The sequence below is a fragment of the Sphingomonas cynarae genome (assembly GCF_039537815.1).
Classification (GTDB): domain Bacteria; phylum Pseudomonadota; class Alphaproteobacteria; order Sphingomonadales; family Sphingomonadaceae; genus Sphingomonas; species Sphingomonas cynarae.
The window spans coordinates 1-55,661 of record NZ_BAABBF010000013.1; the positions used below are offsets into that span (position 1 = coordinate 1).

A 55,661-nucleotide genomic window follows, 5' to 3' on the forward strand; every position below is an offset into this window, starting at 1 on the left:
AAGGTGACCTTCGATCCGCGCCCATTGCTCATCCGTCAGTGTCCGTCTGCTCACCGCTGGCTCCTTCCTCCAGCCTTGAACCAGAACTTCACATCAAACGGAATCCCTGAATGCAGACACGACCTAGAAGGGGCACAGGACCAGAAAACTCTCGCTCAAAGCCGGTTGAGAAGAACCGGAGAGCTTCAACGTTGAAACCACGTGGCGCCGACCCAATTTCACCGGTCGAACCGTTGCTCCACGTCAGGGAAGTCCGTCGGCTTTTAACGTCGCATCATTGAGGAAGGCCCTCCCACGGTCTACATATTGGACAGACATACCGGACGACGAACGGCGTGCCGGGTGACAGGTCGAACATCATAATATCGGAACATGAGATGCTCAGTTTTCTCGTCGATGGTGGCCAGATGGGCGCTGCCATCCGCGCCTATGACTGGCGCGACACCGTTCTGGGCGTGCCGGCGGAATGGCCAACCCCGCTGAAGACCGTGGTGAGCATCGTGCTCGGTTCCAATCAGCCCATGTTCGTCGCCTGGGGTGCGGAGCAGACGCTGTTCTACAACGACGCTTATGCGATCATTCTGGCGGACAAGCATCCGCACGCGCTCGGACGCCCGTTCATGCAGGTCTGGGCGGAAATCGAGGCCGACCTGACCCCGATCGTCCGGCAGGCCTATGGCGGCATCCCCGTCCACATGGACGACATCACGCTGATGATGCACCGGCGCGGGTATCTGGAGGAGGCCCATTTCGCGTTTTCCTATACGCCGGTCCGGGGTGAGGCCGGGGTGGTGGAGGGGCTGTTCTGCGCCTGTACCGAGATTACCGATCAGGTTCTGGCCGAACGCCGTCGTGCCGCCGATATCCGACGGCAGCAGCGTCTGTTCGAACAGGCACCGGGGTTCATCACCATCCTGCACGGACCCCACCATGTGTACGAGTTCGCCAACGCGACCTATCGCCGTCTGTTCGGCGATCGGGAATTCGTCGGCCGGACGGTGCGCGAGGCTTTTCCCGAACTGGAAAACCAGGGTTATTACGAACTGCTGGACCGCGTCTATCAGACAGGCGAGCGGTTCGTCGCCCATCACATACCGCTTTTGCTGGATGCAGGCGATGGCGACCGGGAGGAACATATCCTCGACTTCATCTATGAGCCGATCGTCGATGATGCCGGCAACGTGACCGGCATCTTCGTCCAGGGTCAGGACGCCACGGAAGCCCATCGCGCGCAGACCGAATTGCGGGAGAGCGAGGAACGTAGCCGGCGTATCGTGGAAGGGGTGAAGGATCATTCCATATTCACGGTCGATATCCGCAACCGGGTCATGGACTGGACGCCCGGTGCCGAAACCGTCTTCGGCTGGTCCGCCGACGAGATTCGCGGCCGCTCCGTCGACATCCTGTACACTCCCGAGGATCGCGCTGCCGACGTTCCGACGCAAGAATTGACGAAGGCACGTGACGAGGGCTGCGCCAGTGACGAGCGATGGCATCTTCGACGCGACGGAAGCCGGTTCTTCGCGAATGGATCGGTTCGTCCGCTGCACGACGCACAGGGCGCGATCACCGGCTTCATCAAGATCGCTCGCGACGAGACCGAACGACGCGGTGCCGAGGCTGCGCTGCGCGAGACCGAGCAACGTTACCGTCTTGCCGCCAAGGCGACCAACGACGCGATCTGGGACTGGGACCTGGCCTCGAACTGCGTCGAGTGGAACGAGGCGGTGCGGGTGCTGTTCGGCTATACCGAGGACGAGATCGAGCCGACCGGCGACTGGTGGATCGGGAACATCCATCCCGATGACCGGGAGCGGGTCGATGCGGATATCCACGCCGTCATCGCCGGGGCGGACGACCACTGGACATCCGAGTATCGCTTTCGCCGTGGCGACGGCAGTTTCGCCGATGTCTTCGACCGCGGGCATGTCTTCCGCAACGAGGAGGGAGCCGCCATCCGCATGATCGGGGCGATGCTGGACCTGACCGAGCGCAAGAGCGCGGAAAAGGCCCTGCGGGAGCTTAACGAGACGCTGGAGACCCGCGTCGCCGAGCGGACGGCGGATCTCATGACGGCACAGGATGCGTTGCGGCAGGCGCAGAAGATGGAAGCGGTCGGCCAGCTCACCGGCGGCCTTGCGCATGATTTCAACAACCTGTTGACCGGGATTTCCGGCAGTCTGGAGATGATGCAGATCCGCATCGCGCAGGGCAGGACCGATGATGTCGAACGCTATGTCGGCGCAGCGCAGGGCGCGGCCAAGCGCGCGGCGGCGCTGACCCACCGGCTGCTCGCCTTCTCACGCCGGCAGACGCTCGCCCCCAAGCCGACCAACGTCAATCACCTCGTCAGTGGAATGGAGGATCTGATCCGTCGTACGGTCGGGCCGTTGGTCGACGTCGAGACGGTCAATGCCGCCGGGCTGTGGCCCAGCCTGATCGATCCCAGCCAGCTGGAGAACGCCATCCTCAATCTGTGCATCAACGCGCGGGACGCGATGCCGCAGGGCGGCACGATCACGATCGAAACCTGCAATCGCTGGATGGACCAGCGCATGGCCAAAGAACGCGGTCTGGACCCCGGCCAGTATATTTCCCTGTGCGTGTCCGACAAAGGTACCGGCATGACGCCGGAGGTGATCGCCCGGGCGTTCGATCCGTTCTTCACCACCAAGCCGATCGGCGAAGGCACCGGCCTTGGCCTGTCGATGATCTACGGTTTCGCCAAACAATCGGGTGGTTCGGTGGCGATCTATTCGGAGGTCGATCAGGGTACGATGGTGTGCGTCTATCTCCCCCGGCATCAAGGGGAGGCCGAGACGACCGATATCGCGCTGGAAACCGGGGCGGCGCCGCGTGCCGAGGCCGGGGAAACGGTATTGGTCGTGGATGACGAGCCGACCGTGCGCATGCTCGTCGCGGAGGTACTGACCGACCTGGGCTATACCGCGATCGAGGCAGCGGACGGTGCGGCCGGGCTGAAGGTCATCAATTCCGACCTGCGCATCGATCTGCTCATCACGGATGTGGGCCTGCCCGGCGGGCTGAACGGCCGGCAGGTCGCCGATGCCGCACGGGTCGCGCGCCCCGATCTGAAGGTTCTGTTCATCACCGGATATGCGGAGAACGCCGTATTGAGTCACGGTCATCTCGACCCCGGAATGCATGTTCTGACGAAGCCATTTGGAATGGACATCCTCGCGACGCGAATACGCGATCTGATCGAGGGCTGAGGCAAGGACGTGGCGACAGGCCCGCGGTCGGGCATGTCGCGATCGGCCGGCGCCGCGATCCGCCCACCCGGGTTCCCGCGGGGCGTGCAGGCCGGCATACCGGCGCAACCATCCAGGCAGCGAGGCTCAACCTCCGGATTTCATTGCTGTCCCGGTGCCGGTCCGGCGCGCCCGTGACGATTGGCCCTATCGCATGCGGGCATCAGGGAGCATGTCCTTAACGACTGGGCTTCCATAGGATGAGGGAAGCCGCTCAGAGGATGGCAAGCGTCGATGTCGGTAGTCATGGTTGCGCTGTTGCTCGCGGGCAGTTCCGTCGAGATATTGCCGGCGCTGGTGCCACCAGCCGCAACCGCCCCGATCCAGATGGCCCCGGACACCCTGCCGCGGCCATCCGGACAGGCAATATCCGTCGAGCAGGAGACGCCCGGGCAGAACCCGTCACAGGCCGCCACCGCCGTTCCGCCGTCGCCCGTTGTCGAGCCGGATGGCCCTGCTACGCCTGCGACCCTTGTAACGCCTGCCACCCCTTCGACCCCGCCACAGGGGGGGCAGGCGGCGCCTTCCGGCCATTCTCCCCAAAACGACATCATCGTCACCGGCCGCAAGGAAGCGGCAGGCGATCCCCTGCGCGCGATCAATGCCGAGTCCTTCGCCGTCACCCAGAAGGTGGATGATGCGGTGGTCGGCCCGGTGGCCAGGACCTACAAGAAGACGGTGCCGGGCCCGATCCGGTCGGGCATCCACAATTTCCTGTATAATCTGCGCGAACCGATCGTCTTCCTGAACTTCCTGCTGCAGTTGAAGCCGGGAAAGGCGGTCGAGACGGTCGGCCGGTTCGCGATCAACAGCACGATCGGTGCCGTCGGGGTGGTGGATATCGCCAAGCGGAAGCCGTTCCGTCTGCCGCGACGCTCGAACGGATTCGCCAACACGCTGGGCTATTACGGCATCAAGAATGGACCGTTTTTGTTTCTGCCTCTGGTGGGGCCGACGACCGTCCGGGACCTGTTCGGGGGGGCGATCGACCGCCTTATCCTGCCGGCGGCGGTCGGCAGTCCCTTCACCAGTGCGACCTATGCGATACCGGCCGGCGTTCTGGGGACGCTCGACCACCGGTCCGAGTTCGATCAGACGCTGAAGGACCTGCACGACAATTCGCCCGATCCCTATGCCGCCTCCCGCGCCTTTTACCTGAACCGGCGGCAGGCCGAAATCGACCGGCTGCATGGTCGCGGCGACAATGATCCGGCCGGCATGACGGGACCGCCGCCAAGCGTCCGCCCGTTCGTCCCCCGCGATCTGGAGCCGCCCCCGTCGACCCCGGACACGTCGACCCCGGACACGTCGACCCCGGACCCGTCCGAGCGGCTGCGTTCCCCGGCGTCTGCCCCGACACCATCGGATGGCGGCCCTTCGGGCCAGTGATCCACCATGTCCCCGGTGTGGGGACCGACCGGTGACGAAGCCGGTCGCGATGGCGTGACCGGCGGCATCGCGGTCCTGTCCGCCTTCGATGCGGGCGGGAGCAAAGCACAGGGCCAGCCGTCCTACGCCACCCGACATCCCGCGCCATCGGTCAGTCGGTCAGTCCGGGGCCCTCGACGATCAGGGCGATGCCGATCGCGTTGCGCAGCCGGGCGGGGACGTCGACCTCCAGGGCAGCGGCGGTGCGGCGAAACGGCAGCGCCGCGCCGCCGGGAACCGACACCCGCTCGATCCGCCCGCGGCCGACCGGATTGGCGGCGCCCAGCAGGGTCGACCGCACTACGCCGTCGTCGGGCCAACCCAGCACCAGCGCATGTACCGCCTCGCCCTTGCGGACGTACCGGATATCCCGCGCCGTATAGGCCGTGTCCTGGCCACCTTCCGAAAAGCTGCCGCCGCCCGAACCGGTCGGCCCCTCGGCATGGATGCGCCAGGGCCGGGTGGCGTAGATCGCATCGCCATAACGGCGCATCCAGACGCCGATCGCCTCCACGATCTCGCGTTCCCGGGCATCGATCGTGCCATCGCCCCTGATCGGCACGCTGAGCATCATGTTGCCGTTCTTCGAGACGACGTCGCACAGCGTGTGGAGAACCTTGGCGGGCGTCTTGTAGCGATTGTCGCGCAGATACTGCTCGCCGTAGAACCAGTTGCCGAGACAGGTTTCGGTCTGCCAGGGATAGGGATCGATATGGCCCTTCTGCCCCCGCTCCACGACATCGACCAGCCCCATGCGGCGCTGGGGCGGGGTTTCCTTCGCGGTGCAGACGCCATCCAGCCGGCCGCCGTTGCGGCGCATGTTGTGGTTGTAGAAATAGGCGGCGATATCCAGCCCGGCCTGCCCGAGCGGCAGGTCGTGATTGTCGAAATACAGCATGTCCGGCTGGTAACGGTCGATCAGTTCGCGACAGCGCAGCAGCCAGCGGTTCACGAATGCCGGATCGGGAGACGGACCCTCGTTCCACAGCCCGTCGGTGGCGGCATGCCAGGCATTGGCCTCGGCGATCGACCCGATATCGTCGGGCATCCGCATCGTCGCCCCGCCATATAGCTGTTGCGGATCGAGCCCGTTCCACCACGTGCCGCGACCGTCGGCGCGTGTCAGCCTGGCGGCATCGTAACGCTCGCCGCGCCGGGGGCCTTCCGGATCATAGCCATAGGCCGGCTGGTTCCAGTGCCAGGCGTGACCCGAATGGTTGGACACCGCGAACCGCAGGCCCCGCGCGCGTGCCAGCTTCTCCCACGTGCCGATGATGTCCTTCCCGGGGCCGACGCGGGTGGTGTTCCAGCCATGATGGGACGAGGCATAGCAGTCGAGATTGTCGTGATGATTGGCGAGCGCCATGAAATAGCGCGCGCCCGCATGCTTGTAGAGATCGAGCAGTTCGGCGGGGTCCCAGCGTTCGGCCTTCCACGCATGCTGGATCTCCATGAATCCGCGATCGGCGGGGTGGCCGTAATGCTCGCGGTGATGGGCGTAGGAGGGGTGCCCCTGCAGGTACATGTTGCGCGCGTACCAGTCGTCGCCGGCGGCGGGCACCGACGGCGCGCCCCAATGCGCCCAGATGCCGAACTTGGCATCCCGGAACCAGTCCGGTGCGGTGTAGCCGGCGGCCAGCGATGCCCAGTCGGCCGTGAAGGTGCGCGGCGCGGGCACCGCCACCGGGCGCAGCGCCGCCCGCGGCGACGGTGGCGCAGCAGCGGCCTTCGCATCTTCCGCCGCGAGGGGAAGCGGGCTCAGGCCCAGCGCGGTGGCGCCGGCCAGCACGGTGCGGCGATCGATCGGTGTCATCGTGCAGTCCCCAGTATCTTGCCGGTCGTGCCGGGGGCAGGGCGCCCGGACGCGTGGTAGCGATCCGGGCTCCCTGCCGCCCCTTAGAAGTTCAGCCGCAGGATGCCGCTGATCCGGCGGTCGTTCAGCACCGAATCGCGGGGCCGCGTGTCGAGCCCGAAGATGGTGTCGCGCCGCGTGTTGGTCAGGTTGGTGCCGTCGACGGTGAACGCAACATGGTCGTTGAAGCTGTACGTGACCGACGCGTCGAGCTGGCCGAACGCGTTCGAGTAGATCGGCAGGTTGCGCGTGCCGTTACCCGCCGTCGTGCGGACGTACCGGCTGCGCCAGTTATACGCGGCGCGGAACGACACGGGACCCTTTTCGTACAGCCCGATCAAATTGTAGCTGTACTTGGACAGCCCCTCCAGCGGCACGGTGATGCGGGCGCCGCCGGTATCGATCGCGGTCGGCGACGGTGCCTCGGAATCCACATAGGTGAAGTTCGCCTGCACGCCGAAACCGCTGAGCAGCCCCGGCAGGAAGTCGAAGAAGGTGTTGCCGCCGATCTCGATGCCCTTGACCTTGCCGTCGTCGCCATTGGCCGGGCGATTGACGTCGTACACGACGCTGGTGTTGCCGAACGTGTAGGTTTCCGGGGTCACCGTGCTGGCGATGAACCCGTCGATCTTCTTGTAGAACCCGGCCGCGTACAGCAGCCCGGTGTTGGAGAAATACCATTCCAGCGATGCGTCGAACTGGTCCGCTTCCAGCGGCCGCAGGAACGGATTGCCGCCGGTGGCGATCGGACGGACCGGGTTCGGCGTGGCCGGATTGGGTTGCGTGATGCTCAGGTTGGGATTGAGTTGCGAAAAGTCCGGCCGCGTCAGCGCCTTCGATCCGGCAAGCCGGAGCTGCAGCCGCTCCGTGAAGCGGAACCGCAGGTTCAGGCTGGGCAGGAACTTGGTGTAGTTGCTGTCCGCGTTCACCGCATCGAAACTGGTCGTGCCGTTCTGGAAGGCGGGGCTGCCGTCGCCGTTGAAGGCCGGCGATCCATCGGGATTGAGTACCCGGACCTGCGGCGTCTGGCTGAGGAAGCCGTTGGACCGGGATTCGGTGCGGACCACCCGCACACTGACATTGCCGTCGAACGGCACCGCGAAATCGTCCAGCCCGAACCGGGCGGTCGCATAGCCTGCATAGGTCCTTTCGACCTGGGTGTTGCGATCGCTGGGCAGATAGGACTGACCCGCGATCAACGCCGCCGCCGCCGCGTCCGGCAACTGCGTCGCCAGCTTGCGGCGCGTCGAACCATAATCGTTCAGGATGGCCAGCGGGAAGGCGAGCACGTCGCCGAACAGGCCCGGCCGGCCACGGAAGAAGCTGCTGGTGTCGAACACCTCGTAGAAGCTGGAGTCCGGCAGCGTGCCGGGGCCGCCGAAAAAGCCCACGAAATTGCGGTACGACGTCGAGGCGTTGTTCGCGCGCCGGTTGGTGTAGCGCCCGCCGACCTTGATGGATTTCAGCGCCCCGTCGAATTTATATTCGGCGTCCAGTCGCCCGGCATATTCGCGCGCCGACGAATCGTCGATGTTGTCGAGATAATAGCCGAGGCCGTAATTCGCGGGGTTGGTGAACCCTGCGCCGGTCGGCAGCGTCAGCACCGGCACGGCGCCCGACAGGTCCTGCGTCACCGTCGTGTTCGGCGGGCTGAGCGATACGATCGCGCGATCCTGGCTCGACGTGCCCTTGATGTACTGGAAATCCGCGCTGACGTTCAGGCGATCGGTCGGATTCCACTTGCCGTTCAGCGAGTAGTCGGTGGTCACCGAATCGCGTGTCGAGAAACTGGTGTTGGAGGCGGTCGGTACGTCGACGAACGATCCTCGGATGAATTCGCCGTTGCTGTCGAACTGCGGCGGATCGATCGTGGACGGGATGATGTTGCTGGTGCCGGTGAACGCGAAGAACGAATAGTCGCGGAAGACGAAGTTGTATTCCGAACGGAACATCTCGCCCGTGAATTCCAGCCGGTCGGTTGGCCGCCACTGCACCGCGATGTCGGTGCCGAAGCGCTGGCGGTCGCCCTGGACCTGGCCGATGCCGGCGCCGGACGGAACGGTGGTCGTCGCGTTGCCACGGCCCGGGAAGGGGCCGAGGTCGGTCCCGGCGCCGAAGGTGTAGAATGGTTCGGTGGACACCGTATCCTGCCGGAACGCGGTCCGCTGATACGAGACGTTGGCGAGGATGCCGACCTGCCCGATCGGCGTGTTCCACCGATAGCTGACCAGCGCGCTGGCCTGCGGTTCCGTCTGGTCCACCAGGTCGTAATGGTTGAGCCCGAAGCTCGCCGCGAACTTCGCACCCGCGAAATCGAACGGCTTGCGCGTGCGCAGGTTGACGAGGCCGCCGATTCCGCCCTCGATCAGATCGGCCGATGGATTCTTGTAGATGTCGATGCCGGCCAGCAACTCGGACGGCACGTCTTCAAAGCTGAGGCCACGGCCGCCATTGGCGGTGAAGCTGTCCCGGCCGTTCACCTCGGTGCGGACCTGGGTCAGGCCGCGAATGGCGATCGAGCTGCCTTCGCCGAAGTTCCGCTCCACCTGCACGCCCGAAATGCGTTGCAATGCCTCGGCGACGTTACGGTCGGGCAGCTTGCCGATATCCTCGGCCGCGATGGAATCCACGATCTGTTCGGCGTTGCGCTTGATCTGCTGCGCCGACCGCACACTGGCGCGGATACCGGTAACAACGATGGCATCGTCCTCGGTGGTGTCGGTCGCGGCCTCGGCACCGATCGGCGCCTGCGCGGCAGGGGCCGGCTCCCCTGCCGTGCCGGTGCGGGGTGGCTGGCCGCCGACGCTACCATCGGCCTGTCCGGGCTGGATCTGACCGGCATCGCCATTCGCGACCTGAACGGTCGTCTGGGCAAACGCGACCACGGGAGAAATACCGAAGGCCAGCAGCGCCGACGATGCGCAGGCGTTCAGCCACCGCTGGCGATTCGGGCATGGGCGCGGCGACAGGGCGATGACAGTCGATTGCATTGTTCTTTTCCTCTCCTGGATGCGCGCTTCATGGCCAGACTGCAGCAGCCCGAGGCATGTCACGCCGTCATCTTGATCGTGATAGCGCTATCATAATCGAGCGAATCCACGGCCGGAACCTTGTATAAAAGGCTTTCCTGCCAAAGCAATGGGAGTGGTAGCGTTCGCTATCTGTGAGCGGGATGGGGTCTGGCCAGTCCAGATGGCGCGGCGCCGCTGTCGAGTGCGGATTGCGGCCCGGCACGACATTCGATGCGGGGTGGCGCCGCGGCGTCGATAATCGACGGGCGCGTTTCAAACATGATGCCACCGCCCCTGTCTGGAGGCGGTGGCACCGGTCAGTCGTTCGTCGTCGGTCGGGCGGTGGTCGTCATGGCCTGGAGGGCATCACTCTTCGGGTCCCGGGCCGCGTATCCCGAACGCTAGAATGACGTCCATTCGTCGTCCGTCCGCACCATGGCGGGAACGGCGACCGCCGGCAGGGGACGGATGTGTGAGCCATAGGCTTCCGGCTTGCCGTAATCGGGCTTGCCGGCCGGCTTGCGATCATGCGCGCCGGTGTGTCCGATATTGAACCGGCTTGCCTGCTCGCTCAGGTTGCCGACTTCGCCCGCCAGATTGCGCGCGGCGGCGGATGTTTCCTCGACCATCGCGGCGTTCTGCTGGGTCGACTGGTCCATCGTCCCGATTGCGGCCGATATCTGCGTGATCGCCGCCGACTGCGCCTGATTGTCCGCCGCCATCGTCGCCAGCAGTTCGTGGACCTGCGCCACATCACCCGAGATGTTGGCGAGCGCGCCGTCGACCTTGGTGACGGCTTCGACCGCCGTCACGATATCGGTCTGCGTCACCGTCAGCTGGTCACGCGCCCGCTTGGCTTCCTCCTCGGCACGCATCGCCAGCGCTGACACCAGATCGGCGACGACTGCGAAGCCGCGTCCGGCATCGCCCGCCCGGCCCGCCTCGACCGCGGCGTTCATCGCCAGCACCCGGGTCTGGAACGCGATCTTGTCGAGCCCCTCGATCACCGAGTCGATGCCCTTGGCGCTGTCCGACACCCGGCCCATCGCCTGTACCGCTTCGTCGGCGACCGCACGGCCGCCACCGACCGTGGCGATCGCCTGATCGGCGCGTTCCACGGTCCGCGTCGCCGCGACCGCTGACGCGCGCAGCCGACCATCCATCTGCGTGACCGAGGCAGCAGTCTCCTCCAGCGAGGCGGCGTTGCTTTCGGTACGGCGTGCGAGATCCTCGGACGCCTGCGCGATCTCGCCGGAGCCGGTACGGATCGTGGTCGCACTCTCCGACACCGAGCCGATCAGGTCGCGCAGCTTGTCCAGCGCTTCGTTGAAATTCAGCTTCAATGCCGCATAGTCGGCGGGGAAATCCGTATCGATCGTGGCGGTCAGGTCGCCGTTCGACAGGTCGGACAGGTGAGTCGATACGGTGTCGACCACCATCTTCTGTTCGGCATCGGTGCGTGCCTTTGCCTGATCGGCCGCCTGCTTGGCGATGCCGTCCTGCCGGAAGACCTGTACTGCCCTGGCCATCGCGCCAACCTCGTCGCCGCGATCGATGCCGACGATCCCGGCGTCGTAACGGCCGCTGGCCATGTCGGCCATCTGCCCGCGAAGTCGGTCGAGCGGCCCTGTGATACCTTTGCGCGTCGCGACCATTGCCAACCCCAGACCCGCGATCACGCTGACGATCGCCACCGCGATCAGCGTCGTCGACGTGTGACGGTTCGACGCGGTGAGATCGGCGGACGAGGTCTTGGCGAAATTGATCCGCTTCTCGTTATAGGGCGCGAACCGCCCCTGCAGCCGGTCGGCGAGCGCGTCGCCGTCCTGCAGCATCCGGCGTGCCGCATCATTGTCATTGCGCAACCCCAGCGCGACGCCCTGCGCGTACCTGTCCTGTATGGCAGTCAGTTCCCTGGCGAAATCGTCGATGATCGTCGCAGCGGCGGGGTCGCCCGCCTTGGCCTGATCCAGCGATCCGATGGCGGCATCGAACGCCGTCTTTTCGCCCTTGGCAGCGGCATGGGCCTTTGGCGAGCCGCCGTCATAGACCAGCGTCTGATACGATCGGTAGCTCATGCTCAGCAACGACCTGTTGGCGCGGGCGAGGTGAATGGTCGGTTCCATCGTATGCGCGATCAGATTGCCGTACCGGGAATCGGCGGCCATCAGCCGGCTGGACGATGTCCATGCCAGGCCCAGGGCGACGATTCCGATCAGCGACAACAGGAGGGATATTTTGATCGATATCTTCAGGTTGTTGAGTGTCGTCATGATGTGTCCCTAGGTCGCCTCGTCAATCTGGGCTGCGCGCGCCTGTGACGCGTGCCCGGTTCCCTAGGTTTAGGACGAGATTGCACCGGACGGACGCAGACAATCGATTTTGGTATACCGATTGGTCGTTTCGACGCCGGTGGTCGATGCATCTGGCGATGATCTTCAAAGCCAGCCAGCCAGCCAGCCAGCCAGCCAGCCAGCCAGCCAGCCTGCCACCGGCCACCGCGACGCCGCCGGCGTTATCCGACTGCCGCGATCGCCTTGGTCGCCAGTTCACCGGTCCAGTCGAGGTCGCCGACCGTGCGCAACACCTCGCGCCCGGCCGAATCGTACAGGATGCTGGTCGGCAGGTTGCTGGCCACCGCGGGCACCCATGCCATCTTGGGGTCGGTATAGGCTTTCAGCGTCGTGAACTTCCGTGCGGCGAAGAAGGGCGCGACCTTGGCCGGGTCCATGTCCTGGCTGAGCGTCACGACATGAAGCCGCCCCGCCTCACGCGTGGCCAGCGCGTCCAGCGTCGGCAGTTCCTTCACGCAGGGGCCGCACCACGTCGCCCACAGGTTCAGCAGCACCGGCTTGCCCCGAAACGACGCCAGCGTCACCGGCTTGCCGGCCGGATCGAGGAAGCCGAGCGTCGGCGCCGCCTCGCCCGCATGGCTCCGGTCGAACGAGCCGCTGCGCGGGGCGGCAGCGGCGGCGGGGGGTGCCTCGTCGGCGCTCACCTCGTCGGCGGACGGCGCGCCTGCCGCATTGCCTTGCCCCGCCGGGGCCGAGGGCTTATCGCCGCACGCGGCCAGCAGGCCCGCAAGCAGGACCGGAATGATCGACGAACGCATGAAATCCTCCAATGCCATGTGGGGCGGCCGCTTTGCGGAAGGGCCCTCGGCGGTGATGCGTGAGATTAACGCCTCGCTGCCGTTCGACAAGCGAATGTGGCGACAGGACATTGCCGGATCGCTGGCGCATGTCGCGATGCTCGGCAAACAGGGCATCGTCTCTCCGCAAGATGCGGCGACGATCGCGGCGGGGCTGGAGACGGTGGCGGCGGATTACGCAGCGAACGGCGTGCCCGACGATCTGTCGCTCGAAGACATCCACATGCTGACCGAGGCACGGCTGGCCGAGGCGATCGGCCCGGTCGCCGGCCGGCTGCATACCGCGCGCAGCCGCAACGATCAGGTCGCGACCGATTTCCGCCTGTGGGTGCGCGACGCGATCGATCAGGTACTGGCCGCGCTCGCCGCATTGCAGGTCGCGCTGCTGGCGCGGGCGGAGGACCATGCCGGCAGCGTGATGCCTGGTTTCACCCATCTGCAATCCGCGCAGCCGGTGACGCTGGGCCATCACCTGATGGCGTATCACGCGATGATCGCGCGCGATATCAGCCGCTTCGTCGATGCCCGTACCCGGCTGAACCGCTGTCCGCTCGGCTCGGCGGCGCTGGCGGGCACCGGTTTCCCGATCGATCGCCATGCGACGGCGACGGCTTTGGGGTTCGACGGGCCGACCACCAACTCGCTCGACGCAGTGTCCGACCGCGACTTCGCACTCGATTACCTGACGGCGGCGACGCAGTGCGCGCTGCACCTGTCGCGGCTGGCGGAGGAATTCGTGCTGTGGGCGTCGCAGCCCTTCGGCTTCGTCGCGCTGTCCGACCAATGGTCGACCGGCAGTTCGATCATGCCGCAGAAGCGCAATCCCGACGCCGCCGAACTGGTGCGCGGCCATGCCGGCCGGATCATGGGCGCGATGACGTCGCTGATGGTGACGATGAAGGGCCTGCCGCTCGCCTATTCCAAGGATATGCAGGACGACAAGCCGCCGGTGTTCGAAGCACACGACCTGCTCGGCCTGTGTCTGGCGGCGATGACCGGGATGGTCGACAGCGCCACCTTCCGCACCGACCGGATGCGGCAGGTGGCGGAGGCCGGCTTCTCCACCGCGACCGATCTGGCCGACTGGCTGGTGCGCGAGGGTGGCCTGCCATTCCGCGAGGCGCATCACGTCACCGGTCGCGCGGTGAAGCGCGCGGAGAAACTGGGCATCGGCCTCGATGCGTTGTCGCTGGACGAACTGACCGCGATCGACGGTCGCATCGATGCCTCGGTCTACGACGTGCTGTCGGTCGACGCCTCGGTTGCCAGCCGTACCAGTTTCGGCGGCACCGCCCCCGCCAATGTCCGCGCGGCGATCACGGCGGCAAGGGGAGAGGCATGAGGCCCGTCCTGATCGCGCTGCCGCTGCTGCTCGCCGGGTGCGGGTCCGCCGCCGGGCTGAAACCGCCGGAGGGCAGCTCGCTGCCGGTCGCACCGGTGGGCGCACGTGCGACGCCGACGCCACAGGAACTGCTCGCCCCCACCCCGCAACAGCGCCCGCAGCGCAGCGACGAGCTGCTTCGTCGTTCCGACCAGCGCCGCAATGACGAGTTCGATCTGCCACCGCGATGAACCATTTCGATTATTCAGATGGCGTGATGCACGTCGAGGACGTGGCCGTGCCGGTGATCGCCGAGGCGGTCGGCACCCCGGTCTATATCTATTCCGCCGCGACGCTGCGCCGCCATGCGCGCGTGTTCCGCGAGGGGCTGGCCGGCGTGCCGCGCAAGCACCTCGCCTATGCGATCAAGGCGAACCCCAACCTCGCGGTGCTGCGCGTGCTGGCGGACGAGGGCTACGGCGCCGATGTCGTCTCCGTCGGCGAGATGCGGCGCGCGCTCGCCGCCGGGATGCCGGCGAAGGACATCGTCTTCTCCGGCGTCGGCAAGACCCGCGCCGAACTCGCCGCCGCGCTCGATGCCGGGATCGGCCAGTTCAACCTCGAACTGGAGGAGGAGGGCGTCGTCCTCGCGCAACTGGCGCACGAACGCGGCCTGCGCGCGCCCGCCACGCTGCGGGTGAACCCCGATGTCGATGCCGGCACCCACGCCAAGATCTCCACGGGGCGCAAGGAAAACAAGTTCGGCGTACCGATCGATCAGGCGCCGGCCATGTTCGACCGGCTGGCGGGTCTGCCGGGGCTGAACCTGCGCGGTGTCGCGGTCCATATCGGCAGCCAGTTGTTCGACCTGAAGCCGCTGGAGGCCGCCTATGTCCGCCTCGGCGAACTGGTCGCCGAGCTGCGCGCCGCCGGCCACACCATCACCCATGTCGATCTCGGCGGCGGTCTCGGCGTCCCCTACAAGGCGGGGGACATGCCGCCCAGCCCGGCCGAATACGGCGCAATGGTCGCGCGCGTCACCGCCGACTGGGACGCGGAACTGATGTTCGAGCCCGGCCGCGTCATCGCGGGCAATGCCGGGGTGCTGGTTACCGAGGTGATCTGGGTGAAGCCCGGCGTCGTCCATCCCTATGTCATCGTCGATGCCGCGATGAACGACCTCGCCCGCGTCGCCCTCTACGATGCCTATCACGATTTCGTCGCGGTGCGCCCTACGGGCGAGCGGATGACGGCGAACATCGCCGGCCCCGTCTGCGAAAGCGGCGACACCTTCGCGATGGGGCGCGACATCGACCGTGTCGTGTCCGGCGACCTCGCCGTGCTGCGTACCGCCGGCGCCTATGGCGCGACGATGGCGTCGACCTATAACAGCCGGCCGCTGGTGCCCGAGGTGCTGGTCGATGGCGACCGGTTCGCGGTCGTCGCCGACCGGGTGGCGGCCGAAACGCTGATCGCCGCCGAGCGCGTGCCGGACTGGCTGCAAGGGTGAGGGCGGGGGCATGAGCCTGCACAGCCTGCCGTTGTTCGTGCGGCTGGCGGGCCGACCGGTGATCCTGCTGGGCGAGGGCGAGGCGGCGGATGCCAAGCGCCGCCTGCTCGATCGCGCCGGCGCGGTGGTCGTCGGCGAGACGGCACAGGCCGCGCTCGCGATCGTCGCGATCGACGAGGAGGATGTGGCGCTGGCGGCGGTGGCCCGGCTGAAGGCGCGCGGGGTGCTGGTCAACGCGGTCGACCGGCCCGATCATTGCGATTTCACGCTGCCCGCGATCGTCGACCGCGATCCGGTGCTGGTCGCGATCGGCACCGGCGGCGTCTCCGCCGGGCTGGCGGCGGCGCTGCGCCAGCGGCTGGAGGCGTTGCTGCCCGCGACGCTCGGCGATCTGGCGCGCGGGATGCACGCCGCGCGTGCCGGTCTGCGCGCCGCGCTGCCCGACATGGGCGCCCGCCGCCGCGCGATCGGCGCGGCGCTGGCGCCGGGCGGTCCGCTCGATCCACTGGCCGACCATGCCGGGATCGACATGGTCGCGGCGATTGCCGCCGGCGGTGCACCCGAACGGCTGGAGCCGATCATGCTGACCTCCGCCGATCCGGACGACCTGACGCTGCGTCACGCCCGCCTGCTCGCCAATGCCGACCGGGTGTTCCACGGTGCAGACGTGCCGCCCGCGATCATCGACCGCGCCCGCGCCGATGCCGCGCGGATCGTCGGACCGGCGGACGTGGGGCCGGGCCTGACCGTCGACGTGCGGATGGCATGGTGATGGAGGCGTATTGCGTCCGCTTCGTCCGGGGCCAGGCCACCGCGATCACCCCGGACGAGGCGCTGGCGGTGCGTGGCGACCTGGTCTGGATACATCTGCCGCAGATCGACGACGAGACGCGTGGCTGGCTGCACGAACGCGCGGCGCTGGACGATTACGTCGTCGACGCCCTCACCGCGACCGAGACGCGTCCCCGCTGCGAGGCGTTCGGCGAGGGGGCGTTCCTCAACCTGCGTGGCCGTTCGCAGGCGGCGCTGGACGGCGATCTGCTGGCCTCGGTCCGCATCTGGGCGGAGAAGGGCCGGGTCTTCTCGGTCACGCGCAAGTCGTTGATCGCGGTCGGCATGGTGAAGGCGGAGGCGAAGGGCGGGCATTTGCACGATCCCGGCGACCTCATCACCGCCTTCGCCGCCGCGATCACCGCCGATCTCGACCCCGATGTCGCGCAGCTTGGCGACGAGCTGGACGATTGCGAGGAGCGGATCGACGCCAGCCGCATCTTCGAACTGCGCCGCACCGTCAGCAAGGTGCGGATCGCCGCGATCGGCTATCGCCGCTTCCTCAGCCCGCAGCGCGCCGCGCTGGAGAAGCTGGCGGCATTGCCGGGTGACTGGCTGGGCGACGACGATCGCCTCCACCTCGCCGCCGCCGCCGATCGCGCCGCGCGGATGGCCGAGGAACTGGAGTCGATCCGCGAACGCTCCGCCCTGATGCACGAAACGCTGTCGGACCTGCGCGCCGAGCAGATCGACACCCGCTCGCTCGTCATCTCGATCGCGGCGCTGGTGTTCCTGCCGCTGACCTTCATCACCGGGTTGTACGGGATGAACGTGGCGAACCTGCCCTATGCGCAGGAACCCTGGGCGTTCGATGCGATCGCCGGCCTGTGCGCGGTGATCGCGGCCGGGGTGGTGATCTACTTCGTGCAGCGCCACTGGTTCACCCGCTGAGGAGTGGCTAAAGGGCCGGGATGACCGACCACACGCCCGATCCCCAACTGCTCGCCAAGGCGGAAACCCTGACCGAGGCGCTGCCTTATCTGCAGCGTTATGCCGGCCAGACCTTCGTCGTGAAATATGGCGGCCACGCGATGGGCGATCCCGAACTGCAGCGCGATTTCGCCGAGGACGTGGTGCTGCTGAAGGCCGTCGGCATCAACCCGGTGGTGGTCCATGGCGGCGGGCCGCAGATCGGCGCGATGCTGAAGCGGCTGGGCGTCGAGTCGCGGTTCATCAACGGCCTGCGCGTGACCGACAAGGAAACCGCGCAGATCGCCGAAATGGTGCTGGCCGGATCGATCAACAAGGATATCGTCGGCTGGATCGGGCAGGCCGGCGGCCGTGCGGTCGGCATTTCCGGCAAGGACGGCAATCTGGTGCTGGCCGAAAAGGTCGGACGGATGGACCCCGATCCGCTTCAGGGAATCGAGCGCCACGTCGATCTGGGCTTCGTCGGCGAACCGATCGCGGTCGATCGCCGCATCCTCGATACGCTGTCCGATGCGGGGATCATCCCGGTGGTCGCGCCGGTGGGGATCGGCGCGGACGGCCATACCTACAACATCAACGCCGATACCATGGCGGGCGCGATCGCCGCGGCGCTGGGTGCGGCGCGCTTCTTCCTGCTGACCGACGTGGCCGGCGTGCTCGACAAACAGGGCGAACTGCTCACCTCGCTCGATCCCGCCCGCGTCGCCGAACTGCGCGCGGACGGTACCATCACCGGCGGCATGATCCCCAAGATCGAGACGTGCGTGGCGGCGGTGCAATCGGGTGTCGACGCCGCCGTGATCCTCGACGGGCGCGTGCCGCATGCGATGCTGCTGGAAATCTTCACCCGCGCCGGGGCGGGCACGCTGGTCAGCGCGAAAGCGGGCGCACGCTGACGGGCGATATCGGCGCGGGGCTTCTACGCAGCCCTGCGGCTTCCTATAGAGTGACCTATCCCCACCGGAGGCTCCCCCTTTGATCGCGCTTCTTCAGATCGCCCAATTGCTACTCAACATCGTCTGGTGGATCATCGTCATCCAAGCGATCCTGTCGTGGCTGGTCGCGTTCAACATCATCAATACGCACAGCGACCTCGTCCGCACGGTCTGGACCGCGCTGGGCCGGATGACGGAGCCGCTGTACCGCCCGATCCGTCGCATCATGCCCGATTTCGGCGCGCTCGACCTGTCGCCGATGATCGTCCTGCTGCTGATCTACATTCTGGGTGAGATCGTGATTCCCAACATTGCGGCCAGCTATATCGGCGTCGCCTGATGCGTGGACGCCGACCGCCGATGGCATCGTCGTCGCGGTCCGCGTCACGCCGCGCGGGGGCCGTGACCGGTTGGGTGGGGGCGAGGGGCTATGGCTGGCGGCGCGCATCGCTGCCGCGCCGGTCGACGGCAAGGCGAACGCCGCGCTGATCGCGCTGGTCGCCGCGGCCTTCACGGTGCCCAGACGCGCGGTGACGATCGTCGCCGGCGACACCGCCCGGTTGAAGCGCCTGCGCATCGCCGGCGATCCCGCCGCGCTGGCAGAAACTGCGCGCAGCCTCTATGCGGGCGAACCATGACCGCCACCATCATCGACGGCAAGGCCCATGCCGCCAGCCTCCGCGCCGCCATCGCCGGCCACGTCCCCGCCTTCCGCGCCGCCACCGGTCGCGCGCCCGGCCTCGCGGTGGTGCTCGTCGGCGAGGACCCCGCCTCCGCCGTCTATGTCCGCAGCAAGGGTCGCGCCACGCGCGAGGCGGGGATGGAAAGCGTCGAGCATCGCCTGCCTGCCGATACCGACACCGCGACGCTGCTGGCGCTGGTCGCGGACCTGAACGCCGATCCCGCGATCGATGGCATCCTCGTGCAACTGCCGCTGCCGCGACAGGTCGATGCGCAGGCCGTGCTGCTCGCGATCGATCCGGACAAGGACGTCGACGGGTTCCACCCGGTCAATGCCGGCCGGCTGGCGACGGGGATGCCGGGCTTCGTCCCCTGCACTCCGCTCGGCTGCGTGATGCTGCTGAAATCGGTGCATGGCAGCCTGTCGGGGCTGGACGCGGTGGTGATCGGTCGCTCCAACATCGTCGGCAAGCCGATGGCGCAGTTGCTGATCGCGGAAAGCTGCACCGTCACCGTCGCGCACAGCCGCACCCGCGACTTGCCCGCGCGGATCCGTGCTGCCGACATCGTCGTCGCGGCGGTCGGCATCCCCGCGCTGGTGAAGGGCGACTGGATCAAGCCGGGCGCGACCGTGATCGACGTCGGCATCAACCGTACCGAAACCGGGCTGGTGGGCGACGTGGATTTTGCCGAAGCAATGGCGGTCGCGGGCGCGATCACGCCGGTGCCGGGCGGGGTCGGGCCGATGACGATCGCCTGCCTGCTCCGTAACACCTATGTCTCCGCCTGCCGGCGCGAGGGCGTGGCGGCGGCCCCGGTTGACACGGCGTCATGATCGAACTGTTCGTCTCGTCGCTCATCACCTTCTTCGTGGTGATCGATCCGCCCGGCTGCGCGCCGATCTATGCCGGGCTCTCGGCGGCGGCCTCGCCCGCGCACCGCAAGGCGATGGCGATCCGCGCGGTCGGCGTCGCCGCCGCGATCCTGCTGGTCTTCGCGCTGTTCGGCGAGGACCTGCTCCACGGGCTCGGCATCGAACTGGCCAGCTTCCGCATCGCAGGCGGCATCATGCTGTTCCTGATCGCGCTGGAGATGGTGTTCGAGAAGCGCACCCAGCGCCGCGAGGATCGCGCCGCCAAGGTTGCCGAAATCCCCGAAGAGGCGGAGGACGTCTCGATCTTCCCGATGGCGATGCCGATGATCGCCGGTCCCGGCTCGATCGCGTCGGTGATGCTGCTGATGAGCCGCAACGACGGGCTGGAACGGACGCTGGTGGTGCTGGCCGCGCTGGCGACGATCCTCGCACTGACGCTGGTGGCGCTGCTGGCGGCGGGGCCGATCATGCGACTGCTGGGCGCGAAGATCGAGGCGGTCATCACCCGCCTGCTCGGCGTCCTGCTCGCCGCGCTGGCGGTGCAGTTCGTGATCGACGGGGTGGAAGTGGCACTGCGCTGATTGCCGTCATCGCAAGGGGCGTGGCGTTGCCCCGCCTGCAATGACGGCGGCAGGCTCAGTGTGCCGCCGTCTCATACCCTGCCGGCGGGATGCCATGCCCGGTCAGGTCCTCCAGCGCGCCGTTGAGCGACAGGCTGACCATGCCCAGCCCCAGCGCATCCGCGAGGCTGAGCGATTCGGCGATCAGGGCCGCCAGTGCGCGCCGGCGATCGGGGGAGGATATCGTTTGCATAACCGCGCCTGTACGCAAAACACGATGGTAAAGGGCCACCAAGGTCCGAAACGAATCGTTTCCTACCCGATCCGGTAAAGCCGGTACGGCGCGCCCTTGCGCAGCGGCAACTGCGTCAGCCAGCCGAACTTCTCGCCATGCGCCATCTGGTCGTAGAAACCGCCGGGATTGCGCGCGCGATAGATCGTCGCCTCGCTCATGTTCGGGCAGACCAGCAGCAGCGTCGCACCGTGCCGCTTCATGATCGCGCGCGCATTGGCGGGTGACCGGGCAAAGGCATGCTGCACGTCGAGGATCGCGTCGCCGTTGCGGTGATACGGCCCGGCAATCGCATTGTGGTGCGTCACGGTGATCAGGCGCGGCCCCAGATCGGTGAAGGTGAACACCGTCGCGGCGGGATATGCGTTCAGCATCAGCAGGCGGGAGGTGCGCATGCACTCGCCCGTCGCGGCGTTGACGCGCTTCGTATAGGCATTGGCCTGTGCCTTGGCGGGCAGCCAGCGGACGACATAGCCGGCGAACAGCCCGGACACGAGGATGAACCCCGCGGCCGTACCGATCACCCGCACCGCCATCAGCCGGTGGCCGAGGATCTTCGGCAGGATCAGCGCCGCCAGCGCGACCGCGCCGGGGATCGCGAGCAACTGCGCCGCCGGCCCGGCACGCGCCTGCCATGCCAGCATCGCGACGGCGAAGGCGGTGAACAACGTCACCGCTGCCCAGCCGGTCAGCTCCGGCGTGTGCCGCGCACGCCACGTGCCGATGATCGCACCGATCAGCCCGATGACGGGCAACGTCGCGATCACGAAGGCGACGCGGAAGGGATGCATGTAGAGCGGCTTGGCCTCGCGTACGTTCGACAGCCATGTCCGCACCAGTTCGGGCGACACCTGTTCGGGCCGGCCAAGACATTGTGGGAAGAACATCGCGAAGCAGATCGCGATCGTTGCCCCCGCCGCCACCGCCAGCCCGGCGCGCACCACAATCGTGCGCGGCGCGATCAGCGCGATCAGGTACAGCAGCGCCCCCGCCGCCACCAGCACGCTGAGCCAGACCGGCGTCAGCGCATCGCACCGCATCACCCGGTTCGCTTCCGAAGCGAACAGCACAAAGCCAGCCGCGCCGCCGCCCGCCAGCGTGATCGCATAGATTTCCAGCCGGCGTTCCTCGGACCGGTCCCACACCCAGCGAAGTGCTTGGATCGCCCCCGCCATCGCGCAATAGGGCAGCAGTTCCAGCCCGATCGACAGCGACATCGCACTGGCGAGGCCGACCAGCGCGCCGCCGCGCCCGCGCCGCGGATCGCTGAGGCCCGCCACCGTCACCGCCAGGCAGGCGAGTTGCCAGCCATGATGGTCGATGCGTTCGGGCATGAACATCAGCATCGTCGCGCCGGCGCTGGCGATCAGGAAGATCAGCGCCAGTGGCCATGCTACTGGCGCCACCAGTCGCCGCGTCACCGCCGCCAGCGACACCATGACGATGCCCAGCGGCAGCAGCGGCGCGATCCCCACCGCCAGCCGCTCCGCCCAGCTTGGCGAGGTGAACTGGCGAAAGAACAGGATCAGCCCCGCGATCGGCAGGTCGACGATCCGGCTCCAGTGGATGTCGAACCCGGCGGGCGGGTTCATCCGGTACTGGCGCAGGTCGTACCAGCCCTGACCGGCCATCCATGCCCGCACCTGCATCAGGCGCATATTGTCGTCGGTATCGCCCAGCGACAGCCAGCGGATCGCGCTCCACCGGTCGAATACGAACCAGGCCGACGCCACGACCCACGCGATGACGACGAAGGCGAGCCAGCGGCGCTCCAGTTCGCGCCGCAACGCAGGCGCCCCATCCAGGATCAAAACGCTTTCCCCTTGTCGTCGCGCCCTCTAAGCGCGGGGGTCCGCTCTACGGATGGCGGCGCAAAGGGCAAGCGGTGGCGGTGTTATCCAGAATCGACAGATGGCGGCAGAGCGAATTGTTCATGCAGCTGTTCCGCTTCGCGATCGCGGGCGGGATCACGACCGCGCTCTACACGATCGTCTATTCGCCGCTCGCCAAATACCGCGTCACCTCCGAACAGGTCGCCAATCTCGCCGGCTATCTGATCGCGATGCTGGCGGGCTACGTCATTCACAGCCGGTGGAGCTTTCGTGGCCACGGCGCCGACATGCGGCAGACGACGATCCGTTTCTTCCTGGTCTCGCTCATCAGCTATGCGATCAACACCGGCTGGGTGTTCCTGCTGACCGACGACGCGATGCTGGCGGGGCCGTGGTGGTGGCCGCTGGTACCGGTGCTATTTGTGACGCCGCTCGCGATCTTCGCCCTCAACCGTCTCTGGGTATTCGCCTGATATGGATCGGATCGTCTACGACCGCATGGCGGCCCACGACTCGACGCACTGGTGGTACCGGGCGCGCCGCGACATCCTGGCGGATTATCTCCGCCGCTTCGGCGACCTGCCGGCGCAGGCGCGTATCCTGGAGATCGGCTGCGGCACCGGCCACAACCTGCCGATGCTCGCGCAGTTCGGCCATGTCGACGCGATCGAGATCGATCCCGCCGCGCGCGCGATCGCGGCGGAGCGGCTGGGCCGCCCGATCGGCGATGCGCCGCTGCCTGCGCTGCCCGGCGTGCCGCGCCGCGCCTATGATCTGGTCGCGGTGCTCGACGTGGTGGAGCATATCGAGGACGATGTCGCAGCACTCGCCGCGATGGCGACCTGTCTGGCACCCGGCGGCAAGATCCTGATCGCGGTGCCCGCGCATCAATGGCTGTGGAGTGCGCACGACGTGGTGAACCACCACCATCGCCGCTATTCCAAGAAGACGCTGCGCGCCGCTATCGCGGCGGCAGGTTTGAAGCCGGAGAAGCTGGGTTATTTCAACAGCCTGCTGTTCCCTCTGGCGGCAGGGGCCAGGCTGGCCGGCCGGCTGACCGGCCGCGACGACAGCGACGATTCGCCGCCGCCGCCTGCGGTCAACAAGCTGTTCGAAAGCATCTTCCGGCTGGAACGCCACATGGTCGGCCGCGTGCCGATGGGGCCGGGCGTGTCGATCGTGACACTGGCGAAGCCGGCCTAGGACAGTCCCTGCTCGTTTGTAGCATGATGACGTGCCCCCATCCGTCATTGCGAGCGTAGCGAAGCAATCCAGCGTCCGGCGCGTGACGCCCTGGATTGCTTCGCTACGCTCGCAATGACGGGCTAAGGACGGGGCAGGGCGCTTTCGCGGATGCCGCGCTCACCGACCGGCTCATCCTTCGAAAGTGAGGGGAGAGGATCAGGCGTAACCTCCGCCCGGAAACCCAGGGTCGCCTGACCCAGCACCGGCCCCGCCACGTCGGCGACCAGATATAGCGGCCGCCGCTTCGATTCGATGTACAGCCGGCCCAGATACTCCCCGATCATCCCCAGCACGAACATCTGCACCGCGCCCAGCACCACGGTGACCAGCATCGTCGAGGTCCAACCCTGCACCGCCGTGCCCGACAACCAGCCGATCGCGATATAGACGATCAGCAGCAGCGATACCGCCGTCAGCCATAGCCCGACATGGCTGGCGAAGCGCAGCGGCGCGGTGGAAAAGCCGGTGACGGCATCGAAGGCGAGCCGGATCATCTTACCCAGCGGATAATTGGTTTCCCCCGCATGGCGTTCGGCCCGATCGTAGGGGAAAGGCACCTGCCGGAATCCGATCCACGCCACCATCCCCCGGATGAAGCGCGCCTGTTCAGGCAGCGACAGCAACGCGTCGAGCGCACGGCGGCTCATCAGCCGGAAATCGCCGGTATCGAGCGGGATCGGCGTATCGGTGACGCGATCGAGCACGCGGTAGAACAGCGCGGCGGTCGCCTTCTTGAACACCGTCTCGCCCTCGCGGCGGCGGCGAACGGCATAGACGACATCGGCTCCCTGCGCCGCCATCGCCGCCCGCATGTCGGCGAGCAGTTCGGGCGGGTCTTGCAAATCGGCATCGATGATGAGGATCTGCTGCCCGGCGCACAGGTCCAGCCCGGCGGTCAATGCCAATTGGTGGCCGTGGTTGCGCGACAGGTTGATCGCCACCAGCCGCGGGTCGGCGGCGGCCAGCCGCTGCATCACCGCCCAACTATCGTCGCGCGACCCGTCGTTGACGAACACGATCTCGTGATCGTCCCCGACCGCCGCCCACGCCGCCGCCGACACCCGCTTGTGGAGCAGGTCGAGACAGGCGGCTTCGTTGTAGCAGGGAACGACGATCGATAACGCAGGGCGATGCATGACCCGGCGTTGTAGCGAGGCCGGGCCGGGCCGTCATCGGGCATGATGAGGCGATGACGTGAAACATGCTTCGTGAAAGTTCCACGCGGAACGCGGGCCGTTCCCGCCGGGGGTCAACCGGCGACGACCAGCTTCACCAGCGACCCCGGCGTCGGCGGCCGATCGTCGACCAGCCCGTTCAGGACCATGAACCGCTCCCGCTTCGTATCGCCGGCCATCCGCGCCGACAGGGTGTCGATCGTGTCGCGTGGCCCCACCGTCGCGATCCGGATCACCTGCCGCCCCTGGCCATAGGGCAGGCCGTCGAGCATCCGCAGGAAACGGACATCCTGTGGCGGCGTGGTTTCCGGCCGCCCAGTGGCGGCGGCCAGTTGCACCGCGCGGCGGACGCGATCGGCGCTGTTGGGGTGGGACGACATCCAGGTCGGCTGCGACCGCCCCGTGCCGTTCGACGCCAGCCCGGTGGAGGCATCGAGCGCGGACAGGATATCGGCCGCCGCATAAGGATCATAGCCCGCGGCGGTCATGTACCGCACGCCCAGCGCGTCCGCCTGATATTCCTGATCGCGCCCGTATTTCAGCGTGTAGAGCTGCGCACCGGTGCCGATCGCCCGCCCCGCCAGCTCGCTGCCCGTCGCCATGCTGGCCGCCGCCGCCAGCACCGATCCGATCGTCGAGCGTTTGTTGCGGCTGGCGGCATGACGGGCGGCGACATGGCCGACCTCATGCCCCAGCACCGAGGCGAGTTCGGCGTCCGAGTTCATCAGCGCCAGCAATTGCCGGGTGATGTAGATATAGCCGCCCGGGATCGCGAAGGCGTTTTCCACAGGCGAATTGAGTGTGGTGACGGTGAAATCCCCCGCCGCGTTCGACAGGCCCGATTTCACCGCGACCTGCTTGCCGATCCGCGCCACATAGGCCGCCTGCGGGCCGGTATAGGCGCCGCCGAACTCCGCCATGAGTTGCGGATGCGCGGCATTGCCCTGTTGCCGGTCCGAGGCGGAGATCGCCTGTTGTGCCGCCACAGGCGATGCCGTGACGGTGGTGGCCAGCAGGAGGGCGGCGAACAGCGGCGTCTTCATCGATATGGTCCCCTTTGCCACACAGAAAGCACCGACGCGGCCCCGGTTCCGGATCAGATATCCTGAACCAGCCGTCCGTACAGTTCGGGGCGGCGATCACGGAAGAAGCCGAAGGCGGCGCGGTGCCGCCTGATCCGGTCGAGATCGAGCGTCGCGACGATCACGCCTTCCTCCTCGCGCCCCAGTTCGGCGAGGATGTCGCCGCGTTCGTCGGTGATGAAGCTAGTGCCGTAGAAGGTCTGGTCGTGCTCGGTGCCGATCCGGTTGGCGGCGATCACCGGCACCACGTTGGACACTGCATGGCCGACCATCGCGCGCCGCCACAGCCGGGCGGTGTCGAGGCTGGTGTCGTGCGGCTCGCTGCCGATCGCGGTGGGGTAGAACAGCAGTTCCGCCCCCATCAGCATCATCGCGCGCGCGGTTTCGGGATACCACTGGTCCCAGCAGACGCCGACGCCCAGTTTCCAGCCGGGTGCGGAGGGCGGGGCGGGCCAGACCTTGAACCCGGTGTTACCGGGGCGGAAATAGAATTTTTCCTCATAGCCGGGGCCATCGGGGATGTGGCTCTTGCGATAGACGCCCTGCACCTCGCCATCGGGGCCGATCATCGCGAGGCTGTTGTAATGATGCGGTCCGTCCGCCTCGAAGAAGCTGGTCGGGATCGTCACTTTCAACGCCTCGGCCAGCGCCTGCATCGCGAGGACCGCCTTGTGTTCGGTGACGGGGGCGGCGTTGGCGAACAGCCCCTCGTCCTCGACCCGGCAGAAATATTCGCCCTCGAACAGTTCGGGCGGCAGGATCACCTGCGCCCCCTGCGCCGCCGCCTCACGCACCAGGCGCGACACGTTGGCGATGTTGGCATCGATATCGGTCGAGAAGCCGAGTTGCAGCGCGGCGACGGTGATCTGGGTCATGCGCAGCCCTTTACCGGGTCATCACCGCGCCGTCACGTACCCACGCCGGTTCGCCAGCGCAGCATCTGCACGAACTCATCCGGATCATCGAGCCGGAAAGCGATCGCGACGATCGGCGGTCGTCGCCGCAATAGCGGGGGGCGGGGCATCGGCTCTGTGAGACGAAGCACCAGATTGGGCCAGGCGATCAGGGCGGCGTTCTGCGTGTCGGCGGCCTTGATCGTGGCGCTATCCGGCTGATGCTCGATCGCGGCGATGCGGTCATAGGGTATGAACCGGTCGATCATCAGACCGGCCCGGATGCGGACGCCGTCCGCGGTCAGCAGCACCGGGCGCAGGCGCAACGATTTGATGAGGCCGATCAGATAGACGACCGATACGTCGCTGACGACGAACAGGATCAGGGCGGCGGTGCGGCTCCAGTGGGCGACCAGTAGATGGGTGACGCCCGCCTCGATCAGGGACAGCACCAGCAGCGCGATCATCATCGGCTGTAGGTGGCGATGATAGGCGAAACCGCAGGCACCGGGCGGTATGTCGGCCGGCCCATTCCAGCGGAACAATGCGAGATGGACCAGTCGCGCTTCCGCCAGCATCAACCGGACGGCGGGTGGCGGCAGGAACTCCCCCAACAGCGCGTGCCAGCCATCGGCCCGTCGCAGGCCGGTACGCCGCACGATCATCCCCGCCCGCCAGCAGCGCAGGCCGGCATGGGTGCCGACGACCACCAGCATCATGGCACAGAACCACGGCATCGTCAGCATCGCGTCGCGCAAGGCGGGGGGTGACAGGGTCCATGCCAGCGTCATCCCGCCCGCGACGGTCGCTAGCACCTGCCGTGGAGCGGGTCGGCGGCAATGCGCCAGCAGGCCGAGCGTCAGCGCATCCGCCGTGACCCACAGGAGCAGGAGCGACGCGATACGGGGAAAGGCGAACGCCCAGTCCGTCCGAACCGCCAGCGCCATTGCGGCGATCGCCAGCAGCTGCAGGACACCGCCATGAAGAATGCGCCCCCGATCGCGCCCCGCAATAACGGCCATCCCACGCCCTCCATGTCCGATCGGTGACTAGGCCCGATCCGGGCATGTGTCCATCAGACCGGAATCTGCTGCGAGATGCAGTGGAAGCTGCCGCCGCCGGTCAGGATGTGGTCGGCGCGGAAGCCGGTGACGGTGCGGTCGGGGAACAGCGCCTGCACCGCAACGACGGCAGCGTCGTCATTGGGGGCGCCGTAGAGCGGCACGACGACGGCGGCGTTGCCGATGTAGAAGTTCATGTAGCTGGCCGGGATCACCTCGTCGTCGCGCACCACGCGGCCGGGGGAGGGGATGGGCGCGACCGTCAGTCCGGCGTCGGCCAGGATGCGGGCCGCATCGGCATAGATGGCGGCGTTGGGATCGTCTTCGGCCGGTTCGGGCAGCGCGACGGTGCCGGGGGCGACGAAGCGGGCGAGGTTGTCGACATGGCCGTCGGTATGGTCGCCGAGCAGGCCGTCACCCAGCCAGACGATCCGGGTCGCGCCAAGATCGCTTGCCAGTCGCGCTTCGATCGCCGCCCGGTCGAGCGTGGGATTGCGGTTGGGGTTGAGCAGGCATTGTTCGGTCGTCACGATCGTGCCGGTGCCGTCGCCGTCGATCGCGCCGCCTTCCAGCACCCACTCGCAGGTCCGCAACGCCAGCCCGCGCGCCCCGGCGAGGCGGGCGCCGATCGTGTCGTCACCCGGCAGGTCGTATTTGCCGCCCCAGCCGTTGAAACCGAAATCGCGCGCGTCGCCGTCGCCGGTCAGGATCGGTGCGGTATCGCGCAGCCAGATGTCGCCGAACGCCTGCATCTCCACGGTCGCAAAGGGCGCGAGGGTGCGGGCGGTGGCGGCAGCCTCGTCGTCGGCGCAGACCAGGATCACCTGTTCGCCGCGCCCGTCTGCATGGACCGCGCGGGCGAAGGCGGCGACCTCCTCCTGCGCCGGGGCCAGATCCTCCCGCCAGAGATCGGCATGGCTGGGGAAGCCGATCCAGACGGCGGCGTGCGGGGCCCATTCGGGCGGGGGAGGCGTGGTCATGGCGCAGGGTCCGGTTGGTTGGTCGGTGCGGTGGCCTATGCCGGTTCGCGCGGGAGAAAGCGACCGGTGGCGGTGTGCAAAGTGGGGGAGAGAAGGGGTGTCGCGCCTATCTTCCGCACCCCGGCGGAGGCCGGGGGCCAGTTGGGCGAACCCCCGTGACCACCAACAAACGCCCCCCCCCCACCTGGGCCCCGGCCGCCGCCGGGGTACACAAGGCAGGCAAAGCGGCAGGTACGGAAAAGGGCGGCCCCGCGAGGACCGCCCTTTTCTTGTTTCGGACCACGCCGTGGCAAAGCCGCGTCGTCGGACGTGCTTTGGCCCGCCGGCCGGTCGTCGAATTTCTCTATCGCGTTTTAGCGCGAGTAGAATTCCACGACCAGATTCGGCTCCATCTTCACCGGATAGGGCACTTCGTCGAGCGTGGGGACGCGCACGAAGGTGATCTTCGCGTTGCCGTCCGGCGCGACATAGTCGGGAATCTCGCGCTCGGCGAGGTTCTGCGCTTCGAGGATGAGCGCCATTTCCTTGGCCTTGGTGCCCAGCGTGATCTCGTCGCCGACGAAGCAGCGGCGCGATGCGATGTTGCACTTCACGCCGTTGACGCGGATGTGGCCGTGGCTGACGATCTGGCGGGCCGCGAAGATCGTCGGCGCGAACTTGGCGCGATAGACGATCATGTCGAGGCGCTGTTCCAGCAGGCCGATCAGGTTCTGGCTGGTATCGCCCTTCATCCGAGCCGCCTCGTGGTAGCAAGCGCGGAACTGCTTCTCGGTGACGTCGCCGTAATAGCCCTTGAGCTTCTGCTTGGCGCGCAACTGGATGCCGAAGTCCGATACCTTGCCCTTGCGGCGCTGGCCATGCTGACCGGGGCCGTATTCGCGCTTGTTCACCGGGGACTTCGGACGGCCCCAGATGTTCTCGCCCATCCGGCGATCGAGTTTGTGCTTGGCGCTATGGCGCTTCGACATGATGATTCCTTGGCAATTTCGAACGACGTTGACCGCCCGGCCGCGAACGGCAGGGCGGGTTGGTCCCGGTATCGCGCTACGTCTCTCGATGAAAAGAGGGCAGGCCCGCCGCTTCACCGGGGTGCGGGGGCGATTGCGAAGGCGGGCGGTTAGCGGTGCGGGAGCGTTGAGTCAAGCCGGACAGGCCCTGCTAGACAGGCTGGGCCGCGCTTGCCACAGGCGGGTCATGACGATCCTCGACGGCCCCGATTGCACCACCATGGCCGAGGTGCGCGCCGGCGTCGACCGGCTGGATACCGAACTGGTCGCGCTGCTTGCCCGGCGTTTTGCCTATATGGACGCCGCGGCGCGCATCAAGCCGGCCCGCGCCGCGGTACGCGACGAGGATCGCAAGGCGGCGGTGATCGCGCAGGCGCGGGCCGAGGCGGCGCGGCTGGGCCTGCCCGCGGAGGTGATCGCCGACCTATGGGAGCGGCTCGTCGAGATCTCGATCGCCTACGAACTCGCTGCTTTCGACCGGCGGTAGCCGCCGCGCCTTGGCGCCGCGCAAGGCGGACAGGACGCCGCGCACCGTGCGCACTTCCTGGCTCGACCAGCCGGGCTTGGTCAGCAGCGTGCGCAGTGTGCGCCGGGTGGTTTCGGTGCGGGCGGGCGGGAAATAGAAATTGGCATCGACCAGCATCCCGTCGAGCTGCGCGATCATCCCGTCCAGCTCGCCCTGCGGTGCGGGTTCGGGCAGATCGGTTTCGGGCGGTTGCGCCAGCGCCTCGTGCTTCGACCATTCATAGGCGACGAGGATCACCGCCTGCGCGAGGTTGAGGCTGCCGAATTCCGGATTGATCGGCACGGTGATGATCGTGCGCGCCACCGCCACGTCGTCCGTCTCCAGCCCCGATCGCTCCGGACCGAACAGGATGGCGGTGCGGCCGGGGCCGGCGTGGATCGCGCGCGCCGCCTCGTCCGGGGTCACGACCGGCTTGGTGATGCCGCGCTTGCGCACCGTGGTGGCATAGACGTGCGGGCAATCCGCCACCGCCGCCGCCACGCTGTCGAACACCTGCGCGCGTTCCAGCACCACGTCCGCGCCCGACGCGGCGGGGCCGGCCTGCGGATTGGGCCAGCCGTCGCGCGGGGCGACGAGGCGCAGGTCGAGCAGGCCGAAGTTCAGCATGGCACGCGCCGCCTTGCCGATATTCTCGCCGAGTTGCGGGCGGACGAGGACGATGACGGGGGGTGGGGTGCGTCCACTCCGCTCGGTACCAACGGATGGAAGCGGCGCGGGCTGGTCGGAATGGGGTGTGGGGTCGGTCATTTTCCTGCTTCCGTTCGCCCTGAGCGCAGTCGAAGGGCCTTTTCCGCGCGCGGGATCGCCGCTTCGTGCAGCGCCGTCCAGTTGCTTCTCGCCAGCGCCTCCTTTTTCGCACGGGACCAGCCCTTGATCTGGCGTTCGGCGGCGAGCGCTTCCTGTCGGGTACCGAAATCCTGCGACCACAAGAGCGTGACGGGGCGGCGGGTGTTGGTATAGCCGGTGATCCGGCCGGTCTGGTGCTGGCCGAACCGGCGTTCGAGATCGTCGGTATGCCCGGTGTAATAGCTACCGTCGGCGCAGTGCAGGATATAGGCCCAGAAGGTCATGGCCCGAGTGTTATGCGCTTCGCTGGCGAGGGGGAAGACGGGGTGCCGGCGGCGTGCTGTCAGGTCCTTCGACTTCGCTCGGGACGAACGGCGTGGGGAGGGCGGTCCCTGATCCTGTGGATGCGGCCGGACGAGGCTTGTCACCGATATGCGTCTGGACTTCGCCCCGGCGAAGGTGGGTGGGTGGGGGTAATTCGGGGCAGGTTGGCCCTACACCCGCCCCGCTTCCTCCACCTGTCCGGCGAACGCCTCGAAATCGCGGGCTTCGCTGAAATCGCGATAGACGCTGGCGAAGCGGATATAGGCGACCGAGTCGAGGCCCTTCAGCCCCTCCATCACCATCTCGCCGATCCGGGCGGAGGTGACCTCCGCCTCGCCCAGCGTTTCCAGGCGGCGCTGGATGCCCGATACCAGCTTCTCGATCCGGGCCGGCTCGACCGGGCGCTTGCGCGCGGCGATCGAGACGGAGCGGAGCAGTTTCTCGCGGTCGAACGGCTCGCGCCGGTCCTCGTTCTTCAGCACCCACAGCTCGCGCAACTGGATGCGTTCGAACGTGGTGAAGCGGGCCGCGCAGCCCTCGCACTGCCGCCTGCGGCGGATCGCCGCGCCATCCTCGGTGGAGCGGCTGTCCTTTACCTGACTGTCGTCATGGCCGCAGAACGGGCAGCGCATTCAGAACTTCGGCCGCTTGGAATAGGCGACCGCCGCCCCCACGATCGCGCCCAGCACCGGGCCGACGAACGGTACGGGAATCGCCACGACGGCGCCGATCGCACCATATTTCGCCATCTTCTTGCCAAGGCCGGGGGTGGCCTTGATCTGGTTCTGGACTTCCTTCGCCTTCGTATCGATCGCCATCGCGCTTATCCTTGATAGATGGGGAAGCGCGCGCACAGGGCACGCACGCGGGTCCGAACGTTCGCCTCGACCTCCGGGTCCCCGTGTTCGCCCCTGGCGCGCAGGCCGTCGAGCACGTCGGCGACCATATGGCCGATCTCGCGGAACTCGGCGGGGCCGAAACCGCGGGTGGTGCCGGCGGGGCTGCCGACGCGGATGCCGCTGGTCTTCACCGGCGGCAGCGGATCGTTGGGGATGCCGTTCTTGTTGCAGGTGATGCCGGCGCGCTCCAGCGCCTCGTCCGCGTCGCGGCCGGTGATGGCCAGCGGCCGCAGGTCGATCAGCGCCAGATGCGTGTCGGTGCCGCCGGCGATCACGTCCGCGCCGCGTTCCTTCAGGGTCGCGGCCAGCACCTTCGCGTTCTCGACCACGGCGGCGATGTACTGCTTGAAATCGGGGCGCAGCGCCTCGCCAAACGCCACCGCCTTGGCGGCGATCACATGCATCAGCGGGCCGCCCTGCAGCCCCGGGAACACCGCCGAGTTGATCTTCTTGGCGATCGCCTCGTCATCGGTCATCACCATGCCGCCGCGCGGGCCGCGCAGCGTCTTGTGCGTGGTGGTGGTCACGACATGCGCGTGGCCGAACGGGGTGGGGTGCAGCCCGGCGGCGACGATGCCGGCGAAGTGCGCCATGTCGACCATGAAATACGCGCCGACCTTGTCCGCGATCGCGCGGAACTTCGCGAAATCGATCGTGCGCGGATAGGCGCTGCCGCCCGCGATGATGAGTTTCGGCTGATGCTCGACCGCCAGCGCCTCGACCTGGGCATAGTCGATCAGGTGGGTATCGGGGTCGACGCCGTACTGGATGGCGTTGAACCACTTGCCCGACATCGCGGCGCGCGCGCCATGGGTCAGGTGGCCGCCGGCATCCAGGCTCATGCCCAGGATCGTCTCGCCCGGCTTCACCAGCGCCAGCATCACCGCGCCGTTCGCCTGTGCGCCCGAATGGGGCTGCACGTTGACGAAGCCGCAGCCGAAGATCTGCCTGGCCCGCTCGATCGCCAGCGTCTCGACCGTGTCGGACGGCGCGCAGCCCTGATAGTAGCGCTTGCCCGGATAGCCCTCGGCATATTTGTTGGTGAAGACCGACCCTTGCGCCTCCAGCACCGCCTTCGACACGATGTTCTCCGACGCGATCAGTTCGATCTGCGTCTGCTCGCGCTCCAGCTCGTCGGCGATGCCGGCGAAGACCGCGGCGTCGGCATCGGCAAGGGTGCGGGTGAAGAAGGCGCCATCGATATGATCGGGCGTCTGGATGTCGGCGACATCACGGGGCTGGGTGCTCATGCGGCGAACTCCTTGGACAGCTTGTCGACTCGGTGTTGATGGCGTCCGCCCTCGAATTCGGCGGACAGGAAGGCGGTGATGCAGGCTTTCGCCATCTCCTCGCCGATCAGGCGGGCGCCGAGCGCGATCGCGTTGGCATCGTTGTGGTGCCGTGCCAGCGCGGCCGACAGCGGTTCCGACACCAGCGCGCAGCGGCAGGCGGGGTGGCGGTTGGCGGCGATCGAGATGCCGACCCCCGATCCGCACAGCGCAACGCCGCGATCGGCACGGCCATCGGCCAGCGCCGTCGCCACCGCGAAGCCGTAATCGGGATAATCGACCCGCCCGTCGCCATGCGTGCCGAGATCGATCACCTCATGTCCGATATCGGCCAGCCAGGCGGCCAGCACCGTCTTCAGCGATACGGCGGCGTGATCGGCGGCGATGGCGATGCGCATGGGCGCTTCCCGGACAGAAGGGGTGGAGGAATGCCGCCGCCCTTAGCTTCCCGGCGCGATGAAGACCACCCATTGCGGTTCCAGCGTCATGAGTTTTGCGCTCTTGTACAGGGGCCGCAACACGTTACGCTCCCCCACCATGCGCCGTACCGCCTCCGATGAAGCCCGCTCCCATCTCGCGGCCACGCTGATCGCCACGGGCAGCGAGGATCGGGACGCGTTCCACGAACTCTACCGCCTCACCTCCGCGAAGCTTTTCGGGATCACGCTGCGTATCTGCGGTGACAGGCAGGCGGCGGAGGACGTGTTGCACGACGTGTACCTCATCATCTGGCGCCGCGCGGGCGCATGGGAACCGGGACGGGCCAGCCCGATCACCTGGCTCGCCACGATCGCGCGCAACCGGGCGATCGACTGGCGCCGGGCGCAGGGCGTGCGTCGGTCGTCGCGGATCGAGGATGTGCCCGAGATCGCCGACACCACCCCCGATGCGGAAGCTGTGCTGCTTGCCGCCGACGAGCAGCACAGCCTGCACGACTGCCTGCGCGAGCTGGAGGGCCGGCAGCGCGAGGCGATCCGCACCGCCTTTTTCGACGGCATCACCTATGCCGAATTCGCCGAGCGGGCCGGCGTGCCGCTGGGCACCGCCAAAAGCTGGATCCGCCGCGGTCTGGCCCGCCTGAAGGAGTGCCTCGACCGTGCCGCCTGAACCCCTCGACGAAAATCCGCCCGAAGGCGACGTCGCGGCCGGCGAACTGGCGCTGGGGCTGCTGGATGGCGAAGAGCGCGCGGCCGCGCTGCGCCGGGTGCTGGCCGAACCGGCGTTCGCGATCCAGGTGGAGCGGTGGCGCGTCTATTTCGCGCAGCTGTTCGATCTGTGGCCGGCGATGGAGCCGCCACCCGAACTGATCGACCGGATCGATGCCAGTCTGGGCGGCCCGGGCGGCAGCCTGACGCGTGGTCCGGCAGGGCGGCGGCGCGGCTTCCCCTGGCCGTTGCTGGCGATCGTCAGCACCGCGCTGGCGGCGTGCCTGCTGGTCGTGATCGCGCTCCGCCCCGGCGGCCCGCCCCCCGGCCCGCCATCCGTTGCCGAGGCGCCCGTGGCCCCGTCCGCGCCGATCCTGGTCGCCGCGCTGGGTGATGCCAAGGCACCGGTCGCCGCCGCGTTCGACCCCGCCGACGGCAGCATCCGGGTGACGGCGGCACCGGCGGTGCCGGCCGCGCGTGTCGCGCAACTGTGGGTGATCGGCGGCGATGGCGTACCCTATCCGCTGGGGCTGCTGGCGTCCGATGCGACGCTGCTGACGATCCCGGCGCGCGACCGGGCGCGGTTGGCCGCGGGTGCGACGCTGGCGATCTCGATCGAGCCGGCGGGCGGCTCGCCGACCGGCAAGCCGACCGGACCGGTGGTGGCGACCGGCGCGCTGGCGGCGGTGTGAGAGGCGTATGATGGGACAGGTTTCGGGCGCGGGACTGTCGGGACTGGCCCGGCTGCTCGGCTATGCGGGGCTGCTGCCGCAGGCGGCGCTGCTGGTGCTGATCCTGGGGCTGCACGATCCGACCGGGGTCGTGCACGGCATGGCGTTCTTCTACGCCGCGCTGATCTTCAGCTTTATCGGCGGCATCTGGTGGGGCTTCGCGATGCGGCGGCCGGCGGGGCCCGGGGCGCTGGTGTGGGCGGCGGTGGCGCCGACGCTGGTCACGATCGTGCTCGTCGCACTGGCGGTCCACGGCTCGCTGCGCTGGGCGATGGTGGCGCTGGCGAGCGGGCTGTTCCTGACGCTGCTGGTCGACCGCGCGCTGGTGCGCAGCGGCGAGGTACCGGCGGGCTGGATGGGCCTGCGCGTGCCGCTGTCGCTGGGACTGGGCGTGCTGACGATTCTGGCGGCGATGATGTGAGCCTGATACGATAGTCGTATGAACAAGCCGGCCAATGTCCAGGTGTTCGAGTCGTTCAGGGCCCGCTTTACCACCAGCGAATTTGCGCAGGTGTTCGCGGCGGCCGTGCCACTGGATATCAGACTGGAACTGGTCGATGGCTATCTTGAACGCATGACGCCGCCGATAGGCGCTCATCCCGCCTGGTAAAACGCCGTATCGGGGATGCTCTGGTCCGTCCTGCAAGAGCGCGCGATGGTGGAAGCCGCGATTGATCTGGGTGGCGATACCGTTCTGGTGTGCGACGTCGCGATCCTGCATCGGCCCATGAGCGAACAGCGCTTTCTCCGGGCGGACGAAGTGATCGTCGCAGTGGAGATCGCGGAAACCACGCTGGACCGCGATCTGGGGCTGAAAAGAATCGCCTATGCGCGAGCGGGTATTCCCCATTACTGGGTCATCGATGGTCCCCATGCGCGGGTACATATGTTCGAGTTACAGCCGCACGGTGACCATGGGCCGGCAACACTGATCCCGTTCGGGCGAGCGCTACCGATCCCCGGAACCGACCGGACGATCGTGATCGGCTGACCACGATCGGAGATAGCCGGCTTACGCTGCCTTGCGCAGTTCCAGCCGGCCCCAGATTTCCACCAGCGCCCGGGTCAGGTCGCGCATCATCGCCTCGTCATGTGCGGGGCCGGGGGTGAAGCGCAGCCGTTCGGTGCCGCGCGGCACGGTGGGATAGTTGATCGGCTGCACATAGACGCCGTATTCGGCGAGCAGCACGTCGCTGATCTTCTTCGCCTTGACCGGATCGCCGACCATCACCGGTACGATATGCGTCTCGCCGATCATCACCGGCAGGCCGGCATCCGCCAGCATCGCCTTCAGCGTCGCGGCGGCGGCCTGTTGTCCCTCGCGCTCGGCGGTGGAGGATTTCAGGTGGCGGACGCTGGCCAGCACCCCCGCGACCAGCACCGGCGACAGGCTGGTGGTGAAGATGAAGCCGGGCGCATAGCTGCGGATCACGTCGATGATCGTGCGGTCGGCGGCGATATAGCCGCCCATCACCCCGAACGCCTTGCCCAGCGTGCCCTCGATGATGGTCAGCCGGTGTGCCACCTCGTCCCGTTCGGAGATGCCGCCGCCGCGCGCGCCGTACATGCCGACCGCATGGACCTCGTCACAATAGGTGAGCGCGTTGTACCGGTCGGCCAGGTCGCAGATCGCCGCGATGGGGGCGACGTCGCCCTCCATCGAATAGACGCTCTCGAACGCGATCAGCTTGGGCACGCCGGGGTCCTCGGCGGCCAGAAGTTCTTCCAGATGGGCGAGGTCGTTGTGCCGGAAGATGCGCTTCTCGCACCCCGAATTGCGGATGCCCGCGATCATCGAGGCGTGGTTGAGCTCGTCGGAGAAGATCACGCAGCCCGGCAGGATCTTCGCCATCGTCGCCAGCGTCGCCTCGTTCGAGACGTAGCCGCTGGTGAAGAGCAGCGCGCCCTCCTTGCCATGCAGGTCGGCGAGTTCCCATTCGAGATCGACGTGATAATGGGTGTTGCCGCCGATGTTGCGGGTGCCGCCGGACCCGGCGCCGACATCGTGCAGCGCCTCCTCCATCGCGGCGATCACCTTGGGATGCTGGCCCATCGCGAGGTAATCGTTGGAACACCAGACCGTGATCGGCTTCGGCCCGTTATGCCCGGCGAAACAGCGGGCATTGGGAAACGCCCCCTTGTTGCGCAGGATATCGATGAACACGCGGTATCGACCTTCGGCATGGAGCCGGTCGATCGCCTGGGTGAAGACGCGGGTATAATCCACGCGCGTGTCCTGGACGGCACTGGTCATGATCGTCATGTAATCGCACCGGCGGGGCAAGGCCAGCGACTATCCGCGGTCACGGTGATCGGTTCGGCAGCGAATTCATGGACAAATCGTCCCAGGGGCCTGGATCGGCGACGGGGAGTCGATCGCGCGATCAGTGCATATAGCCTACCAGTCCGGCTACGCCGCCGCCGGCCTGCACCCCGACATTGACCCCACCGAAGATCATCGCCCCCTCCGCGGTCTGCATGGCCCGAACCATGAGCAGGGACAGCGCGGGGTTCGATAGCGCGGCGACCAGCAGGACGGGGTTCATTCCGAACAGCATCGCATCGCCGGACCCGCCGCCGATCAGGCCCAGCCCGCCCTCGATGAACATGATGCCGCCCCGGATATCCGACAGGGTCAGTTCCCGCCCCTTGCGTGACGCCGCCCGGAACACCGCGCCGCCGCTGGGGAAATCGGTGATCGACCCCGCCCCTGCGGTCGATTTGCTCCGAATGGTCGGTTTCAGGACGCGGGGGATGGTGGGCAGTTTCAGCCCTTTTGGCGCGCGGAAGCCGAAGCTCCAGCCGGCACCAAGCCCGCCGAATATCAGCCGATGGACCGTACCCGCGGGGTCCGCCAGATATACCGCACCCCCCGATGCCGCCACGAACGCGATACCGACCGCGCCGGTCGCCCCCGTGGCATAGGTCCAGTCACTGGGTTCCAGCAGCATCGTCATCTCGCCCGCGTTGCCAGGAAATGGAGCATCCCCCCAAGCGAGAAGCCCGCTCCGAGGAAGCCCAGCAGCAGGGGCATCGCCCACATCGCGCCGAACTGGTCCAGCCTGGCGGTGGCCTGTGGCCGGTCCGGTCGGTACATCACACGGACGCTGTCGCCCGTCCGATAGCCGAAGATCAGACCGCCCTGTGCGTAACTGACGACATCGCCAGCCATGGTCGTAAACCGGATCTGAGGATGGCTACCCCCCGCATTCAGGCGTTCCACCACCCCGTCGGCGCGGGCGGCGGCATCGCGGAACCGCTGCACGCCCATGGCGGCAATCGCCGCCGCGATCAGCAACGCCGCCCCGATGATCGTGAAGAACAGGCCCTTCATCGTTCCATGTCCGCCATATCCCGCACCTCCGGCCCCTGCATCCGTCCGCCCACGAACCATCAGGCGTCGTGATCGTTCCGGATGCGATCCATTCACGCTTGGCGCGGGCGACCATGGGCGGAGGGTACGGGCCGGACGCTACGGGACCGCATCATGCCGCCACGCGGACAGGCTGGCGCAGCATCGCCACGATCCGTTCGCATTCGCGTTGCAGCGTTTCGGTACGGTCGCGCATGTCGGCGCTGATGAGGCGCGTCGCATGGGCCATCGTCGCGGTCTGCGCGAAGGTGCCATCGAGCGAGGCGAGCGCCTCGCGTGCCTCGCCGGTGGCGGTTTCGATGGTGACGATCATTTTCTGGAGTTCGACGTTGGCGACGTGCTGCTGGCCGGTCATCTCGATCGTCTGGAGCGCCGACGAGGTCACCGCCTGCAACGCGGTGCCGAGCGCGGTGCCCACGCTGACCGCCGAATCGGTGGCCTGGGTAATGTCCTCGATCCGGTCGGCGATGTTGCGCGTGGTGTTTTCGGTCTGTTGCGAGAAGCTCTTCACCTCCTGCGCGACGACCGCGAAACCGCGGCCCATGTCGCCGGCGCGGGCCGCCTCCATCGTCGCGTTCAGGGCCAGCAGCTTGGTGGCGCGGCTGATGTCGCCGATATGCCGGGATGCCTCCCGGATGCTGGTCACGCTGCGGGTCAGCGTCACGTTCGCTGCCTGGGCGGAGGCCGAATGGCGGGCGGCCTCGATGACCATCCCGGCCGATTCGCGCGCAGTTTCACTCACCGTGTCGACGGCGGCCGCGATAGACCGCAGCCGGTTGAGCATCCCGAACGTCATCTCGCTGGTGCGGGTCGACAGGATATGAGCAGTTTCCGCCTGCTGCTGCTGGTCGACGATGGTGGCGAGCGTCCGGTCGGCGCTGATGTCGAGATCGCTCGCCGCAGTGCGTAGCTTGTCGATCAGCGCCACGATCGTTTCCTGCAACCGGTCCGCGACCGCGCCCGCCGCCGTCGCCATCTCGGCCCGGTGCCGCGCCTCGGCGGCGATCCGGCATTGCGCCTGATGCTCACTCTCCTGCCGGGCGCGACGGGCCTCGGCCAGGGCGTTCTCTGCCGCGAGGCGTGCGGATCGCTGCTCGGCGGCGGCGGACCCGGCGGCGGCCGACCTGGCCTCCAGTTCCATGTTCAGCCGCAGGACGCGCCGGATCAACAGGAGAGATATCGCCAGAAACAGGATCGTGGAACACAGGATCAGGGGCAGGATCTCGAAGAACGCCTTGAGTCCGGGCGTCAACCGATCCCAGGCGATGATTCCGAGCACCCGGCCGCTCCATTCGGACAGATCGGTGGACGGATAGGGCCGCTCGCGCCCCGCCATCGCGACCCACCGCAGGTTGGGCAGGCCGAACCCGGTCGACCATTCCCGCAGGATCGTGTCATCGAGCACGCGGATATCGACGAAGATCCGGAATGTCCGCCGGTCTTGGACCGCCGGCCCCTTTTCCCGGATGATCGGGGAGAACCCGATCAGTGCGGGCAGGGTGCCGAAGCGGGCCGGCACCACGATCGCGTCGCCGCGTTTGCGGGCCTCCGCCTCGGTAGCGGGCAGCCGGGCGAGGATTTCCTTCAGGGTGGCCGGAGAGATCATCTTGTGGAGGGGCGGCACCGTTCCACCCGGCAGATGGCCGTAGAGCGTCTGCCCGGCCGAATCGATGATGTAGTTGCGCGCGATCGGCGTTCCGTAGTTCGATTCGATCCACGCGGCGTTCATCGTCCCGTAAACATTGTCCGCGGCGGTATCCCAGTGCGAATTGATGAACGTCTCGTTGCTGATGCGGGAGCGTTCGCGGTCCACCGCGCCGGCGACGGTTGCCGCGGCTAGCCGGTTGGCGTCGATATTGGCGTCGTGGATCAGCAGGCCGATGACGAGGCCGGAACTGAGAAAGGCGGTCACCAGCAGGCTGGACAGCAGCACCGTCAGCGCGAATCGGGTATCCCCTGCCATCCTGACGGGTAGCCACCGGGCGGACAATCCGGCGTACAGGGCTTGTACCATGCTCACCCTGCCGCTTATCGCATGGCAGGGTTAAGGGTCCGTATCGGGTGCAATCTCCGGGCGGGTCGCTCCTACAGTTCCTGCATCGTCGTGAACCCCCGTATCGCCAGACCCGGCGTCAACGCGCGTTCGCGGTCACCCAGACGGGTGAAGACCGCGATGCCCTCACCCGGAGTGGCCGGCCAGTCCTGCCCCTGCGTCAGCGCGTCGATGCGCCGGGCGATGCCGTCGCCGCCGTCGACGAAGCGGACGGGGCGGGGGGCGGCGGCGGCAAGTTGCGCTTCGACCAGCGGGAAATGGGTGCAGGCGTTGACGATCACGTCGATCGCCTCGCCGCCCGGCTGGTCGAACAGCCCGGCCAGCACCGCGTCGAAGCGGGCGGGATCGGGGCGTTCGCCGCGCAGCGTCGCCTCCGCCAGCTCGACGAGATCGGCGGAGCCGTGGCGCAGTACGGTGCAGTCCCCGGCGAAGCGCATGGCGAGATCGTCGACATAGGCCTGACGCACGGTCGCCTGCGTGCCGAGCACCCCGATCGTGCGGGTGCGACTGATGAGCGCGGCGGGCCGGATCGCGGGAACGGTGCCAACCACGGGCAGGTCGAGCGCGGCACGGATGGCGGGCAGTGCGATCGTCGAGGCGGTGTTGCACGCGATCACGATCAGCCGCGGGCGATAGCGTTCCGCCAGACGGCCGAGCAGCACCGGCACGCGCGCCGCGATCTCCTCTTCCGTCCGGATGCCATAGGGAAATCCCGCCGAGTCGGCGGCATAGACGAATCGCGCCTGCGGCAGCAGCGCGCGCGCCGGCGCGACGATCGACAGGCCGCCGACCCCGGAATCGAAGAACAGGATCGGGCGATCGTCGATCATGATCCCTCACCTAGCGATCCGGTCGCCCCGCCGCCACCGCTGCCGCCACTACCGCCCGGACGGCAGGGTGATTGACCTGGATCGGTGGACACTGCCCGTGCCCGCGTTATGATGGAACGAAGGGGGAAAACATTGCAGACGGAAATCCTCTGGACGGCACCCGCACTGGCCCTGTTGATCGGCTATCTGCTCGGATCGATCCCGTTCGGCATCATCCTGACCCGGTTGGGCGGGGCGGGTGACCTGCGGTCGATCGGATCGGGCAATATTGGTGCGACCAACGTGTTGCGCACCGGCCGCAAGGGGCTGGCGGCGGCGACGCTGCTGCTCGACCTGCTGAAGGGCGCGGGCGCGGTGCTGCTCGTCGCGCATTTGTGGCCGGGTGAGGGGCCCTTGGCCGGGGTCGGCGCGTTCGTGGGCCATTGCTATCCGGTGTGGCTGCGCTTCCGCGGCGGCAAGGGGGTGGCGACGCTGATGGGTATCGTCGTCGCGCTGCACTGGCCGGTCGGGCTGGTCTATGCCGTCGTCTGGCTGGGGCTGCTGGCGACGATCCGCATCTCCGCGGTGGCGGGCATGGCGGCGGCGATCAGCGCGCCGCTGGCCGCGGCGCTGTTCGGACGCTTCGATCTGGTGCTGATGCTGCTGGCGCTGGCGCTGCTGGTGATCTGGAAGCATGGCGAGAATATCGAGCGGCTGCTGGACGGGACCGAACCGCGGATCGGGCGTGGACGCGGGCGGGATGTCGCCGATACCGATGCCGATACTGCCACCGGCGCCGAAATCCGGCAACATGACTGACGCCGCGACGGCGCGGTTGCGCCTGTTGCGGACGAACGGGATCGGCCCGGTCGCCTATCGGCATCTGCTGGCGCGGTTCGGCGATGCGGAGCGGGCATTGGCCGCGTTGCCGACGCTGGCGCGGCGGGGTGGCGGCACCGCACCGGTGCCGGCGGACGAGGGCGCGGTACGGCGCGAACAGGCGCGGGTCGCGGCGCTGGGCGCGACCTATCTGTTCATCGGCGATCCTGATTATCCGCCCCTGCTGGCCGAGCTGAACGACGCGCCGCCGGTGCTGATCCGGCGCGGCGACACGGGCCTGATGCGGCGGCCGTGCGTCGCGATCGTCGGCGCGCGCAACGCTTCCGCCGCCGCCTGCCGCTTCGCCCGCGCGCTGGCGCACGATCTGGCGGCGGCGGGGGTGACGGTCGTCTCCGGCCTGGCGCGCGGGATCGACACCGCCGCGCATGTCGGGTCGATCGACGGCGCTACCATCGGCGTGATCGCCAGCGGCATTGATGTGGTGTTCCCGCCCGAGAATGCCGCCTTGCAGGAGGAGGTGGCGACGCGCGGACTGCTGCTCGCCGAACAGCCGCCGGGGACGGAGCCGCGCGCCCGGCACTTCCCCTATCGCAACCGCATCATCGCCGGCCTCGCGCAGGGGACGGTGGTGGTGGAGGCGGCGCCGCGTTCCGGCTCGCTCATCACCGCGCGGCTGGCGGTGGAGATGGGGCGTGAGGTGATGGCGGTGCCCGGCAGTCCGCTCGACCCCCGCGCGCAAGGCTGCAACGGCCTGATCCGCGAGGGGGCGATCCTGATCCAGTCCGCCGCCGACGTGCTGGAACAGATCCGCCCGATCGATGCCCGTGCGGTGCGGGCCCCTGCCGATGCCTATGCCGGGCCGCCACCGGAGGATGCCGACGATGCCGCCCGCGTCGTCGTGACCGGACTGATCGGCCATGCCGCGGTGCCGGTCGACGAACTGGTCCGCCAGTCAGGCCACGAATCTTCGGCGGTGCAGATGGTGCTGCTGGAACTGGAACTGGCGGGCCGGATCGATCGCCATGCCGGCGGACGGGTGAGCTGGCGGTGAAGAATTTCCTGTTCGTGTGCAGCCAAAACCGGCTGCGCAGTCCGACCGCTGAACAGATATTCGCGGACGACGACCGGATCGAGGTATCGTCGGCGGGCACGAATCACGATGCGGACAGCCCATTGACTGATGAACTCATCGAATGGGCCGACGTGGTGGTGGTGATGGAAAAGGCGCATCGCAGCAAAGTTCGGCAACGTCACCGTCGCACGCTGGCCGGCAAGCGGATCATCTGCCTCGACATTCCCGACGACTATTCATTCATGGACCCGGCGCTGATCCGGCTGTTGCGGACCCGCATGGCTCGCCATTTGCCGAAGGGTGGGATTGCCCGCGCACCAAAACGGTAATCGGACGTTGATAGCCGCCGCTTGACGCGGGCAGGTGGTCGTCGCCACCCTCGCGCGTACACGTAAGGACATCATCGACCGCTTATGCAGCTCGTCATCGTCGAATCGCCCGCCAAGGCGAAGACCATCGAAAAATATCTCGGCAGCGACTACCGGGTTCTCGCCTCGTACGGCCATGTCCGCGACCTGCCGCCCAAGGACGGATCGGTGAACCCCGACGAGGGATTCGCGATGGAGTGGGAGAATTACGCGGACAAGGCCAAGCAGCTGAAGGCGATCGCCGACCTGTCGAAGACCGCCGACCGCCTGATCCTGGCGACCGACCCCGATCGTGAGGGCGAGGCGATCTCGTGGCACGTGCAGGAGGTGCTGCGCGGGCGCAAGGCGTTGCCCAAGGACGTCCAGCGCGTGACGTTCAACGCCATCACCAAGCCGGCGATCCTGGCGGCGATGAAGGCGCCGCGCGAACTGGATACCGATCTGATCGACGCGTACCGGGCGCGCCGTGCGCTTGACTACCTCGTCGGGTTCACGCTCTCGCCGGTGCTGTGGCGCAAGCTGCCCGGTGCCAAGTCGGCTGGCCGCGTCCAGTCGGTGGCGCTGCGCCTGATCGTGCAGCGCGAGCGCGAGATCGAGGCGTTCCGCGCGCAGGAATACTGGTCCGTCACCGCGCAAATGGAGCAGGACGGCACGCCGTTCACCGCGCGCCTCGTCCAGTGGGAGGGCACTAAGCTCGACCGGCTGTCGATCGGTAACGAGGGCGATGCGCTGCGCGCGAAGGCCGCGGTCGAGGAGGGGCGCTTCTCGGTCCAGTCGGTCGAGACGAAGCCCGGCACGCGCAACCCGCCGCCTCCCTTCACCACCTCCACCCTGCAACAGGAAGCGGCGCGCAAGCTGGGCTTCTCCGCCGATCACACGATGCGGATCGCGCAGGGGCTCTACGAGGACGGCGCGATCACCTATATGCGGACGGACGGCGTGCAGATGGACGGCAGCGCCATCTCCGCCGCGCGCCTTGCCATCGCGAACCGCTATGACGCGGGCTATGTACCGGATAAGCCCCGGCAATATCAGACCAAGGCCAAGAACGCGCAGGAAGCGCACGAGGCGATCCGCCCGACCGATTTCGGCAAGGACAAGGCCGGCGGCGGCGATCACGCCCGCCTGTACGACCTGATCTTCAAGCGCGCGCTCGCCAGTCAGATGGCGTCGGCGCGCTTCGAGCGGAAGACGGTGGAACTCGCTGAAGGCACCGGCCGCCACGTGCTGCGCGCGACGGGGCAGGTGGTGCTGTTCCCCGGCTATCTTGCGCTCTACGAGGAAGGGACCGACGATTCGGCGGATGAGGAATCGCGCCGCCTGCCCCGGATGCGCGAGGGCGATGCCCCCGCGAAGAAGGGCGTCGACGCCGAACAGCATTTCACCCAGCCGCCGCCGCGCTTCTCCGAGGCGTCGCTGGTCAAGCGGATGGAAGAGCTGGGGATCGGTCGCCCTTCCACCTATGCCTCGATCATCAAGACGCTGAAGGACCGCGCCTATGTGCGGATCGAGAAGAACCGCTTCTTCGCGGAGGAGAGCGGGCGGCTGGTGACGGCGTTCCTGGAGCGCTTCTTCCCGAAATATGTCGGGTTCGACTATACCGCCGATCTGGAAGAGGAACTGGACGACGTGTCCGGCGGCCGCGCGCAGTGGCAGGCGGTGCTGGAGGCGTTCTGGCGCGATTTCAAGCCGCTGACCGTCGATGTGATGGAGCAGCAGCCGAGCGCGATCACCGCGGAACTCGACATCTTCCTCGCGCCCTATCTGTTCCCCGACAAGGCGGACGGCAGCGACCCGCGGCTCTGCCCCAATTGCGGCGAGGGCAAGCTGGCGCTACGCGGCGGCCGGTTCGGTGCGTTCGTGGCGTGTTCGAACTATCCCGAGTGCAAATTTACCCGCCGCTTCGGACAGGGCGGCAGCGCCGACGAGGATACGGGACCGGAGACATTGGGCAAGGACCCGGCGACCGACCTGCCGGTCGAGCGCAAGTCGGGGCGGTTCGGGCCGTATATCCAGCTGGGGGATGGCAAGGACGCGAAGCGCGCGTCGATTCCCAAGGATATCGAACTCGATCTGGAATGGGCGCTGAAGCTGCTCAGCCTGCCGCGCACGATCGGCAAGCACCCGGAGACGGGCGAGGACATCACCGCCTCGATCGGCCGCTATGGCCCCTATCTGGCTCATGCCGGTAAATATGCCCGGTTGCAGACCACGGCGGACGTGTTCGAGACGGGGATGAACGCGGCGGTGGTCAAGTTGGCCGAGGCGGCGGCGGGCGGCGGCCGCCCGGCGCGCGGCGCGGCCAAGCCGCCGCTGAAGGAACTGGGCAAGCATCCGCGCACGGAACTGGAGCTGAAGGTGATGGAGGGCCGCTACGGCGCCTATGTCACCGACGGCGAGACGAACGCGACCCTGCCCAAGTCGGTGACGCCCGACCAGTTGACGCTGGAGGAAGCCGCCAGCCTGATCGACGCGCGCGCGGTAGCGGCACCCAAACCGAAGAAGAAGGCGCCGGTAAAGAAGGCCCCCGCCAAGAAGGCGGCGGCCAAGAAGGAGCCCGAAGCAGACACGTCGGTCGCCAAGAAGTCGGTAGCCAGGAAGCCCGCCGTCAAGAAAGCGCCGGCCAAGAAGAAGCCGGCGGCATAGCGGCGGTATCGATCGTCGACGCCATGCGATCCTCATCCTTCCAGTGTGAAGGATGAGGAAGGTGTCTTACGCCGTGCCCTGCTGCATCGAGCCGAGCCAGGCGCGGGCGGCGGCCTGGGCGCGGGAGATTTCGCGGGCGGTCATGTCGCCGGCGACCGCGCTGCGCGCGTCCTGCGCTTCCTCAAGGCCCGCGACGGCGGCGAGGTTGAACCATTTGTGTGCCTCGATCAGGTCGATCGCGACGCCGGCGGTGCCGGTCTGGTAGCTGATACCCAGATCGTAGAGTGCGTTGCCATCGCCCTGTGCCGCATCCGCCAGACGGGATTCGGCCAGAAAGAGCGCGGACTTGATGCTGTTGCCCATGTGGAAACTCCGGTTTTCCTATGGGCGCATCCTGCATCGATTCGTTTAACCAAATGGTTAACGCGGGCGCGGACTCAGGCGGATTCGACCGGTACGTTGTCGATCAGCCGGGTCGCTCCCATCCGCGCCGCCGCCAGCAGGCGCAGCGGCCGTCCCGGCGCCGTGGCGGGGGCGAGCGTCTCGGCATCGACCAGCTCGACATAATCGACGACGAATCCCGCGGCATGCAGCGCGGCATAGGCATCCGCGAGGACGGCATCGGGTGATTCGCCCCGCCCGATCGCACGCGCCGCGATGCCGAGCGCGCGGGGCAACGCGACCGCGCGGGCACGTTCGCCCTCGTCGAGATAGATGTTGCGCGAGGACAGGGCGAGGCCGTCGTCGTCCCGCTGGGTCGGCACGCCCATGATCGCTACATCGATGTCGAGATCGGCGACGAGCCGCCGGATCACCGCCAGTTGCTGGAAATCCTTCTCGCCGAACCAGGCGCTGTCGGGACGGACCTGCCCCAGCAGCTTGGCGACGACGGTGGCGACCCCGTCGAAATGGCCGGGGCGGGCGGCACCGTCCAGCCCCTCGCTCACCCCCGCCACGGAAATCGTGGTGGCGAAGCCGGCGGGGTACATCGTCTCGACCGTGGGGGCCCAGAGCAGGTCGCAGCCATGCTCCGCCAGCAGCCGGGCATCCGCCATCTCGCGGCGGGGATAACGGGCCAGGTCCTCGTTCGGGCCGAACTGGCGCGGGTTGACGAAGATCGAGGCCACCACCCGCGTCCCGCCGCGTCGCGCCGCCTCCACCAGCGCCATGTGGCCGGCGTGGAGCGCACCCATCGTCGGCACCAGCGCGACCCGGTCGCCCGCCGCGCGCCAGCCCGCGACGCGGGCGCGCAGCTCTTCCAGATCACGGACGGTCAGCACGGGCAACTTCCCCCTCGAACAATGCGGGCAGGGCTTCTATGAAGCCAAACAGTCAGGATCAACAGGGGAATGGGCGTTGTCGAGCGGCCCGCATATCATCGTCTTCGCCAATGAGAAGGGCGGGACGGGCAAGTCGACCACCGCGGTCCACGTCGCCATCGCCCTGGCGGCCCGGGGCGCGCGCGTGTCGTGCATGGATCTGGACCATCGCCAGCGTACCGTCGGCCGGTATCTGGACAACCGCGCCGCCACGATCCGCAGCCGCGGCATCGACCTGCCGATGCCGCGCCACGCGACGCATGACGGGGCGAGCGAGGATTTCTTTGCGGAAACATGGCATTCGCTGATCACCGACTGCGATTTCCTGATTGTCGATACGCCGGGGCGCGACGATCCCTTCGCCCGCACCGCCGCGACGCTGTCGAACACGCTGGTCACGCCGATGAACGACAGCTTCGTCGATTTCGACCTGATCGGCCAGGTCGATCCCGACACGTTCCAGGTGACGCGCCCGTCCTTCTATTCCGAGCTGATCTGGGATGCGCGTAAGCAGCGCGCCCGGGCGGACGGGACGACGATCGACTGGGTCGTGCTGCGCAACCGGTTGCAGCATATCGAGGCGCGCAACATGCGCCGCGTGTCGGATGCGCTGGCGCAACTGTCGAAGCGGGTCGGGTTCCGGATCATTCCCGGTCTGGGCGAACGCGTGATCTATCGCGAGATGTTCCCGCAGGGGCTGACGATGATCGACGCGCGCGAGTTCGGATCGATGGGGATCGGCCATGTCGCCGCGCGGCAGGAACTGCGCGAGATGATGGCGGCGCTGCAACTGCCCGAGGTGACGGCCGGCGAGGCGGACGTGCCGCCCGGTCCCGCCGTGCCCGGTGCTGCCGTGCCGGACGTCGCGGCGTGAAGAGGCGGGCAGTATGAAGTGGCTGATCGCCGCCCTGCTGATCTGGGCGGCGTGGAAATATCTGAAACCGTCGGGCAAGCGCCGCATGGCCGCCGAGGAGGTGGAGGCGCGCGCGGTGCTGGGCGTCGGCCCGCGCGCGGATGCGGCGGCGATCCGGGCGGCGCACCGCCGGCTGCTGGCGGGCGTACATCCCGATCGCGGCGGATCGACCGAACTGGCGCGGCGCATCAATGCCGCCCGCGATGTGCTGGTCGGGCGACCGACGGGTAGCGGGATCGCGCCGGAGCGGTGAGTCACCGGTTCGATCCCACCGTCCTGCGCGAATACGACATTCGCGGCGTCGTCGGCGACATGCTGGGCGCGGCGGATGCCCATGCGGTCGGGCGCAGCTTCGCGACCTGCATCCGCCATGCCGGTGGCCACCGCGTGGTGGTGGGGCGAGATGGCCGGTTGTCGTCGCCGATGCTGGAGGCGGCGCTGGTCGAGGGGCTGGCGGCAGGAGGTGTCGACGTGGTGCGGATCGGCCTGTGCCCGTCGCCGATGCTATATTATGCCGAGGCGATGCTGGGGGTGGATGGCGGCATCGTGGTGACTGGCAGCCACAATCCAGTCGACCATAACGGGTTCAAGCTGGTGATGGGCCATCGCCCGTTCTGGGGCGACGATATCACGGACCTTGCCGGCATCGCGGCGGCGGGCGACTGGGCCGACGGGGCAGGCACCGTCACCGACATCGATGTGCTGGGCGATTACGTCGCGCGACTGATGGCGGGATGGGACATCGCCGGCGGCGGCGGCCTGCGGATCGGCTGGGACTGCGGCAACGGCGCGGCGGGGCCGGCGGTCGAACGGCTGACGGCGCTGCTGCCGGGCGAGCATCATTTGCTGCACGTCGAACCCGATGGCCGCTTCCCCCATCATCACCCCGATCCGGGTGACGAGGCCAATCTGGCCGACCTGCGCGCATTGGTCGCCGCGAAGCGCCTCGACCTCGGGCTGGCATTCGATGGCGACGGCGACCGGATCGGTGCGATCGACGGGCAGGGCCGGATATTGTGGGGCGACCGCATCCTCGCGATCCTGGCGGAACCGCTGCTACGCGAACTGCCCGGCGCGACGATCATCGCCGACGTGAAGGCGAGCCAGACGGTGTTCGACCGGATCGCGGCGCTGGGCGGCGAGCCCTGCATCGCACGGACCGGCCACAGCCCGATCAAGGCGAAGATGGTCGAGACGGGCGCACCGCTGGCGGGCGAACTGTCCGGCCATATCTTCTTCGCGCAGGACTGGTACGGGTTCGACGACGCGCTCTATGCGGCGGTACGGCTGATCCGGGCGGTGTGCCTGTCCGGACGCTCGCTGGCCGAGCTGCGCGATGCGATGCCGGCCTGCGTGTCGACCCCCGACCTGCGTATCCCCGTGCCGGAGGATCGCAAGCTGGCGGTGGTGGCCGAGGTGGCGGCGCGACTCGATGCGGCGGGGGTGACCGCCGACACGACCGATGGCGTGCGGGTGACGGCGGCGGACGGCTGGTGGCTGGTGCGTTCGTCCAACACCGAAGCGGCGGTGACGATCCGCGCCGAGGCGACGGATGCCGAGGGCCTTGCCCGTATCCTGGCGACGATCGACACGCATCTGGCGGCGTGCGGCGTCGTGCGCGCACCCGGCATCTCGATTTTTTAGCGTTCATCACCCACATGGGGCCCATGCCTCCGCCCCAACCACAGATCATCCGTGTCATCGACCTCGAAACCACCGGCAATGCACCGCCTGCCCATGCGGTGCTGGAGATCGGCTGGCAGGACGTGGCGCTGGGCAAGGACGGCCGGTGGGAACTGTATGGCGAGGGCGGCAGCATCCTCGTCAATCCCGGTCGGCCGATTCCACCGATCACGATGGCGATCCACCATATCCGCGACGAGGACGTGGCCGACGCGCGCTGGTGGCACGATGTCGCGCGGCCGGTGCTCGATCCATGGCCGCGCCGCATCGCGCTGGCGGCGCACCGCGCGAGTTTCGAGGAACAGTTCTGCACCCCGTCGCTGACGCATGGTGCGGACTGGATCTGCACATGGAAATGCGCGCTGCGGCTTTGGCCGGACAGCCCCAGCTTCTCCAACCAGGTGCTGCGCTACTGGCGCAAGCCGGAGGGGATGATCCACGAGCGCGGCCTGCCGATCCACCGTGCCTTTCCCGACAGCTACGTCACCGCGCACCATCTGCGCGACCAGCTGAACGAGGCGTCGGTGGCGCAGTTGATCGAATGGTCGAAGGCGCCCGGCCTGCTGCCGCGCGTGCGCTACGGCCCCGATCGCGGCAAGGAATGGCGCGAGATCGAGGAGGAAAGCCTGATCGGTTTCCTAGGCGATCGCGATCCCGATATCCGCTTCACCGCGGAGACGGAGATGGCGCGGCGGCGCGGCGGTGGCCATGTCGGCCGGATGACGCCGCAGGAACTGCTGCTGTAACGGGTGATGACCGCGGCGGCCTGACCCATCCCGTCATTGCGAGCGTAGCGAAGCAATCGAGCGCCAAGCACGTGGGGCCCTGGATTGCTTCGCTACGGCCGCAATGACGGACAGGTTTGCTCAAACGGCGGTTTTACCGTGGCCGCGTCCATAGCCCCGGATCGCGGACGACAGGTGGATAGAGGCGAACGCGACCCCGTGCCTCGTACGCCGCGCGCAGGATGAAGCCGATCTTCGCCGCCTTCGATGTGGTCACGCGGGCATCCCATGCGCGTTCACCGCGCGCGGCGACGGTGCGACCGATCGCGCCGTAGATATTGGCGGCGGCCAGCACCGCCCAGGCCGCGCGCGGGGGCAGGGCGGGGGTGCCGGCCCTAGCGCTTTCCTCGAACGCAGCGGCACGGGTCGCGAGACGGCGGGCAAGGATCGCGAGATGCGGCTTGTGATCCGGGAACAGCGGTTCGTCCGCCGCGATGCCGGCTTCCTCCAGCCACTCGGCGGGCAGGTAGCGGCGGCCGGCGCGGTCGTCCTCCTCGATATCGCGGGCGATGTTGGCGAGCTGGAACGCCATGCCGAGATCGCAGGCGCGGTCGAGCGTCGCATCGTCGTCCGCCGGAACCCCCATCACCACCGCCATCATGCAGCCGACGACCCCGGCGACATGGTAGCAATAACGGTACAGGTCATCCTCGGTCCGCGGGCGCCATTCCTCGGCATCCAGTGCGAAGCCGGCGATCAGCGCGCGCGGCCATGCCGGCGGCATCCGCGTTTCGGCCGCGACCACCCGCAACGCATCGAACGCCACGTCGCCGACGACCTCGCCCGCCAGCGCCGCCTCGGTCCGCGCGGTCAGATCGACGAGGCGGGCGGGTGCGTCGTCGACGCGGGTCATGCCGTGGCCGTGATCCTGCCCGTCGGTGATATCGTCGCACGCGCGGCACCAGGCGTAGAGCAGCCAGGCCCGTTCCCGCGTCGGACGATCGAACAGCGTGCTGGCGGCGGCGAAGCTTTTCGACCCGCGCGCGATCGAGGCGTGCGCGGCGACGACGATCGCGGCGCGATCGGTCGGCCCGGGGGCAGGCCCGGTAACATGTCCGGTAACAGGGGGCGTCGGGGTCAAAGGTCGGCGGCGCTCATCCGCACGATCGGCTGGGTCGGAACATGCGCCGCCATCCGGTCGAGCAGCGCGGGCAGCGTATCCGCGACGATCAGCAGGTCGCGGTGCTGCGGGCGCAGGAAGCCGACCGTCGCCATCTTTGCCCAGAATGCGATCAGTTCGTCATAATAGCCGGCGGTGTTGAGCAGCCCGACGGGATCGGCATGATAGCCGAGCTGCGCCCAGCTCAGCGCTTCCCACAGTTCGTCCATCGTGCCGGTGCCGCCGGGGATGGTGACGAAACCGTCCGCCAGATCGGTGAAGCGGCTCTTGCGTTCGTGCATCCCGCCGACGACGTGGAGTTCGGTCAGGCCGCGATGTGCGACCTCCGCATCGACCAGCGCCTGCGGGATCACGCCGATCACCTCGCCACCCGCCGCCAGGGCGCCGTCCGCCACCGCACCCATCAGGCCAAGGCGGCCGCCGCCATAGACGACGCCGATGCCGCGTTCCGCGAGCGTGCGGCCCACGTCACGGGCGGCGTGGAGGTAGAGCGGGTCGGCGGGGGTGGCCGACCCGCAATAGATGGCAAGGCGTTTCATGCCCCGTCCGCTAGGGGATCGATCCCGACCGGACAAGGGGGCCGGACGGGGGGGGCAGGAAGGCGCCCGTCAGCCCGGAAAGCTCTGCAGTCCTTCCAGTACCTGCCGGTTGACGTCGATCAGCGGTTCGATCACGTCGCGGCCGGCGATCACGTCGCTGGTATAGCGGTCGACCCACAGGCTGAGCGACACGATCGATGCGCGCAGGCCATCGGGCAGCATGTTGCCGCGTGCGCCGCAGGCGGTGCCGAATGCACCCCACATCTCGCGGTTGCGGAACAGCACGGGGGCCAGCGAGATACCGGTGGCGCCGGCGTCGCGCGCGCCGATCAGGTCGCCGGTGATCTCGCGGATCAGCCGGCACTCCATGGCACGCGGGGTTTCCGTAAGCGTACGGACACGTTGATACGCGGACAGGGACATGGTCTCTCCAGTCAGGGGGTGACGCTATTCTAGGACGCGCAAGCGCCGCCGGGGCTCGATGCGTCCTATAAAGCATGCAAACGTCCCGATGAGGGACCGATCCAGCACGGAGCCGCCGGTCATGTCCTCCCCCGAAACCATCCTGCCGCACCAGCTGGCGGCAGCGCTCGACGGGGTCGGCGGCATCCGGATGCTGTCGCTCGACTGTTTCGACACGCTGTTGTGGCGCGACGTCCATGCCCCGTCCGATCTGTTCGCGCTGCTGGACGGGATCACCCCCGACCAGCGCATCCGGGGCGAGGCGGCGGCGCGTAAGCGGCAGTTGCTGGCTCATCAGCGGTCGGGCGAGGTGACGCTGCGCGAAATCTATGCCGCGCTGCTGCCCGAAGCCGACGCCGCCGAGCGCGAGGCGCGGGTCGCGCACGAGATCGCAGTGGAGGCGCGCCACTGTCACGCCTTCGCCCCGACCGTCGAACTGATGCGTGCCGCCAAACGGCGCCGGATGCCCATCGTGGTGGTCAGCGACACCTATCTGGAGCGCGACCAGCTCGCTGGGCTGATCCGCGCGGCGGCGGGCGATGCGGTCGCCGACATGATCGACCACATCTTCTGTTCGTGCGACCACCGCGCGGCCAAGGGCGAGGGGCTGTTCGACGTGATGCTGCGTCGGACGAAGGTGCGGCCCGACCGTATCCTCCACGTCGGCGACAATCCCCGTGCCGATGCGGAGGCGGGTGCGCGCCATGGCCTGCGCACGCGGCACCTGATCCAGTTCGGCGCCCATGCGGTGCAGCGGCTGCGCCAGGAGAAGGCGGCGGGTGCGCTGGTATCCGCCAACGCCCCCGGTTTCCAGCCGCACCGCGCGGCGATCGCGATCGGCGAGCCGCAACAGCCGGATGCTGCATCGGCGCTGGGGTACGGCGTGCTGGGGCCGATGCTCACGACCTTCGCCCGCTGGCTGGCGGACGAAGCTGACGCGCTGCAGGCCGCGCGCGGCGGCCGGGTCCACCTGCTGTTCCTGCTGCGCGACGGTCACCTGCCGCACGAGACGTTCGCGGCGATGATGCCGGACCGGCCCACGCATACCGTGGAGATCAGCCGCTTCACCGCGGCGGCGGCGAGACTGGGCGAACCCGGCGCGATCGCCGATTTCGTCCATGCCGAAATCGGCGACGATTCGGGGCGTCATTTCCTGCGCCAGTTGCTGCTGGCCGACGACGAGATCACGACGCTGATCGACAGTCTGCCCACCGAGCGTGGGGCCTATGCCATCGCCGAGGCGGTAGGGGCGGGACCGTTGACGCCGGTGATCGCGGCACGGGGGGCGGCGTTCGCGGACCGGCTGATCGATTATCTGCGGCACGTGGTCGACCCCGCGGCTGGCGATACGCTGATGCTGGTCGACCTAGGCTATAACGGCACCGTGCAGGACAATGTCGAGGTGGTGCTGTCGCGCCGGCTGGGCGTCCACGTCGCGGGGCGTTACCTGCTGCTGTCGGAAAACCTGCCGACCGGGCGCGACAAGCGCGGCATGATCGATCACCGCCATCACGACGCCGAGGCGCTGAGCGCGTTCATGGGAACGATCGCGGTGATCGAGCAGCTGTGCACCGTCGCGCAAGGGTCGGTGATCGATTATGCCGACGGCGCGCCGATCCGGGCCGAGGCCGGTATCAAGGGCCGCCAGAGCGAAGTGCGCAATGCGGTGCAGGCCGGCTGCCTGCGCTATGCACGCGATCACGGCGCGGCGGTGATCCGTGCCGCCGATCCGGCGGGCGCGGAATCGGCGCGGCAGGCGGCGGTCGCGATGCTCGCCCGGTTCCTCTATCTGCCGTTGCCGCAGGAGCTGGAGGTGCTGGCGCAGTTCGAGCACGACACCAATCTGGGTACCGATCACCGGGTCGCGCTGTTCGATCCGGGCCATGCCGCCACCGGCCTCCGCGAGCGCGGGCTGTTCTATCTCAAGCGGTCGCAGCGGATGTTCCTGCCGGCCGAATTGCGCGGGCAGGGACTGCCGACCAGTCTCGCCCTGTTGGCGCAGCGGCGCTTCGGGCTGGACCTTCGCTACGCCGATTTTTGCGACCGCACGATCGAC

57 protein-coding genes (1 of these 57 running past the window's edge) are annotated in these 55,661 nt (G+C 67.9%); 29 read left to right on the forward strand and 28 right to left on the reverse strand.

The annotated features are described in order from the left end of the window. The first annotated feature begins 377 nt into the window (after positions 1–377). Together ABD719_RS17715 and ABD719_RS17720 are read left to right on the forward strand one after the other, a co-directional pair. Positions 378–3,233 carry a hybrid sensor histidine kinase/response regulator gene (locus tag ABD719_RS17715; protein WP_344694691.1) on the forward strand — a complete coding sequence of 952 codons (2,856 nt, stop codon included), beginning with the start codon at positions 378–380 and terminating at the stop codon, positions 3,231–3,233. Positions 3,234–3,506: 273 nt separating this feature from the next. Then, on the forward strand, positions 3,507–4,661 hold the full coding sequence (locus tag ABD719_RS17720; protein WP_344694692.1) for an MlaA family lipoprotein: 1,155 nt from the start codon (positions 3,507–3,509) through the stop codon (positions 4,659–4,661). A 151-nt stretch (positions 4,662–4,812) separates the two neighbouring features. Here ABD719_RS17720 and ABD719_RS17725 read toward each other — a convergent pair whose 3' ends face one another. The 4 genes from ABD719_RS17725 to ABD719_RS17740 form a co-directional block, all read right to left on the reverse strand. Further along, entirely contained in the window at positions 4,813–6,513 is a 1,701-nt protein-coding gene (locus tag ABD719_RS17725; RefSeq protein ID WP_344694693.1) for an alpha-L-fucosidase, read from the reverse strand. Positions 6,514–6,596: 83 nt separating this feature from the next. Then, positions 6,597–9,542 carry a TonB-dependent receptor gene (locus tag ABD719_RS17730; RefSeq protein WP_344694694.1) on the reverse strand — a complete coding sequence of 982 codons (2,946 nt, stop codon included), beginning with the start codon at positions 9,540–9,542 and terminating at the stop codon, positions 6,597–6,599. 422 nt (positions 9,543–9,964) lie between these two features. Beyond that, complete coding sequence (locus ABD719_RS17735; RefSeq protein ID WP_344694695.1) at positions 9,965–11,836, reverse strand: methyl-accepting chemotaxis protein; 1,872 nt, start codon at positions 11,834–11,836, stop codon at positions 9,965–9,967. Positions 11,837–12,078: 242 nt separating this feature from the next. Then, entirely contained in the window at positions 12,079–12,675 is a 597-nt protein-coding gene (locus tag ABD719_RS17740; protein ID WP_344694696.1) for a TlpA family protein disulfide reductase, read from the reverse strand. Between the two features lie 16 nt (positions 12,676–12,691). On the opposite strand from ABD719_RS17740, the gene argH reads away from it, so the two are divergent. The 10 genes from argH (at position 12,692) to ABD719_RS17790 (ending at position 20,377) form a co-directional block, all read left to right on the forward strand. Beyond that, positions 12,692–14,056: an argininosuccinate lyase gene (argH, locus tag ABD719_RS17745; RefSeq protein ID WP_344694761.1), complete on the forward strand. Its 1,365-nt coding sequence runs from the start codon at positions 12,692–12,694 to the stop codon at positions 14,054–14,056. After that, the gene (locus ABD719_RS17750; RefSeq protein ID WP_344694697.1) at positions 14,053–14,286 is read left to right on the forward strand and encodes a hypothetical protein; all 234 of its coding nucleotides are present in this window, start codon (positions 14,053–14,055) and stop codon (positions 14,284–14,286) included. The genes argH and ABD719_RS17750 overlap by 4 nt, the downstream gene beginning before the upstream one ends. Then, positions 14,283–15,545: a diaminopimelate decarboxylase gene (gene lysA, locus ABD719_RS17755; protein ID WP_344694698.1), complete on the forward strand. Its 1,263-nt coding sequence runs from the start codon at positions 14,283–14,285 to the stop codon at positions 15,543–15,545. The genes ABD719_RS17750 and lysA overlap by 4 nt, the downstream gene beginning before the upstream one ends. A gap of 10 nt (positions 15,546–15,555) precedes the next feature. Beyond that, positions 15,556–16,317, forward strand: coding sequence for a precorrin-2 dehydrogenase/sirohydrochlorin ferrochelatase family protein (locus tag ABD719_RS17760; protein WP_344694699.1), 762 nt, complete (start codon positions 15,556–15,558; stop codon positions 16,315–16,317). Next, on the forward strand, positions 16,317–17,267 hold the full coding sequence (locus tag ABD719_RS17765) for a CorA family divalent cation transporter (protein WP_425567216.1): 951 nt from the start codon (positions 16,317–16,319) through the stop codon (positions 17,265–17,267). The genes ABD719_RS17760 and ABD719_RS17765 overlap by 1 nt, the downstream gene beginning before the upstream one ends. Positions 17,268–17,287: 20 nt before the next feature. Beyond that, on the forward strand, positions 17,288–18,202 hold the full coding sequence (argB, locus tag ABD719_RS17770) for an acetylglutamate kinase (RefSeq protein WP_344694701.1): 915 nt from the start codon (positions 17,288–17,290) through the stop codon (positions 18,200–18,202). Positions 18,203–18,281: 79 nt separating this feature from the next. Then, positions 18,282–18,581 (forward strand): YggT family protein, encoded by a 300-nt coding sequence (locus tag ABD719_RS17775; protein WP_344694702.1) that lies wholly within the window; start codon positions 18,282–18,284, stop codon positions 18,579–18,581. Beyond that, positions 18,553–18,879 carry a DUF167 family protein gene (locus tag ABD719_RS17780; RefSeq protein WP_344694703.1) on the forward strand — a complete coding sequence of 109 codons (327 nt, stop codon included), beginning with the start codon at positions 18,553–18,555 and terminating at the stop codon, positions 18,877–18,879. The genes ABD719_RS17775 and ABD719_RS17780 overlap by 29 nt, the downstream gene beginning before the upstream one ends. Further along, on the forward strand, positions 18,876–19,757 hold the full coding sequence (folD, locus tag ABD719_RS17785; RefSeq protein ID WP_344694704.1) for a bifunctional methylenetetrahydrofolate dehydrogenase/methenyltetrahydrofolate cyclohydrolase FolD: 882 nt from the start codon (positions 18,876–18,878) through the stop codon (positions 19,755–19,757). Before ABD719_RS17780 ends, folD begins: the two co-directional genes overlap by 4 nt. Continuing rightward, a complete protein-coding gene (locus ABD719_RS17790) occupies positions 19,754–20,377 on the forward strand; it encodes a MarC family protein (RefSeq protein WP_344694705.1) in 624 nt (207 codons plus the stop codon). Before folD ends, ABD719_RS17790 begins: the two co-directional genes overlap by 4 nt. Positions 20,378–20,432: 55 nt before the next feature. Here the strand turns inward: ABD719_RS17790 and ABD719_RS17795 are convergent, their stop codons facing one another. Together ABD719_RS17795 and ABD719_RS17800 are read right to left on the reverse strand one after the other, a co-directional pair. After that, positions 20,433–20,609, reverse strand: coding sequence for a hypothetical protein (locus tag ABD719_RS17795; RefSeq protein ID WP_344694706.1), 177 nt, complete (start codon positions 20,607–20,609; stop codon positions 20,433–20,435). Between the two features lie 62 nt (positions 20,610–20,671). Then, positions 20,672–22,456, reverse strand: a complete 1,785-nt coding sequence (locus ABD719_RS17800) for an AcrB/AcrD/AcrF family protein (RefSeq protein WP_344694762.1) — start codon at positions 22,454–22,456, stop codon at positions 20,672–20,674. A gap of 125 nt (positions 22,457–22,581) precedes the next feature. Between ABD719_RS17800 and ABD719_RS17805 the strand changes: the two genes are divergently transcribed. Together ABD719_RS17805 and ABD719_RS17810 are read left to right on the forward strand one after the other, a co-directional pair. Beyond that, positions 22,582–22,953 (forward strand): GtrA family protein, encoded by a 372-nt coding sequence (locus ABD719_RS17805; protein WP_344694707.1) that lies wholly within the window; start codon positions 22,582–22,584, stop codon positions 22,951–22,953. 1 nt (position 22,954) lies between these two features. Further along, entirely contained in the window at positions 22,955–23,683 is a 729-nt protein-coding gene (locus tag ABD719_RS17810; RefSeq protein WP_344694708.1) for a class I SAM-dependent methyltransferase, read from the forward strand. A gap of 122 nt (positions 23,684–23,805) precedes the next feature. Here ABD719_RS17810 and ABD719_RS17815 read toward each other — a convergent pair whose 3' ends face one another. The 6 genes from ABD719_RS17815 to rpsD all read right to left on the reverse strand — a co-directional run bounded on the left by ABD719_RS17815 (position 23,806) and on the right by rpsD (position 29,884). Then, entirely contained in the window at positions 23,806–24,861 is a 1,056-nt protein-coding gene (locus tag ABD719_RS17815; RefSeq protein ID WP_344694709.1) for a glycosyltransferase family 2 protein, read from the reverse strand. Between the two features lie 113 nt (positions 24,862–24,974). Continuing rightward, the gene (locus ABD719_RS17820; RefSeq protein WP_344694710.1) at positions 24,975–25,943 is read right to left on the reverse strand and encodes a M48 family metalloprotease; all 969 of its coding nucleotides are present in this window, start codon (positions 25,941–25,943) and stop codon (positions 24,975–24,977) included. Between the two features lie 53 nt (positions 25,944–25,996). Then, a complete protein-coding gene (aguB, locus tag ABD719_RS17825) occupies positions 25,997–26,857 on the reverse strand; it encodes an N-carbamoylputrescine amidase (protein WP_344694711.1) in 861 nt (286 codons plus the stop codon). A 32-nt stretch (positions 26,858–26,889) separates the two neighbouring features. After that, positions 26,890–27,897, reverse strand: a complete 1,008-nt coding sequence (locus ABD719_RS17830) for a hypothetical protein (protein ID WP_344694712.1) — start codon at positions 27,895–27,897, stop codon at positions 26,890–26,892. Positions 27,898–27,950: 53 nt separating this feature from the next. Then, positions 27,951–28,916 carry an agmatine deiminase family protein gene (locus tag ABD719_RS17835; RefSeq protein WP_344694713.1) on the reverse strand — a complete coding sequence of 322 codons (966 nt, stop codon included), beginning with the start codon at positions 28,914–28,916 and terminating at the stop codon, positions 27,951–27,953. Between the two features lie 353 nt (positions 28,917–29,269). Further along, positions 29,270–29,884 carry a 30S ribosomal protein S4 gene (gene rpsD, locus ABD719_RS17840; protein ID WP_192127354.1) on the reverse strand — a complete coding sequence of 205 codons (615 nt, stop codon included), beginning with the start codon at positions 29,882–29,884 and terminating at the stop codon, positions 29,270–29,272. Positions 29,885–30,110: 226 nt separating this feature from the next. Between rpsD and ABD719_RS17845 the strand changes: the two genes are divergently transcribed. Beyond that, on the forward strand, positions 30,111–30,410 hold the full coding sequence (locus tag ABD719_RS17845; protein ID WP_344694714.1) for a chorismate mutase: 300 nt from the start codon (positions 30,111–30,113) through the stop codon (positions 30,408–30,410). Here the strand turns inward: ABD719_RS17845 and ABD719_RS17850 are convergent. From ABD719_RS17850 to rpiB, 6 genes are all read right to left on the reverse strand, one after another. After that, a complete protein-coding gene (locus ABD719_RS17850; protein ID WP_344694715.1) occupies positions 30,348–31,196 on the reverse strand; it encodes an RNA methyltransferase in 849 nt (282 codons plus the stop codon). The two genes, ABD719_RS17845 and ABD719_RS17850, sit on opposite strands and share 63 nt — an antisense overlap. Continuing rightward, on the reverse strand, positions 31,193–31,519 hold the full coding sequence (locus tag ABD719_RS17855) for a GIY-YIG nuclease family protein (protein ID WP_344694716.1): 327 nt from the start codon (positions 31,517–31,519) through the stop codon (positions 31,193–31,195). Before ABD719_RS17855 ends, ABD719_RS17850 begins: the two co-directional genes overlap by 4 nt. A gap of 210 nt (positions 31,520–31,729) precedes the next feature. Next, positions 31,730–32,191: a transcriptional regulator NrdR gene (gene nrdR, locus ABD719_RS17860; protein ID WP_192127348.1), complete on the reverse strand. Its 462-nt coding sequence runs from the start codon at positions 32,189–32,191 to the stop codon at positions 31,730–31,732. Next, positions 32,192–32,377 carry a hypothetical protein gene (locus tag ABD719_RS17865; protein ID WP_344694717.1) on the reverse strand — a complete coding sequence of 62 codons (186 nt, stop codon included), beginning with the start codon at positions 32,375–32,377 and terminating at the stop codon, positions 32,192–32,194. A 5-nt stretch (positions 32,378–32,382) separates the two neighbouring features. After that, the gene (gene glyA, locus ABD719_RS17870) at positions 32,383–33,708 is read right to left on the reverse strand and encodes a serine hydroxymethyltransferase (RefSeq protein ID WP_344694718.1); all 1,326 of its coding nucleotides are present in this window, start codon (positions 33,706–33,708) and stop codon (positions 32,383–32,385) included. Beyond that, positions 33,705–34,145 carry a ribose 5-phosphate isomerase B gene (rpiB, locus tag ABD719_RS17875; protein ID WP_344694719.1) on the reverse strand — a complete coding sequence of 147 codons (441 nt, stop codon included), beginning with the start codon at positions 34,143–34,145 and terminating at the stop codon, positions 33,705–33,707. Before rpiB ends, glyA begins: the two co-directional genes overlap by 4 nt. Positions 34,146–34,284: 139 nt before the next feature. On the opposite strand from rpiB, the gene ABD719_RS17880 reads away from it, so the two are divergent. From ABD719_RS17880 to ABD719_RS17900, 5 genes are read left to right on the forward strand one after another with little or no spacing between them, the layout of a single operon-like run. Then, positions 34,285–34,854 carry a sigma-70 family RNA polymerase sigma factor gene (locus tag ABD719_RS17880; protein ID WP_344694720.1) on the forward strand — a complete coding sequence of 190 codons (570 nt, stop codon included), beginning with the start codon at positions 34,285–34,287 and terminating at the stop codon, positions 34,852–34,854. After that, positions 34,844–35,584, forward strand: a complete 741-nt coding sequence (locus ABD719_RS17885) for an anti-sigma factor (RefSeq protein ID WP_344694721.1) — start codon at positions 34,844–34,846, stop codon at positions 35,582–35,584. Before ABD719_RS17880 ends, ABD719_RS17885 begins: the two co-directional genes overlap by 11 nt. Positions 35,585–35,594: 10 nt before the next feature. Further along, a complete protein-coding gene (locus ABD719_RS17890) occupies positions 35,595–36,044 on the forward strand; it encodes a DUF3429 domain-containing protein (protein WP_344694722.1) in 450 nt (149 codons plus the stop codon). Between the two features lie 18 nt (positions 36,045–36,062). Beyond that, entirely contained in the window at positions 36,063–36,233 is a 171-nt protein-coding gene (locus ABD719_RS17895) for a Uma2 family endonuclease (protein ID WP_344694723.1), read from the forward strand. A 15-nt stretch (positions 36,234–36,248) separates the two neighbouring features. Continuing rightward, positions 36,249–36,614 carry a Uma2 family endonuclease gene (locus ABD719_RS17900; protein WP_344694724.1) on the forward strand — a complete coding sequence of 122 codons (366 nt, stop codon included), beginning with the start codon at positions 36,249–36,251 and terminating at the stop codon, positions 36,612–36,614. 21 nt (positions 36,615–36,635) lie between these two features. Here ABD719_RS17900 and hemA read toward each other — a convergent pair whose 3' ends face one another. From hemA to murI, 5 genes are all read right to left on the reverse strand, one after another. Further along, positions 36,636–37,877 (reverse strand): 5-aminolevulinate synthase, encoded by a 1,242-nt coding sequence (gene hemA, locus ABD719_RS17905; RefSeq protein ID WP_344694763.1) that lies wholly within the window; start codon positions 37,875–37,877, stop codon positions 36,636–36,638. 130 nt (positions 37,878–38,007) lie between these two features. Then, positions 38,008–38,580: a hypothetical protein gene (locus ABD719_RS17910; RefSeq protein WP_344694725.1), complete on the reverse strand. Its 573-nt coding sequence runs from the start codon at positions 38,578–38,580 to the stop codon at positions 38,008–38,010. Then, positions 38,577–38,957, reverse strand: a complete 381-nt coding sequence (locus ABD719_RS17915) for a DUF3592 domain-containing protein (RefSeq protein ID WP_344694726.1) — start codon at positions 38,955–38,957, stop codon at positions 38,577–38,579. The genes ABD719_RS17910 and ABD719_RS17915 overlap by 4 nt, the downstream gene beginning before the upstream one ends. A 151-nt stretch (positions 38,958–39,108) precedes the next feature. After that, positions 39,109–40,959 carry a methyl-accepting chemotaxis protein gene (locus ABD719_RS17920; protein ID WP_344694727.1) on the reverse strand — a complete coding sequence of 617 codons (1,851 nt, stop codon included), beginning with the start codon at positions 40,957–40,959 and terminating at the stop codon, positions 39,109–39,111. A gap of 122 nt (positions 40,960–41,081) precedes the next feature. After that, positions 41,082–41,879 (reverse strand): glutamate racemase, encoded by a 798-nt coding sequence (gene murI / locus ABD719_RS17925; protein WP_344694728.1) that lies wholly within the window; start codon positions 41,877–41,879, stop codon positions 41,082–41,084. A gap of 111 nt (positions 41,880–41,990) precedes the next feature. Between murI and plsY the strand changes: the two genes are divergently transcribed. The 4 genes from plsY to topA all read left to right on the forward strand — a co-directional run bounded on the left by plsY (position 41,991) and on the right by topA (position 46,784). Continuing rightward, positions 41,991–42,677, forward strand: coding sequence for a glycerol-3-phosphate 1-O-acyltransferase PlsY (gene plsY, locus ABD719_RS17930; protein WP_425567210.1), 687 nt, complete (start codon positions 41,991–41,993; stop codon positions 42,675–42,677). Beyond that, positions 42,670–43,749, forward strand: a complete 1,080-nt coding sequence (gene dprA, locus ABD719_RS17935) for a DNA-processing protein DprA (protein ID WP_344694730.1) — start codon at positions 42,670–42,672, stop codon at positions 43,747–43,749. Before plsY ends, dprA begins: the two co-directional genes overlap by 8 nt. Continuing rightward, positions 43,746–44,099, forward strand: a complete 354-nt coding sequence (locus ABD719_RS17940; RefSeq protein WP_344694731.1) for a low molecular weight protein tyrosine phosphatase family protein — start codon at positions 43,746–43,748, stop codon at positions 44,097–44,099. Before dprA ends, ABD719_RS17940 begins: the two co-directional genes overlap by 4 nt. Positions 44,100–44,183: 84 nt before the next feature. Next, on the forward strand, positions 44,184–46,784 hold the full coding sequence (gene topA, locus ABD719_RS17945; RefSeq protein ID WP_344694732.1) for a type I DNA topoisomerase: 2,601 nt from the start codon (positions 44,184–44,186) through the stop codon (positions 46,782–46,784). 66 nt (positions 46,785–46,850) lie between these two features. Here the strand turns inward: topA and ABD719_RS17950 are convergent, their stop codons facing one another. Together ABD719_RS17950 and panC are read right to left on the reverse strand one after the other, a co-directional pair. Beyond that, positions 46,851–47,147: an SEL1-like repeat protein gene (locus tag ABD719_RS17950; RefSeq protein ID WP_344694733.1), complete on the reverse strand. Its 297-nt coding sequence runs from the start codon at positions 47,145–47,147 to the stop codon at positions 46,851–46,853. A 74-nt stretch (positions 47,148–47,221) separates the two neighbouring features. Beyond that, the gene (gene panC, locus ABD719_RS17955) at positions 47,222–48,064 is read right to left on the reverse strand and encodes a pantoate--beta-alanine ligase (RefSeq protein WP_344694734.1); all 843 of its coding nucleotides are present in this window, start codon (positions 48,062–48,064) and stop codon (positions 47,222–47,224) included. Positions 48,065–48,140: 76 nt separating this feature from the next. On the opposite strand from panC, the gene ABD719_RS17960 reads away from it, so the two are divergent. Genes ABD719_RS17960 through ABD719_RS17975 form a run of 4 tightly spaced genes read left to right on the forward strand, consistent with a single transcriptional unit; the run spans position 48,141 to position 51,445 of the window. Next, positions 48,141–48,977: a division plane positioning ATPase MipZ gene (locus ABD719_RS17960; RefSeq protein ID WP_344694735.1), complete on the forward strand. Its 837-nt coding sequence runs from the start codon at positions 48,141–48,143 to the stop codon at positions 48,975–48,977. A 13-nt stretch (positions 48,978–48,990) separates the two neighbouring features. Beyond that, a complete protein-coding gene (locus ABD719_RS17965; protein ID WP_344694736.1) occupies positions 48,991–49,269 on the forward strand; it encodes a J domain-containing protein in 279 nt (92 codons plus the stop codon). Next, positions 49,266–50,660, forward strand: coding sequence for a phosphoglucomutase/phosphomannomutase PgmG (gene pgmG, locus ABD719_RS17970; RefSeq protein WP_344694737.1), 1,395 nt, complete (start codon positions 49,266–49,268; stop codon positions 50,658–50,660). The genes ABD719_RS17965 and pgmG overlap by 4 nt, the downstream gene beginning before the upstream one ends. Positions 50,661–50,683: 23 nt before the next feature. Beyond that, positions 50,684–51,445 carry an exonuclease domain-containing protein gene (locus tag ABD719_RS17975; RefSeq protein WP_344694738.1) on the forward strand — a complete coding sequence of 254 codons (762 nt, stop codon included), beginning with the start codon at positions 50,684–50,686 and terminating at the stop codon, positions 51,443–51,445. Positions 51,446–51,578: 133 nt separating this feature from the next. Here the strand turns inward: ABD719_RS17975 and ABD719_RS17980 are convergent, their stop codons facing one another. From ABD719_RS17980 to ABD719_RS17990, 3 genes are all read right to left on the reverse strand, one after another. Beyond that, complete coding sequence (locus ABD719_RS17980) at positions 51,579–52,565, reverse strand: phytoene/squalene synthase family protein (RefSeq protein WP_425567211.1); 987 nt, start codon at positions 52,563–52,565, stop codon at positions 51,579–51,581. Beyond that, on the reverse strand, positions 52,562–53,143 hold the full coding sequence (locus ABD719_RS17985) for an LOG family protein (RefSeq protein ID WP_344694739.1): 582 nt from the start codon (positions 53,141–53,143) through the stop codon (positions 52,562–52,564). The genes ABD719_RS17980 and ABD719_RS17985 overlap by 4 nt, the downstream gene beginning before the upstream one ends. Before the next feature lie 69 nt (positions 53,144–53,212). Then, positions 53,213–53,566, reverse strand: a complete 354-nt coding sequence (locus ABD719_RS17990) for a flagellar biosynthesis regulator FlaF (RefSeq protein WP_192127303.1) — start codon at positions 53,564–53,566, stop codon at positions 53,213–53,215. 121 nt (positions 53,567–53,687) lie between these two features. On the opposite strand from ABD719_RS17990, the gene ABD719_RS17995 reads away from it, so the two are divergent. Beyond that, positions 53,688–55,661 carry the 5' portion of an HAD family hydrolase gene (locus ABD719_RS17995; RefSeq protein ID WP_344694740.1) on the forward strand. 429 nt of this gene lie beyond the right edge of the window, so only the first 1,974 of its 2,403 coding nucleotides appear in the window; the start codon lies at positions 53,688–53,690; its stop codon lies off the right edge, out of view.

What these genes read in the sequence shown, in the direction of transcription:
- ABD719_RS17880 (WP_344694720.1), top strand. Translation starts at nt 34,285, where the DNA reads ATGCGCCGTACCGCCTCCGATGAAGCCCGCTCCCATCTCGCGGCCACG.
- topA (WP_344694732.1), top strand. Translation starts at nt 44,184, where the DNA reads ATGCAGCTCGTCATCGTCGAATCGCCCGCCAAGGCGAAGACCATCGAA.
- ABD719_RS17795 (WP_344694706.1), bottom strand. Translation starts at nt 20,609, where the DNA reads ATGCAAACGATATCCTCCCCCGATCGCCGGCGCGCACTGGCGGCCCTG.
- ABD719_RS17810 (WP_344694708.1), top strand. Translation starts at nt 22,955, where the DNA reads ATGGATCGGATCGTCTACGACCGCATGGCGGCCCACGACTCGACGCAC.
- ABD719_RS17730 (WP_344694694.1), bottom strand. Translation starts at nt 9,542, where the DNA reads ATGCAATCGACTGTCATCGCCCTGTCGCCGCGCCCATGCCCGAATCGC.
- ABD719_RS17845 (WP_344694714.1), top strand. Translation starts at nt 30,111, where the DNA reads ATGACGATCCTCGACGGCCCCGATTGCACCACCATGGCCGAGGTGCGC.
- ABD719_RS17855 (WP_344694716.1), bottom strand. Translation starts at nt 31,519, where the DNA reads ATGACCTTCTGGGCCTATATCCTGCACTGCGCCGACGGTAGCTATTAC.
- nrdR (WP_192127348.1), bottom strand. Translation starts at nt 32,191, where the DNA reads ATGCGCTGCCCGTTCTGCGGCCATGACGACAGTCAGGTAAAGGACAGC.
- ABD719_RS17735 (WP_344694695.1), bottom strand. Translation starts at nt 11,836, where the DNA reads ATGACGACACTCAACAACCTGAAGATATCGATCAAAATATCCCTCCTG.
- ABD719_RS17715 (WP_344694691.1), top strand. Translation starts at nt 378, where the DNA reads ATGCTCAGTTTTCTCGTCGATGGTGGCCAGATGGGCGCTGCCATCCGC.
- ABD719_RS17985 (WP_344694739.1), bottom strand. Translation starts at nt 53,143, where the DNA reads ATGAAACGCCTTGCCATCTATTGCGGGTCGGCCACCCCCGCCGACCCG.
- ABD719_RS17835 (WP_344694713.1), bottom strand. Translation starts at nt 28,916, where the DNA reads ATGACCACGCCTCCCCCGCCCGAATGGGCCCCGCACGCCGCCGTCTGG.
- ABD719_RS17965 (WP_344694736.1), top strand. Translation starts at nt 48,991, where the DNA reads ATGAAGTGGCTGATCGCCGCCCTGCTGATCTGGGCGGCGTGGAAATAT.
- ABD719_RS17760 (WP_344694699.1), top strand. Translation starts at nt 15,556, where the DNA reads ATGAGCCTGCACAGCCTGCCGTTGTTCGTGCGGCTGGCGGGCCGACCG.
- dprA (WP_344694730.1), top strand. Translation starts at nt 42,670, where the DNA reads ATGACTGACGCCGCGACGGCGCGGTTGCGCCTGTTGCGGACGAACGGG.
- ABD719_RS17790 (WP_344694705.1), top strand. Translation starts at nt 19,754, where the DNA reads ATGATCGAACTGTTCGTCTCGTCGCTCATCACCTTCTTCGTGGTGATC.
- ABD719_RS17765 (WP_425567216.1), top strand. Translation starts at nt 16,317, where the DNA reads ATGGAGGCGTATTGCGTCCGCTTCGTCCGGGGCCAGGCCACCGCGATC.
- ABD719_RS17920 (WP_344694727.1), bottom strand. Translation starts at nt 40,959, where the DNA reads ATGGCAGGGGATACCCGATTCGCGCTGACGGTGCTGCTGTCCAGCCTG.
- ABD719_RS17750 (WP_344694697.1), top strand. Translation starts at nt 14,053, where the DNA reads ATGAGGCCCGTCCTGATCGCGCTGCCGCTGCTGCTCGCCGGGTGCGGG.
- ABD719_RS17915 (WP_344694726.1), bottom strand. Translation starts at nt 38,957, where the DNA reads ATGAAGGGCCTGTTCTTCACGATCATCGGGGCGGCGTTGCTGATCGCG.
- argB (WP_344694701.1), top strand. Translation starts at nt 17,288, where the DNA reads ATGACCGACCACACGCCCGATCCCCAACTGCTCGCCAAGGCGGAAACC.
- ABD719_RS17850 (WP_344694715.1), bottom strand. Translation starts at nt 31,196, where the DNA reads ATGACCGACCCCACACCCCATTCCGACCAGCCCGCGCCGCTTCCATCC.
- glyA (WP_344694718.1), bottom strand. Translation starts at nt 33,708, where the DNA reads ATGAGCACCCAGCCCCGTGATGTCGCCGACATCCAGACGCCCGATCAT.
- ABD719_RS17990 (WP_192127303.1), bottom strand. Translation starts at nt 53,566, where the DNA reads ATGTCCCTGTCCGCGTATCAACGTGTCCGTACGCTTACGGAAACCCCG.
- ABD719_RS17950 (WP_344694733.1), bottom strand. Translation starts at nt 47,147, where the DNA reads ATGGGCAACAGCATCAAGTCCGCGCTCTTTCTGGCCGAATCCCGTCTG.
- argH (WP_344694761.1), top strand. Translation starts at nt 12,692, where the DNA reads ATGTGGGGCGGCCGCTTTGCGGAAGGGCCCTCGGCGGTGATGCGTGAG.
- plsY (WP_425567210.1), top strand. Translation starts at nt 41,991, where the DNA reads ATGGAACGAAGGGGGAAAACATTGCAGACGGAAATCCTCTGGACGGCA.
- folD (WP_344694704.1), top strand. Translation starts at nt 18,876, where the DNA reads ATGACCGCCACCATCATCGACGGCAAGGCCCATGCCGCCAGCCTCCGC.
- ABD719_RS17725 (WP_344694693.1), bottom strand. Translation starts at nt 6,513, where the DNA reads ATGACACCGATCGATCGCCGCACCGTGCTGGCCGGCGCCACCGCGCTG.
- rpsD (WP_192127354.1), bottom strand. Translation starts at nt 29,884, where the DNA reads ATGTCGAAGCGCCATAGCGCCAAGCACAAACTCGATCGCCGGATGGGC.
- ABD719_RS17890 (WP_344694722.1), top strand. Translation starts at nt 35,595, where the DNA reads ATGGGACAGGTTTCGGGCGCGGGACTGTCGGGACTGGCCCGGCTGCTC.
- ABD719_RS17740 (WP_344694696.1), bottom strand. Translation starts at nt 12,675, where the DNA reads ATGCGTTCGTCGATCATTCCGGTCCTGCTTGCGGGCCTGCTGGCCGCG.
- ABD719_RS17865 (WP_344694717.1), bottom strand. Translation starts at nt 32,377, where the DNA reads ATGGCGATCGATACGAAGGCGAAGGAAGTCCAGAACCAGATCAAGGCC.
- rpiB (WP_344694719.1), bottom strand. Translation starts at nt 34,145, where the DNA reads ATGCGCATCGCCATCGCCGCCGATCACGCCGCCGTATCGCTGAAGACG.
- ABD719_RS17830 (WP_344694712.1), bottom strand. Translation starts at nt 27,897, where the DNA reads ATGGCCGTTATTGCGGGGCGCGATCGGGGGCGCATTCTTCATGGCGGT.
- ABD719_RS17900 (WP_344694724.1), top strand. Translation starts at nt 36,249, where the DNA reads ATGCTCTGGTCCGTCCTGCAAGAGCGCGCGATGGTGGAAGCCGCGATT.
- ABD719_RS17820 (WP_344694710.1), bottom strand. Translation starts at nt 25,943, where the DNA reads ATGAAGACGCCGCTGTTCGCCGCCCTCCTGCTGGCCACCACCGTCACG.
- murI (WP_344694728.1), bottom strand. Translation starts at nt 41,879, where the DNA reads ATGATCGACGATCGCCCGATCCTGTTCTTCGATTCCGGGGTCGGCGGC.
- ABD719_RS17910 (WP_344694725.1), bottom strand. Translation starts at nt 38,580, where the DNA reads ATGACGATGCTGCTGGAACCCAGTGACTGGACCTATGCCACGGGGGCG.
- aguB (WP_344694711.1), bottom strand. Translation starts at nt 26,857, where the DNA reads ATGACCCAGATCACCGTCGCCGCGCTGCAACTCGGCTTCTCGACCGAT.
- ABD719_RS17895 (WP_344694723.1), top strand. Translation starts at nt 36,063, where the DNA reads ATGAACAAGCCGGCCAATGTCCAGGTGTTCGAGTCGTTCAGGGCCCGC.
- ABD719_RS17805 (WP_344694707.1), top strand. Translation starts at nt 22,582, where the DNA reads ATGCAGCTGTTCCGCTTCGCGATCGCGGGCGGGATCACGACCGCGCTC.
- ABD719_RS17975 (WP_344694738.1), top strand. Translation starts at nt 50,684, where the DNA reads ATGCCTCCGCCCCAACCACAGATCATCCGTGTCATCGACCTCGAAACC.
- ABD719_RS17815 (WP_344694709.1), bottom strand. Translation starts at nt 24,861, where the DNA reads ATGCATCGCCCTGCGTTATCGATCGTCGTTCCCTGCTACAACGAAGCC.
- hemA (WP_344694763.1), bottom strand. Translation starts at nt 37,877, where the DNA reads ATGACCAGTGCCGTCCAGGACACGCGCGTGGATTATACCCGCGTCTTC.
- lysA (WP_344694698.1), top strand. Translation starts at nt 14,283, where the DNA reads ATGAACCATTTCGATTATTCAGATGGCGTGATGCACGTCGAGGACGTG.
- ABD719_RS17720 (WP_344694692.1), top strand. Translation starts at nt 3,507, where the DNA reads ATGTCGGTAGTCATGGTTGCGCTGTTGCTCGCGGGCAGTTCCGTCGAG.